This is a genomic window from Limnospira sp. PMC 1279.21 (assembly GCF_032349615.1).
Classification (GTDB): Bacteria; Cyanobacteriota; Cyanobacteriia; order Cyanobacteriales; family Microcoleaceae; genus Limnospira; species Limnospira fusiformis.
Genome location: NZ_JARPLU010000019.1, coordinates 1 through 45,805 on the forward strand (window position 1 = coordinate 1; position 45,805 = coordinate 45,805).

35 protein-coding genes and 1 pseudogene are annotated in these 45,805 nt (G+C 41.4%); 25 read left to right on the forward strand and 11 right to left on the reverse strand.

The genetic code is table 11. The annotated features are described in order from the left end of the window. Positions 1-185, forward strand: a pseudogene (locus P5683_RS04935) (hypothetical protein); the annotation flags it as partial. Between the two features lie 92 nt (positions 186-277). Then, on the forward strand, positions 278-1,249 hold the full coding sequence (gene sds / locus P5683_RS04940; protein WP_006625848.1) for a solanesyl diphosphate synthase: 972 nt from the start codon (positions 278-280) through the stop codon (positions 1,247-1,249). Between the two features lie 92 nt (positions 1,250-1,341). Here sds and P5683_RS04945 read toward each other — a convergent pair whose 3' ends face one another. Together P5683_RS04945 and P5683_RS04950 are read right to left on the reverse strand one after the other, a co-directional pair. Then, the gene (locus tag P5683_RS04945; protein WP_006625847.1) at positions 1,342-2,784 is read right to left on the reverse strand and encodes a CHASE3 domain-containing protein; all 1,443 of its coding nucleotides are present in this window, start codon (positions 2,782-2,784) and stop codon (positions 1,342-1,344) included. 263 nt (positions 2,785-3,047) lie between these two features. Next, positions 3,048-3,536 (reverse strand): hypothetical protein, encoded by a 489-nt coding sequence (locus P5683_RS04950; RefSeq protein ID WP_006625846.1) that lies wholly within the window; start codon positions 3,534-3,536, stop codon positions 3,048-3,050. Positions 3,537-3,728: 192 nt separating this feature from the next. Here P5683_RS04950 and hetZ point away from each other — a divergent pair, with 192 nt between their 5' ends. From hetZ to P5683_RS04965, 3 genes are all read left to right on the forward strand, one after another. Further along, a complete protein-coding gene (gene hetZ, locus P5683_RS04955; RefSeq protein WP_006625845.1) occupies positions 3,729-4,889 on the forward strand; it encodes a heterocyst differentiation protein HetZ in 1,161 nt (386 codons plus the stop codon). Continuing rightward, positions 4,882-5,901: a hypothetical protein gene (locus P5683_RS04960; RefSeq protein ID WP_006669685.1), complete on the forward strand. Its 1,020-nt coding sequence runs from the start codon at positions 4,882-4,884 to the stop codon at positions 5,899-5,901. Before hetZ ends, P5683_RS04960 begins: the two co-directional genes overlap by 8 nt. 75 nt (positions 5,902-5,976) lie before the next feature. After that, positions 5,977-8,316 (forward strand): DUF3488 and DUF4129 domain-containing transglutaminase family protein, encoded by a 2,340-nt coding sequence (locus P5683_RS04965; RefSeq protein ID WP_315644840.1) that lies wholly within the window; start codon positions 5,977-5,979, stop codon positions 8,314-8,316. Here P5683_RS04965 and P5683_RS04970 read toward each other — a convergent pair whose 3' ends face one another. From P5683_RS04970 to P5683_RS04980, 3 genes are all read right to left on the reverse strand, one after another. Further along, entirely contained in the window at positions 8,317-11,442 is a 3,126-nt protein-coding gene (locus P5683_RS04970; protein WP_315639372.1) for a diguanylate cyclase, read from the reverse strand. It lies immediately after the preceding gene. 96 nt (positions 11,443-11,538) lie between these two features. Further along, positions 11,539-12,321, reverse strand: a complete 783-nt coding sequence (locus P5683_RS04975; protein ID WP_006625841.1) for a PP2C family serine/threonine-protein phosphatase — start codon at positions 12,319-12,321, stop codon at positions 11,539-11,541. 31 nt (positions 12,322-12,352) lie between these two features. Then, a complete protein-coding gene (locus tag P5683_RS04980) occupies positions 12,353-13,015 on the reverse strand; it encodes a VWA domain-containing protein (protein ID WP_315644842.1) in 663 nt (220 codons plus the stop codon). 441 nt (positions 13,016-13,456) lie between these two features. On the opposite strand from P5683_RS04980, the gene rnc reads away from it, so the two are divergent. Next, the gene (rnc, locus tag P5683_RS04985) at positions 13,457-14,644 is read left to right on the forward strand and encodes a ribonuclease III (RefSeq protein WP_006669688.1); all 1,188 of its coding nucleotides are present in this window, start codon (positions 13,457-13,459) and stop codon (positions 14,642-14,644) included. Positions 14,645-14,703: 59 nt separating this feature from the next. Continuing rightward, positions 14,704-16,941 carry a tetratricopeptide repeat protein gene (locus P5683_RS04990; protein WP_315644839.1) on the forward strand — a complete coding sequence of 746 codons (2,238 nt, stop codon included), beginning with the start codon at positions 14,704-14,706 and terminating at the stop codon, positions 16,939-16,941. Between the two features lie 196 nt (positions 16,942-17,137). Here P5683_RS04990 and P5683_RS04995 read toward each other — a convergent pair whose 3' ends face one another. Further along, entirely contained in the window at positions 17,138-17,452 is a 315-nt protein-coding gene (locus P5683_RS04995) for a hypothetical protein (protein WP_046319806.1), read from the reverse strand. A gap of 361 nt (positions 17,453-17,813) precedes the next feature. On the opposite strand from P5683_RS04995, the gene P5683_RS05000 reads away from it, so the two are divergent. The 3 genes from P5683_RS05000 to P5683_RS05010 all read left to right on the forward strand — a co-directional run bounded on the left by P5683_RS05000 (position 17,814) and on the right by P5683_RS05010 (position 23,369). Next, positions 17,814-20,966 carry a PAS domain S-box protein gene (locus P5683_RS05000; protein ID WP_048895061.1) on the forward strand — a complete coding sequence of 1,051 codons (3,153 nt, stop codon included), beginning with the start codon at positions 17,814-17,816 and terminating at the stop codon, positions 20,964-20,966. 96 nt (positions 20,967-21,062) lie between these two features. Beyond that, positions 21,063-22,169, forward strand: coding sequence for an ATP-binding protein (locus P5683_RS05005; RefSeq protein WP_006625835.1), 1,107 nt, complete (start codon positions 21,063-21,065; stop codon positions 22,167-22,169). A gap of 90 nt (positions 22,170-22,259) precedes the next feature. Next, positions 22,260-23,369, forward strand: coding sequence for a hybrid sensor histidine kinase/response regulator (locus P5683_RS05010; protein WP_006625834.1), 1,110 nt, complete (start codon positions 22,260-22,262; stop codon positions 23,367-23,369). A gap of 99 nt (positions 23,370-23,468) precedes the next feature. Here the strand turns inward: P5683_RS05010 and groL are convergent, their stop codons facing one another. After that, complete coding sequence (gene groL, locus P5683_RS05015) at positions 23,469-25,145, reverse strand: chaperonin GroEL (protein WP_006625833.1); 1,677 nt, start codon at positions 25,143-25,145, stop codon at positions 23,469-23,471. A gap of 125 nt (positions 25,146-25,270) precedes the next feature. Next, entirely contained in the window at positions 25,271-26,038 is a 768-nt protein-coding gene (gene fabG, locus P5683_RS05020) for a 3-oxoacyl-[acyl-carrier-protein] reductase (protein WP_006669692.1), read from the reverse strand. Positions 26,039-26,140: 102 nt separating this feature from the next. On the opposite strand from fabG, the gene trxA reads away from it, so the two are divergent. The 15 genes from trxA (at position 26,141) to P5683_RS05095 (ending at position 42,639) form a co-directional block, all read left to right on the forward strand. Then, positions 26,141-26,467, forward strand: coding sequence for a thioredoxin (trxA, locus tag P5683_RS05025; protein ID WP_046319802.1), 327 nt, complete (start codon positions 26,141-26,143; stop codon positions 26,465-26,467). A gap of 120 nt (positions 26,468-26,587) precedes the next feature. Continuing rightward, positions 26,588-27,871, forward strand: a complete 1,284-nt coding sequence (locus tag P5683_RS05030; protein WP_315645825.1) for a glycosyltransferase — start codon at positions 26,588-26,590, stop codon at positions 27,869-27,871. A gap of 205 nt (positions 27,872-28,076) precedes the next feature. Next, complete coding sequence (locus P5683_RS05035; protein ID WP_006625828.1) at positions 28,077-29,252, forward strand: glycosyltransferase; 1,176 nt, start codon at positions 28,077-28,079, stop codon at positions 29,250-29,252. A 202-nt stretch (positions 29,253-29,454) separates the two neighbouring features. Beyond that, entirely contained in the window at positions 29,455-29,589 is a 135-nt protein-coding gene (locus P5683_RS05040; RefSeq protein WP_315669420.1) for a hypothetical protein, read from the forward strand. After that, on the forward strand, positions 29,562-30,569 hold the full coding sequence (locus P5683_RS05045) for a sulfotransferase (protein WP_228116535.1): 1,008 nt from the start codon (positions 29,562-29,564) through the stop codon (positions 30,567-30,569). The genes P5683_RS05040 and P5683_RS05045 overlap by 28 nt, the downstream gene beginning before the upstream one ends. Beyond that, positions 30,566-31,900 (forward strand): glycosyltransferase, encoded by a 1,335-nt coding sequence (locus P5683_RS05050; RefSeq protein ID WP_006625825.1) that lies wholly within the window; start codon positions 30,566-30,568, stop codon positions 31,898-31,900. The genes P5683_RS05045 and P5683_RS05050 overlap by 4 nt, the downstream gene beginning before the upstream one ends. Before the next feature lie 60 nt (positions 31,901-31,960). After that, positions 31,961-33,151: a glycosyltransferase family 4 protein gene (locus P5683_RS05055; RefSeq protein WP_006625824.1), complete on the forward strand. Its 1,191-nt coding sequence runs from the start codon at positions 31,961-31,963 to the stop codon at positions 33,149-33,151. Between the two features lie 22 nt (positions 33,152-33,173). Further along, the gene (locus tag P5683_RS05060) at positions 33,174-35,195 is read left to right on the forward strand and encodes an ABC transporter ATP-binding protein (protein WP_187757992.1); all 2,022 of its coding nucleotides are present in this window, start codon (positions 33,174-33,176) and stop codon (positions 35,193-35,195) included. A gap of 14 nt (positions 35,196-35,209) precedes the next feature. Then, positions 35,210-36,412, forward strand: a complete 1,203-nt coding sequence (locus P5683_RS05065) for a glycosyltransferase (RefSeq protein ID WP_006625822.1) — start codon at positions 35,210-35,212, stop codon at positions 36,410-36,412. Between the two features lie 17 nt (positions 36,413-36,429). Further along, positions 36,430-37,389: a glycosyltransferase family 10 domain-containing protein gene (locus P5683_RS05070; RefSeq protein WP_315639384.1), complete on the forward strand. Its 960-nt coding sequence runs from the start codon at positions 36,430-36,432 to the stop codon at positions 37,387-37,389. Positions 37,390-37,404: 15 nt separating this feature from the next. After that, positions 37,405-38,574, forward strand: a complete 1,170-nt coding sequence (locus P5683_RS05075) for an acyltransferase (RefSeq protein ID WP_046319794.1) — start codon at positions 37,405-37,407, stop codon at positions 38,572-38,574. A 32-nt stretch (positions 38,575-38,606) separates the two neighbouring features. Then, the gene (locus tag P5683_RS05080; protein ID WP_315639387.1) at positions 38,607-39,581 is read left to right on the forward strand and encodes an Npun_R2821/Npun_R2822 family protein; all 975 of its coding nucleotides are present in this window, start codon (positions 38,607-38,609) and stop codon (positions 39,579-39,581) included. A 14-nt stretch (positions 39,582-39,595) separates the two neighbouring features. Then, on the forward strand, positions 39,596-40,477 hold the full coding sequence (locus tag P5683_RS05085) for an Npun_R2821/Npun_R2822 family protein (protein ID WP_006625818.1): 882 nt from the start codon (positions 39,596-39,598) through the stop codon (positions 40,475-40,477). A 29-nt stretch (positions 40,478-40,506) separates the two neighbouring features. Next, positions 40,507-41,538: an Npun_R2821/Npun_R2822 family protein gene (locus tag P5683_RS05090; protein ID WP_006625817.1), complete on the forward strand. Its 1,032-nt coding sequence runs from the start codon at positions 40,507-40,509 to the stop codon at positions 41,536-41,538. A gap of 36 nt (positions 41,539-41,574) precedes the next feature. Continuing rightward, positions 41,575-42,639, forward strand: a complete 1,065-nt coding sequence (locus P5683_RS05095) for a polysaccharide pyruvyl transferase family protein (RefSeq protein ID WP_006625816.1) — start codon at positions 41,575-41,577, stop codon at positions 42,637-42,639. A 156-nt stretch (positions 42,640-42,795) separates the two neighbouring features. Here the strand turns inward: P5683_RS05095 and P5683_RS05100 are convergent, their stop codons facing one another. The 3 genes from P5683_RS05100 to P5683_RS05110 form a co-directional block, all read right to left on the reverse strand. Continuing rightward, complete coding sequence (locus tag P5683_RS05100; RefSeq protein ID WP_315639389.1) at positions 42,796-43,764, reverse strand: polysaccharide pyruvyl transferase family protein; 969 nt, start codon at positions 43,762-43,764, stop codon at positions 42,796-42,798. 37 nt (positions 43,765-43,801) lie between these two features. Next, a complete protein-coding gene (locus P5683_RS05105) occupies positions 43,802-44,620 on the reverse strand; it encodes a hypothetical protein (protein WP_006625814.1) in 819 nt (272 codons plus the stop codon). 61 nt (positions 44,621-44,681) lie between these two features. Next, positions 44,682-45,497, reverse strand: a complete 816-nt coding sequence (locus P5683_RS05110) for a sulfotransferase domain-containing protein (protein WP_187757994.1) — start codon at positions 45,495-45,497, stop codon at positions 44,682-44,684. Between the last annotated feature and the right edge of the window lie 308 nt (positions 45,498-45,805).

Here is a 45,805-nt window from a genome sequence, read left to right on the forward strand (position 1 = left end):
TGCATTCCCAGCTAGGTGGCTCAAAAGTGTTCCGATGTCCGGAGTGCGGGTTCACTCTACCCAGGGACTGGAACGGTGCTTTTGGAATCTTTCTAAAAGCTTTGCGGGATACCGCCTCTGTTACCTTAACGGGTAATAGTGCTATCGTCGCATTGTCAGGCAATAGCCGGATAAATGTCGCGTAAATGTATCAGTTTGGTGAGATGATAGCCTTAGCTTAAAATCGAACTATAATATGTAAAATTTTGTTAATCATCCAGCCTGAGTTGGCAAACCCATGACCTCTCGCACTCTTCTATTTTCGACCGTTGAAGCAGACCTAAAACTGCTAACCGATAACCTGAAACAACTGGTGGGCGCTCGTCACCCGATCCTGTATGCAGCAGCAGAGCATTTATTTAGCGTACAGGGAAAACGGGTGCGTCCGGCGATCGTGCTGCTAATATCTAGGGCAACCATGCCCGATCACGAAATCATACCTAAGCACCGCCGTCTGGCTGAAATCACAGAAATGATCCATACTGCTAGTTTGGTTCATGATGACGTGGTGGATGAATCAGAACTGCGGCGGGGTGTCCCGACAGTTCACAGTTTGTTTAATAACCGGGTGGCGGTTTTAGCCGGAGACTTCCTATTTGCCCAGTCCTCCTGGTATTTAGCCAACCTGGATAACTTAGAGGTAGTTAAACTTCTGTCACAGGTGATCATGGATCTGGCAGAGGGAGAAATTCAACAGGGACTAAATCGATTTGACACTAGCTTGTCCATTGAAGCCTATCTCGAAAAGAGTTACTACAAGACAGCATCTTTAATCGCCAATAGCTCTAAGGCGGCTGGTCTGTTAAGTGGAGTGTCAGCAGAACTAGCAGAAGATTTGTATAAATATGGTCGTAATATTGGCTTGGCGTTTCAAATTGTCGATGATATTTTAGACTTTACAGGTTCGACGGAATCTCTAGGTAAACCGGCTGCTTCGGATCTCAAAAGCGGAAACCTGACAGCCCCGACGCTGTTTGCTTTGGCAGAAAAGCCTTTTCTGGAAACTCTGATCGATCGCGAATTTGCTCAAGATGGGGACTTGGAACAGGCGATCGCCTTAATTCAAGAAAGTTCTGGGATTGAGAAATCCCGAGAACTCGCCATCCACCACGCCCAAGTCGCCGTAGAACATATCAAGCAGTTACCCCCTTCGGAGTCTCGTCAAGCTCTGGTGGAATTAGGGGACTATGTGGTGAGTAGAATATACTGATTTATTAGGTTCGGTGGGGGTGGCGACATCTCCCCCATCAGGGATTTGGTATCAATTTCCATGGTGAAAATTGCCAGTTGGGGAGACTTTGGTTATACCAAAACCCGGAGAGTATGGGCCGCCTGATTCAGGTTTTGAGTACCGACTTGGGTTTGTTGAATGCCACTAGCGGTTTCCACTGCTGCATGATTAATAGCATTGGTAGCTGTGACAATTTGCTGAATAGCGATCGCCTGTTGTTCAGAGATTTGAGCAATTTTTTGATTACTCGCGACCACATTTTTAATGCCATCAGCCACCTCTACAAATACATTAGCAGTATTTTCCGTCATTTTCATACCCACCTTAACGTTTTCTGTTCCCTTTTGTGCAGCTTCAATGGTAGATTTCAGGGAATTTTGAATCAGACCAACCAAATTATCAATCTCCCTAGCTGAGTTTCGGCTTTGGTCTGATAACTTACGAACCTCCAGCGCCACCAAACCAAATCCGCGACCGGCTTCTCCCGCACGCACAGCTTCAACAGAGGCATTCAGAGCCAATATATTTGTCTGATTAGCTAAACTAGATACCAAATTCGATATAGTGCTTATTTCCGCCGTATGCTGTCTCAAAACCTCAATTTGTTCTGAGATATTTTCGACATTATTAGTTAATTCAGCAATACTTGCCAAGTTTTGTTGGACTACTTGATTGCCATGTTCACTGATGTCTAAAACCTGTTGAGCCTTTCCTAAAGCGTGATCAGCATCCTCCGCTGATTGTTTAGCCCCTTCGCTAATTTGTTGAATAGCATTAGTAGTTTGATTAATGGAAACAGCTTGACTGCTGGCTAGTCTCTGCTGTTGTTCAGTAGCCACGGCAATTTCTGCTGAGGAGGTAGCCAGAACCTGTGTAACTTGTTGAATAGGATTCATAATCACACGAATCACAATAAAGCTAGTTATAGAGCCAATGGTGATTACCAGCAAAAAATTACCCCAATTAATGATTATTGCTAAATTTTCGAATACTTGATAACGCTCATTTCGGTCAATCAATAAATTTTGTTCCTCCTCAATCATCCTATTAATTTCACTGCGAATATTATCCATAAGTTGCTTACCAATTCCCGAATTAACCCAGGCTAAAAATTGTTCTGATTCTCCGGATCTAACTGAATTTATGGTTTGTTCAAGTAGCGCCAATTTTTGGTTAGTTAAGTTTTGAAGATTGGTTAATCTCTGGGTTTGTATGGAATTACCTTGCAGCAATTGAGATAAAGTGTCTAAATTACCCTCGATTTTTGTATTAGCTGAATAATAGGGTTCCAAAAAACCTTGGTCTTTGGTAATAATGAATCCCCTTTGAGAGCTTTCTGCATCGACCAAATTTTTGTAAATATCCTGCAAATTCAGCTTAACTTCGTAGGTATGAACTACCAACTTAAAGGATTGATCTAGAGTTCTTTGTTGCCACTCTTCCACTAAGGTACTGATGCCGACTAATAAAAAAATTGCACTAAATCCTAGATATATTACTTGATTAATTTTCATAATACAAAGCTGCCAGATTTTGGTGAGAAATAGTTGACCGTGTGAGCAGTTTTGATGAACGGAAATTGCTGCCTGACCCCACCCGAATCCTAGGTGGAAATAGCAGATGCAAGGGGCTGATTTAGGGAAAATTTTTGGGGGTTAATTAACAGTCACTATAATTATATAAAATACCTGTGATTTTGACAATTAAGAAACCATTAAGAAACGGAGTTTTGAGGGTCAAGGGAAGGAGAAAGTGGTACGGGGGTAAGGGGACTGATTTAAGCAATATCTGGAGGGATAGGGCGAGACTTAGAGCGACGCAGAGACTGATATTGTTGTAGGTAAACTTGGATAGTATCCTGTACATCTTGGCGTTTAACCTCAGTAGCAGCGTCAAGATGACCAGGCTGGTCAAAGAAAATAAAACTATCTAGTTGGGGGATAGCGATCGCCTGAAACAAAATGTGGGTAACGGGAACGGGGACAGCGACCACAGAAGTGGAAAGATCTATCCTAGAGTGAACGGAAGCATCATCTAAACTAGAAAAAGCATAAATAACTTGCTTTTGTAGATCGGGATTATCCACATTACCGAGAGTAGTTAATACCAAATTTTGGTCAAGACTGGTCAAAATAAAATACTGTAGGTGTGCTAATTGAGCGGCCAGTAATTTGAGACCGGGAGCGATCGCCTTAATAATGTCAGGAGTAGAACCATCCTGGGGGGCATTTTCAATCAAGGCTTGAATTTGTTGGTCGAAATCCATTGTTAAACTTGAGTAAGTGCTGATTTTCGCGCTACATGATAACCGAGAAAACCCCAATTGATCAGGTAGGCGACTAGAAAATTGCCGGTGTTGTGATCGTAACTAAACACAACCCGGTTGGGAAACCCTCCGGAAACTCAGAGGCTTTACTGGAAAGCATAGGTTAGGGTCATTGTTACTAAAATTATCATCATGGGGGAAATCTGCCAGAGCCATAAAATTTTTCAACGGTTGTCCGGTGAGCTAAAACAGGCCACCCAGGCATCTGAGCAGAACTGTCAGGATATCGCTTGGCGCTTAACAGAAGAAGCAATTCGGATCTGTACAGAAAGCCAGCGCATCCAAGCCTCGGGGGATGTGGAGACTTGGGCGATGACACTCGCACAGCATCGCTTACAACAATGTCTTCACTATTATAAACTCAGGTCAAAGCAGGCACCGTTGGAACTCCACAGCACTCTCAGTGCCATTATCTATCGATATATCACACCGCGCCAGGTTCAATCAAGTTATCACGCTAGATTGGAACTGATTAGGGACTTTTTACAGGGGTTTTATGTTGAATCACTAAATGCCTTCCGCAAGGAAAACCAAATTCCGGCCGATTATCGTCCCCAGACATTACTGGAACTAGCGGAATATCTAGCCTTTACGGAACGATATGGAAAACGGCGTATTCCTCTCGCCCGAGGTCGTAGTCAACAATTAATCATTCTACGATCGCAGACATTTTCTCAACAACAACCCAGAGAAGCGTTTGTGGATCTTGATCAAGCCGCAGAAGGTGGGATACAGGATTCTGATCAAACCTGGAACGACTCATCTGTACAAGAGGTGCGAGCCGCCATGGTGGCTGAGTCCAACGAACCAGAACTAGAATCCCTACGCCAAACGGTTGTGGAAGAGTTAATCGAATATCTTGAGGAACACAATCAAAAAGACTGTGCCGATTATTTCACCTTGCGAATGCAAGATTTGCCAACTCGAGAGATAGAGGCGATTTTGGGGCTAACCCCTCGCCAACGGGATTATCTTCAACAGCGATTTAAATATCATTTGTTGCGATTTGCTTTGAGTCATCGTTGGGAATTGGTGCATCAGTGGTTAGAAGCGGATTTAGATCGCAATTTGGGTTTACTCCCCCACCAGTGGGAGGATTTCCAGAGTCAACTTAGCCAAGATCAAAAGGATTTGCTAAGGTTAAAGCAAAAGGGGCTATCTGATCATGCGATCGCCGAAAATCTAGGTTGCAAGGCGACTCAAGTACAAAAGCGGTGGTTTAAAGTTTTGGAATTAGCCTGGGATCTTAGAAATCGTTCAGTGTCCGGAGCTAGTGCATCTACTGATGAATAACGAAATAAATCCAGATCGTCAACTCTCCGAGTGCCAGTTTTTCGAGGGGTCTGAATCACAACCCCTTGAGACTGCTTCCTCTGCTGCTGGTGAACCTGCTACCTCAGCAGATCAATTAGCAAATAGTTCTAGGGTCGAAGAACCAGGGTGGTCAGAAGCCGATCTACTGGACTATGAAGAGATTGACGTTTTCTACCCCAACGACGAACCAATTAAACTGGGAGAGATACCAACCGTGAAAGACAGATTTGAAAGCCTGTTAAAAAACAGGTTAAGAATTGAGATCCAAGAAAAACCACCGCTATTCCCTTGGGAAACTGAACTCGGCGCTGATGCTATTTACCCAGACGTGATTAGCGATCCGACTGTTCCCAATCCTTCTTGGTGGAATGCTCAAAGGGAAAACCTGAAATGGTCTACTTTTCTACCAGAAACGGTTTTTGCTGATCTTCTGACTCCGTGTCAGAAGGTTTTGCATTCAACCCTACAACAAGGCGCGAAACTGGTGGAAGCGGTGGAAAGTTTTTTCCCACAAGCCTCTGATTTGCTTAATGAATGGGCAGGTAGGCTGGTTTTAGGGGAAGTTCGCGATCCTGAATTGAACAAGCTACAACTCCCCCCCTATGAGACGGCTAATCAACAACAGCAAATGGTTTTGTTGCTACTGGCGGCGCGAGAAATCCTCGATACGCTGACGATAACTTGTTTTTTGAATAAGTCGGTAGGGCTTCAGGAGTGGCAAACTAGCTTAGGGCTGTTAACAGTACAAGCCCAATATCAGACCCGCGATTATGGCAATTGCTTAATGATTTTGGCTAAATTACCTGCCGGTGGATGTCTGCAATTGAAGGGAAATCATGGCGAAATCACGGCTAGACGCACCGAGGCTGGATATGTGACCATGGAGCTGGTAGATCCAGAGCCTAATCATATCTATCGACTCAATGTGTTGTTTTATGACTGCGAACAAAATCCCCTCTGTTTTGCCATTTACCCTCGGATGATGAGTTAAATTTTGATAGGTGAAGCTGATTTTCAGAAATATGGGTTACAGTAATCTGAGAGTGACTAGCAGATTTTCAAATCCATGACAGCCGATATCCCTATCTTCAGTCAATTGTGGCGACGGATCGAAGCAATACCTCAACCTGAGCCAGAGGACTCACTTCTGCTCCGCATTTTCGTGCAGTTATTGGTGGTTGTGGGCATTATTGCTACTGATGTGGCGATCGAGGAGCCACTAAATCTATGGGCGATCCCTGTCAGTTTGGTGGGGGCGACCTGGAGTTGGTTTCGTCGTCGTCATCGTAATGTGCCAATTAAATTTTGTATTGCTATTGGTATGTTGGTAGCAATGGCGGTTTTTTTCAGTCGTCTAGTGCTGGAGTTGATCGATACCAGGATTGTTTTGGCACAACTGTTAATTAATTTGCAGGTTCTCCATAGCTTTGATCTGCCACGACGCAAGGATCTGGGCTATTCAATGGTCATTGGCTTGATTTTAATGGGGGTGGCTGGTACTCTTAGCCAAACTTTGACTTTTGGGCCGGTGATTTTGGTGTTTTTGGCGCTCTCGTTGCCAACTTTAATCTTAGATTACCGTTCCCGGTTGGGATTGGAAAAGTTGAACCCCTCGGAGGCTAGTTCTCCTAAATTGAGGATTCCTTCTAACTTGAATTTCAAGTTTTTGGGGGTTAGCTTTCTGGCTATTGTGGCTTTGGGATTGGTGATTTTTGCCCTTCTCCCTCGGTTTCCTGGCTATCAACTGCGGAACTTTCCGATGAGTTCCCCTATTCAAATGCCACGAGGGGAATTTGATGGCAGACAAATTTTTAACCCTGGTTATACGGGGGATTCTGGAGATGGCACGGGGTCGGGAATTGGACAAAATCAGGAGTCGGGGGCGGGTGTTTTAGATGAGGTTCAATATTATGGTTTTAACACTCGGATTAATCAGAATCTTAGGGGAAATTTAAGGCCGCAGGTTGTGCTGAGGGTTCGATCGCAAGCACGGGGATTTTTTCGGGTGATCGGCTTTGATAAGTACACGGGTCAGGGGTGGGAAATTTCCCGCAATGACCAGGTAGAAACTGTCCGACGCTTATGGTGGTCCTATCAGTTTAATCTGTTTCCGCCACCGACACAGGCTAGAACTAGGGAGGTGATCCAAAGTTATACGGCGGTGATTCAATTACCTAATTTAATCCCGGCTTTAAAACAGGCTAAACAATTGTATTTCCCGACTGAGGAAATTGCGATCGACCGAGAGGGAACTTTGCGATCGCCTTTGATGTTGCGGGAGGGATTAACCTATACGGTGATTTCCAGAGTCCCCTATCGTAACCGCACCCAGTTGGGTCAAGCCTCCACTGACTACACACAAGCTATTCGTGATTACTATTTGCAGGTTCCTGATGAAATTCGGGACAGGGTGCGACAAAGAACCGAGGAGATTTTGGCGGCGCGGAATCAATCCAACCCTGAGCAACAAGCCTTAACATCTCCCTATGAAATAGCCCTTTATTTAGCTCAATACTTAAAACAAAGCCCCGTTTATAAACTACAAGAAGACCCGCCTTTTTTGAGACCTGATGAGGATTTGGTGGAGGCGTTTTTGTTTGGCTATAAAGATAGTCCAGAGGGAGAAATTATCAGAGGCGGTTATCCAGATCACTTTGCGACGGTGTTAACCATTATGTTGCGTTCTATTGGCATTCCGGCGCGACTAACGGCGGGTTTTGAACCGGGTGAGTTTAACCCATTTACGGGGTTATATGTGATTAAAAATACTGATGCTCATGCGATGACGGAGGTTTATTTTCCTGAATATGGTTGGTTTGCTTTTAATCCCATTCCGGGGATGGATTTAATCCCGCCTTCTATTGAGGAAAATCAGACTTTTAGTGCGCTGAGGGCTTTTTGGAATTGGGTGGCGGGATGGCTACCTTCTCCGGTAACAAATAGTTTACAGAGGATATTGGCGACTATTTTCGGGGCGTTGGATACGGTTGTCGGCTGGTTTATCGATCTGTTTACTAGGGGGTGGGTTGGCTTGTTTACGGCGACGATAACTTTATCTGGTGTCGGGTTCCTAAGTTGGTTGCTGTGGGATGGATGGAAAAATTGGCGCGAGAGGCGACGCTTGGCTAAATTACCCCCGGAAGAAAGACTATATCAAAAACTGTTGGCATTATTAGCCCAACGGGGTTATCCGAAACATCCCGCCCAAACTCCGGTGGAGTATGCAGAGGCGATCGCTAATCAATGTTCTGTTGATGAAGCTGAGGCGATATCAGAAGTTTGTCAAACTTATGTGCATTGGCGATATGGACGCAGAAACACTAATTTAACTCAACTGCAACAGTTAGTTAAAAACTTGGAAAAAGCCGGGATTAAGCGATTTCAGCAACGATACAGACGCAGATAGTTAGTGGCTATTGTGTTCTGGGTAATTCGCGATCACATATTGGTTTCTGCCATTGTTTTTGGCTTGGTAAAGGGCGCGATCGGCATCAAAAAGAAGTTGGGTTGGTGATTGTTTGTGGCTGGGAATTTTACTGGCAATTCCCATACTCACAGTCACCCGTTGGAAGTTAGCAGGAATTGCGCCCGGCTGCATATTTAACTTGAACACAGCTTCCTGTATTTGTTGGCTAATTTCTACACCACCTTCTATGGGTGTGTTGGGTAATAAAATCACAAATTCTTCGCCACCATAACGGGCGACTAAATCCCTCGGTCGTTTCAGAGCATTTTTGATGGCATTAGCTACCCTTTGCAGGCATTTATCCCCGGCAATGTGTCCATAAGTGTCATTATAACACTTAAAATAATCAATATCACACATGATTATTGATAGGGGTTGTTTTTCCCGTTGCAGTTGTAACCATTCCTGCTGTAAAATATGATCAAAATGGCGGCGGTTAGCGATTCCGGTCAGAGAATCGAGATTGTAGACTTTCTCGAGTTCCTCATGGGCTATCTGAAGCTGATGATATAGTTCGCCTTGTTGAATGGCGATCGCTAACTGTTCTGTTAGTTGTTTCAGCATATCGATTTCTGCGGGTTTATAGTTGTTATCTTCTGAGGAAAAATAAGCGATAAGTAGTCCCCAAAGTTGCTCGGCTTCTAACCAAATGGGGAAGATTAAATGAGTCGGTCCTTGAAATTTTTGCCACCTTTCCACAGAAGCATTAATTTTTCCGGTGCGACAAGATTGGGCAATTTCCAAAATTATTTGGTCAATTTTGATAGTCATGACCGGATCTATTGCACAAAAAAGTAGGTCAGAGTCCCTAGATAGTTCCCTAGAATGAGCGATGATTTCATAACTCCAATTTAACTGGAATTTGCAAACTAAAACTATGTCATTTCCCAGAAATTTGGAGACTTCGACAACGGTGGTATTAAGGATATCCTGAACATGGAGCGATCGCCTGATTCTATTGGTGACTTTTGATAAGATATCCTGTCTCTCAGATTGTTGTTGAATGGCAAGTTCTGCCTGTTTTAATGAGGTTAAATCTCGGACAGTGACAATCACTTCATTTACTGTGCCATCAGGTTGCAAAATCGGGGAATAGGTGGCTCCGATAAACCTGGGTTCTCCCGGAAAACTTAACCAGGCTTCATAGCGGACTATTTCTCCGGCTAGACATCTATCAAATAGAGGCTTAACTATTTCATTAAAAATCTGTTTACCTAATACATTTTCTATGATATTGCCAATAATAAAATCCTCGGATTTTCCGGTTAAATTGGCGTAGGTTTGATTAACAATTTGGTAAATATAATCCCGATTAATTAAGGCGATCGCTTCCGCAGTCGTGGCAACAATACCCTGGAAACGCCGCAGATTTTCTTCATATTTTTTGCGTGCAGTAATATCAAAAACAATGCCATGCCAAATATTACCTTCTGGGGTTGATTGGGGTTGAGCATTACATTCTACCCACTTCATTTTTCCCGAATTAGTAATAACCCGACCTTGCCAATACCAGGGTAAAAATTCCTGCAAAGATTGTTGCATTGATTCACGCAAAGACGGTAAATCATCTGGGTGGATTAAGTTAATCAGAGAATTGATGTCTGCCAGAATAGTATTAGCTTCTAATTCAAAGATATCAAAGCAGTGATGACTCACAAATTTAAAATCAGGCAGATTTTGGGAGTTGTTTGGACAGTAACTATAGACCATTCCCGGCATATTAGTTACCAATGCTTCAAACTTGGCTTGACTAAGTTTTAGGGAGGTTTCGGCTTGTTTACGGTCAGTTACATCTCTGGAAATACAAAGGATAGATGTAAGATTTTTGCCTTGGTTAATTTCTGGGACGATCGCCATTTCAAAATAGCGCCAACCATTAACTGTCTCAGCTTCAAATTCAATAATCTGTTTTTCACCAGTTGTTAATAACCGATTCGCCGCCGCCTCCCAATTCTCAGCCATGGCTGCCGAAAATGGCAAATCCCGGCAAGTTTTGCCAATCCAAGTCTGTAGAGGAATTTCGGTTAATTGGCTTAAAATGGGACTGACATAAATATGTTTAAAACTGGTATCAAAGCGTTGAATAATATCCGGGGAATTTTCGATGAGGGTTTGATATTGTCTTTGGGAGTCTAGGAGGATGGCTTCTATTTGCTGTCTGTGGATGATTTCATTTTGCAGTTGCTGGTTAATTTTTTGGGTTTTGCCAGCATAACGCCAAGCATATTGACCTAAATAGACGGTGAGTGCCATAGTCCCAACTATGATTAAACCTGCTGATAAAACCAGGGTAGGAAGGGGAGATTTTTCCTCTTCAATCCAAGCAGGTTGCGGAGAAATTTGGACTGTCCAATCGGCTCCATAGGCGCGGACAATTGAGGTTTTTTGAAAGGGAGATTCTGAGAAATCACCATTGCTATAAACTAAATCCCCACGGTCATATATTTGAATCGTATACAAGGGAGATATGGGCAAAATCCCATCAAAGAAAGATGTAAATTCAAAGACTCCCACAATAAACCCATCATGGCGCTCATTCACAAACAAAGGAATAATTACTAGAAATCCCTCGCCACCCTGAACTAATGAAATATGTTTACTCAGGATAATCTGATTGAGGTCTCTGGCTACTTGTAAACTAATTCGGCGACGGGGTTCTTGTGTCCAATCCATATCCTGGACTTGTTCGTTTCCCTCTAAAGGAACTATCCAACGGACGATAAAAGATGGATCTACCCAGAGTATGGCTTGATAGCCATGAGTATCATCTAAATAGTTGCTGACATCAGCTTCCCAAAATTCTCGGGAAGTGCCATTACTGAGTTCCCAACGCTTGGCGATACGATTTAGGGATACAATGTGGCTGGATAACTCTCGATTGAGGATAGACTGGATACTGTTGGCTTGTTGTTGCACCAGTTGTGCAAAATGCCGTTGCTCTCGGATGTAGAGTTTGTGCCAAATCAGCAGCACGGCGAGAGTGGCGATCGCACCAATGAATAAAGCTAACCAGCAGTATTTAAATCGCCTCTTAATGGACTGTAACCATCGATGTAAATGTGACAAGACCGCTGACCCCCATATAATAAGAGTCTATATTTGGTATATTATAGCCCTTGGGGTTCCCGTAGAGAGTTACGGCTGTACATATTGTAATGGCGTTTATTGGGATGATGTTGGCTTTTTGGCAGCTAAAATCAGGGTTAAATCATCATCGGTGCGCTGATTTACCCTAGGCGATCGCAAAAATGAAATTAACTGTTGTTCGGCTTCTGTGCGATCGCAGATAGTTTCCACAAATTGAAATAAAGGAGAAAAAAACGGAGCGTGCGGTTTTCCTTCAGGCATTTTTAATCCCAACATTTGTAAACCATCGGAAAATATAGCCAAATACTTAGGCATTCCAGACCATACCTGAATTTGAGCAGATTCTAACGCATTCGGGGAAACCAGAAAGGTGGTTTCGTTTAAATATTCTCCACTGGCGGGAATAGTTAAAGCCATCAAAGTTCCCTGTTGATCTTCAACTACCACCGCGCCATCACCTATCTGAACTACAGCAATGGTGGAAGCGGTAATCACCCCTAAAATTAATGTCGTTGCTAGTTCCCGCGCCAATATATCCCTGTGGTCGGCTTCGGCTTCGATCGCCTGTTTGGTTTGGCTAACAACAGCTAACAATTGACTGTTCCAGTCCACGGCGGCGGTGTCATCGACGGAGGATAGATACTCTTCGATTAATTGGGTGGCGGTTTTAACTGCTAGTTGGGCTCCCACATCAGCAAGGGAAGCTGAACCCGCACCATCGGCTACAGCGACAATAAATTGATGGGGGTCAATCTCCCGATAGATATGAGCATCTTGACAGGGAATGGCTTGCTTTTCGTGACTGGTTCCCGCCACGGAAGCTGAGATAATTTGCCAGTAGGCAGAATTTGGGTTCATGGTAAAAGTCTGCGATCGCATGAGTTTTTGGCTAGACAGTTCCCCATCCTGGCGGTGGTAGGGCTACCTGTTCGTCAACTTTGGAGTGAGAAACTGTTTGCATACTGGCGGATAGCCAAATGAACATTTCCCGAAAATCTAACCCTTTCAGTTTCAGGGGGGTTCGTTGAGCAATCTCTCCTAAGCGCTCCATATTCGCCCCTTCTACGCCTACCGCAAAGAATGCGACCTGTTTGTTGGCTTCCTCGTCTCGAATGCGTTTAATGGCCTGTTCTGTGATGCGATCGCTTTCTCCCTGGGGTTCGCCGTCGGTAATCATGAACACCCAAGGACGATAGTAGGTAATCCCATTATTGCGATACTCGGCTTTGCGACTGGCAATCATGTCTAAAGCCTCCCCTATGGCTGTTCCCATATAGGTTTGACCCTGGGCGTTTAACAGGGGGGGTTCAAAGCGATCGGCTGTGACAAAATCCTGGATGATTTTTACCTGGTTATCAAAGGTGATGATGGCGATCTCGACCCGTTTTTTCGCGAGTTCGTCTTTGATTAGGTTCTCCCTAAAAGTCATTAATCCTGCATTGAGACCATCTAGGGGTTCTCCCTGCATAGATGCTGATGTGTCTAGCAATAACACACAGGGACACCGGGGTTCCGGGTTTTCGGCAAATTCAACCGCTTCCTCAAGTCTCATATTTTGATTTTTGACTCTGACCATCCACATCACCTAGGATATCAGTCAATTATCAACAATTAAGAATCCACAAAGTGGCGTTTTTGTCAATAGGCATAAAAAAGGCGATCGCTTTTGGCCAGAAAACTCGTGCATCGCCAGTTTAATATTTTCGTGAGAAAATAATGTTAATCGCGATATAATCGGGGTTGTAGGCTCTATTTTTGCATAAGGACAGAGTAATCCCTTGGGTGAGATTTATTTGATGGTATCATAACCCCCAGAATCTCGTCAACTTTTTGCGAGCAATTTTCCATAAATCTGTAATAATTCTTAACAGTCTTTTGAAAATCCAATACCTTGGGGATTGTAGATTATCAGAAATTATGAATAGCCAGCTATATCAATAGTCTGTTTAGGAAGATTAGCTATAATAGTCGCTAATTAATTATTAGATAGCAAATGATGATTAGCAATAAAGAAAGAATTGGGGACGCTTTAGAGTTATTAGCTGAGGGCTTATATCCTCCGTTTAAACAGGAAATGACAAACAAATATTCAGACCAATGGCAGGAGGAAGCTCAAAAATATATCACCAAATACAAAAACATGAAAAAGCGAGAATTGGAGGAGAGGCTATCTCAAGATATCGGAGCATTACTGCAAGTTATATCGAATAAATGGGATAGTATTTTTAAAAACAATGAAAATGTGGATAATCAACATAGGGGGATAATATTTGAGTTAATTCAACTTAGGAATAACTGGGCTCATGGGAATGAATTTTCTCACCGATATACGGAACGTGCTATAGATAACATGGTGCTGCTGTTGACGGCTTTTCAGGCTGAAAACTCCATAATTAATCAATTAAAACAACATCAGGAGATTATGTTAAGTAAAATTATCGAAGACCAAAATATGGATCCTGACCGAGAAAAAAAACTGCGGCGAGAATTATCGAAATTGCTGAAAAAAATACCTTTTCAAAATGTGGATTTACTCAATCACGCCTTAACTCACAGTTCCTATCTATATGAACACCCGAAGGAAGTTAAGCGGGATAATGAATTGTTGGAGTTTTTGGGGGATTCGGTGTTAAATTTTATATCGGGGGAGTATCTTTATAATAAGTATAAAAGTGTCAGGAATGAAGGTGATTTAACTAAGTTGCGATCGGCTTTGGTGGAAAATAAGCAGTTGGCTAAGTTTGCGGAAAAATTAGCCCTACAACAATATATCAGATTAGGGAAAGGGGCGGCGCTAAATCCTTCCTTATTAAGCAATACGTTTGAGGCGATGATTGGGGCTTATTTTTTGGATTCTGGGATGAAGAAAGTACAGGAATTTCTACAACCTTTGTTCGATTCGGTGATAGCTGAAATTACTTCGCTTTCTCAAGGTAATTCGGGGAAAGTGGCGGCGGACTCGAAAAATAGATTACAGGAATGGGTGCAAAAAAATATAGGTCCAATTACACCAGAATATGAAACAATTAAGGAGGAAGGAGCCGACCACAAAAAACAGTTCACTGTCCAGGTTATGGTTCAGGGTAAGGTTTATGGAGAGGGTAAAGGTTCCAGTAAAAAAGAGGCTAGTAAAAAGGCGGCTGAAAAGGCTCTGGCTAAAATCCATAAACTGGGTTTATAATAGTGGTATTTGCACAGATGGACAAGGTTAAATTTTGATTAAATGGGAGTGACTGTAAAATGTCAAATTATGAAAATGTGCAACCGGAAGTTATCCGACTCAATGAAAAAGCGGTTTCCTATTTAAATGAAAGAAATTGGGGGGAGTCGATTAACTGTTGTGAACAAGCGTTAAAAATCGACCCTAATTTTGCGTTGTCTTATAAAACTTTGGGGACGATAAGACAGTTACAAGGGGATTTTCTGGCGGCGGAGTCTTGTTATCATAGTGCTTTGAAAATCGCGCCTAATTTTGCGGAAGTTTATGCTAATTTAGGAAGTCTTTACGCCCAAAATAAACGCTGGAATGAGGCGATAAATGCCTATGAAAAGGCTCTGGAAATTCGCCCTAATATGGCGGGGTTCTATCGTAATTTGGCTAAGGTGTTTACCCAATGTGGTCAGCCGGAAAAGGCTACAGAATATTGGTGTAAAGCTATTTTGTTAAGTGCTGACCCGGTGAGTTTTCAAGATTATCTGAATTTGGGGAATCAGTTACAACAGCAACAGCAATTAGAAAAGGCGATCGCTATTTATCAAAAAGCAATTGTCAATTATCCTAATCAATCGGATGTATTTTATCATCATTTAGGGGGAATTTTTAAACAACAGGAAAGGTGGGAAGAGGCGGTGAAATGCTATCAAAAGGCTATCGAAATTAACCCGAACCAGTTTTACTATTATTATGGACTAGCCCAAGTTTTGAAAACTCAGGAAAAATGGTCGGAATTAATTCCGGTCTGTGGTCAGGCGATCGCTTTAAAACCTGATGTAGATTGGCTGTATATGAGTTTAGGAGATAGCTTACTAGAAACGGGAGAAATTGAAGAAGCGATCGCTAATTATCGCCAAGCCATTACACTCAATCCTCAACTTTCTTGGTTACATCAAAAATTAGGTCACGCACTGAAATTAGCAGGTCATATTGATGAGGCGATCGCGGCTTATCAAAAAGCGATCGAACTGAAACCAGAGTTAATATGGCTTTATGAGATTCTCGCACAACTGTTAACCGAAAAGCAACGTTGGCAAGAATTACAAGACCTATGTATAGAGGGATTAAAACGGAAGCCAGACTTGCTCAAAGCCTATCATCATTTTGCCCAAATATTAGCCCATAGAGGTTTAATTGAGGATGCCAATAATGCCCTAAACTTCAAAAAATTATCATCAAAATTTATCCGAGAAATATTGCCTAATTTATCAGAAAAAACCACAACCAGCCCAACCCATCCTAGTGTTCAATATATCCTCATATACCCAGCTAAGACTATTGAGATTAAACCCGCTAATATTTTAATTACCAACCTTCCCGAAACATTTACAACCTGTCAGATATCAACCGGAGATTTCGGCGTGGCTATTGTCGAAAATGGGCGCGTGTGGGGAGATATGGCGACCAGTGCAGTTTTCACAGATGATGGCAAATTAGTCACTGATTTAGCTAGTGGTGGGGCGGAGTTTGTCGCCGTATCCGAACACCTACCGCCACCCCATGAAATTGATGGTGTGGTTGCCTTTTTATCCGTGCGTTTTGGGGCGGGATATTTTCACTGGATGTTAGATATTATCGCCCGTTTTCATTTATTAGAAGCTGCGGGAATTGACCTGAACTCAATTGATAAATTTGTGGTAAATGCTTGGGAGACACCTTACCAGAAACAGGCTTTAGAGACCCTCAAAATTCCACCCGAAAAAATCATCAGCAATAAAGATATCAATCATCTGAAAGCCGCGCAAATAATTATCCCAACTCCTAACCTTTCATCCCACCGAGGCTTACAAATTAGCCAGTGGAATTGTGATTTTCTCAAACACACTTTTTGTCCGAGTCTGGGGGATACTAAACAGCGAATTTATATAGATCGCACCTTAGCACAATCTCGCCAGGTCTTGAATAATTCCCAGGTGATAGAATGCCTAACACAGTTTAATATTAAACCAGTACAATTAGAATCAATGACTCTTGAACAACAAGCGGAACTTTTCGCTACTTCCGAAGTGATTATTAGTCCCCACGGTGCGGGACTAACTAATTTAGCTTTCTGTCAAACTGGTACTACAGTTATTGAAATCTTATCCCCAGATTATTGTCCGTCAATTTATCGATTATTGAGTGGTATTTGTGAACTGGAATATTATCCTATATTAGGAGATAATTTGCCGGAAAATGAACCGAAACTTATCGGCAAAAATATTAATATTGTCATCAATATCGACAGGCTTATGCAGACAATTCAAGCCGCTGGTTTAGCTTAATCTTAAAAATAGGGCGGCATATACAGCAACGGACATCCCGCCCATTTCACCAGTTACTCAATTGATAGCCTTTATATAATCCATATTTGAGGATTTCCAAGGGTTATACTTTGGTACTATACCCGCAGTAATAAATCTCCGGTTTATTGACTCCCCATGGATAGTTAAATTGTGGTTAAAAGATTACTGAGACTGGTTATTCCTGGGAACAGACATAATCAATCATATTAGATGTGGCGTGACTGTTTGGGGAATATACTTCATCGTAACCGCTGACATACCAGGTGCGTGAGTCACAGTAAGCTATTGCATAGATGGTTTCTTCACCAATGCTATAAATAAATCTCAGCCCTTCCCGGTTCCGTGAAATACTATCAGCATCTACATATACATCTTCCCCGGTGGCAGCCTCACCCATAAAAATCCAATTTTCCGCCCAAGCTGGGACAATTCCCCAAGAAAATGCGGTCACAGCTATACCTGCCATTAAAGACCAAGATTTGGTTTTCATGAAACCTATTGCTCAAGTTTGTTTGTAGTTTGAGCATAACTTAACTTTGCTAAAAAGTCTCTAGGAAAAATCAAGATTTACCAACAAATTAAGGGAGGCTCAAAATCTATCAAAATCAGAAAAATTGCTCATCCCCCTTCGATGAAAGGTTGTTGATTCTACTATCATAAATTTGATTAAGCTATCAATTATCCCAATGGTTAATTAATCATAAAAATCAGTCACAAGATACTCTATATAACTTAACTAACAGGTTCAACTGTTGATTGTCAATGGCTTTGACTTGATCGGAACCGCTGAAACTGTGATAAGTTGTTATGTTATTAATCCTAATATCTGATCAAGGAGAGTAGGGGAATCAATGTCTACACCCACGATTAACCCTTGGCTTATGTCCAGTCCAACTTTAAACGACATCATCCATAGAGACCCCCTAACGGTTGTTCCTAATACCTCCCTCATGGAGGTCATGGCTTTAATGAGTCAGGAGCCCTCAGACCAGTGGGGAACAGAAAACTTCCCCCCTAACAGTTGTGTACTGGTGGTGGAAGATGGGAAATTGGTGGGTATGTGGACGGAAAGGGACGTGGTGCAGCTAATTGGTGCGGGGGAAAATCCGGGGGACTTGGTTGTGTCTGAAGTGATGAGACAACCCCCTGTGGTCTGGCGAGAAGCAGATGAGCTGGACATTTATGCAATTATTCAAAAATTAAAAACCCATAAAATTCACTATATCCCAGTTCTAGATGAGAAAGATTATTTAACTGGAATAATTCCTGAGTATCGGGTGATAGAAAAACTTGTTGATTCCCATCCTAACCATGATATTCTCAGTAGAATTAGCCCCACTAAGCTGCAACAGCAACTGGCACAATTTAAGGCTAAATTACAAAATACCAATGCCCAACTACAGGGGGAAATCAGTCAACGGGGTATCATCCGCATGATTGAACAAAAATTGCGAACTGGTGAACCGAATCTTCTGACATTTTTTGATGCTTTGACTGATATTATCCTGATTATTAATACTCGCACCAATTCGATTCAGACTCCCCGCAAGTCCCGGCAAAATAATCATGAATACCTAGGTACAAAATACGAGGGTAATACATCTCCAATAATTAACCAAACTCGGCAGCTATTTTCTCCTGATTACCCGGACAATATTTTTAGAGAAAAAGTTAATCAATGTTTGCAAACGGGGAGAATTATAAATTTTGAATATCATCTGAATGTGGAAGGTGATTGCTTGTGGTTTTCGGCAAATATCTCCCCCATTTCCTCGGAATCTGTAGCTTGGGTTGCTCGTGATATTACTGAAAATAAGCGAGCTGAATCAGCTTTAAAAAGTCTGACGGCGGAATTGGAACAACGGGTACAAGAACGTACCCTTGAACTGCAAAAAACTAATCAAATGCTTACCAGGTACTTGGAGGAACAACAACAGTCAAAAAAAGAGTTATTAAAAGCTCATAATAAAATGCGATCGCACGTGGAAAATTCTCCTCTAGCTGTGATTGAATGGGACCCAGAATTTAAGGTACAATATTGGGGAAAGCAAGCGGAAAAAATCTTTGGGTGGAAGGCTGAAGAAATCATAGGTATTCATTGGGGAGAATGGCCAATTGTTTTTGAAGAAGACCTACAATTAGTAGAAACAGTTATCGGTGATTTACTCGGAGACAAAACCAATAAAAATATTTGTAAGAATCGTAACTATACCAAAGACGGGAGAGTAATCTACTGTGAATGGTATAACTTAGTATTACGGGATGAGTCCCATCAGGTTATATCGATTTTGTCATTAGTTCAAGATGTGACGGAACGGGAGTTATTAGAAATTGAACGTTGTCAGGTTGAGGAGGCTTTGCGGGAAAGTGAGGCTCGCTATGCGACTCTTACAGATATTTCTCCGGTGGGGATATTTCGGACTGATGCTGAAGGTAAATTTGTCTATATCAATGAGCGTGGATGTGATTTGGTTGGCTGTTCAGTCATGGAAATGTTTGGGCATGGTTGGACTAAAAGGCTTCATCCTGATGACCGAGAGCGGGTAATTAATGAATGGAATAAATGCGTTAATAATCATCAAATGTTTCAGTTAGAATATCGTTTTTGTCATGGTGAAGGCCAGGTGGTTTGGGTTTTTTCCCAAGCTGTTCCTGAGCTAAATGATGATGATGAAATAGTTGGTTTTGTGGGAACTCTCACTGATATTAGTGAACTAAAATCCGCTGAAAAATCTCTGCAAGAATTGAACCAAGACTTAGAAATGCTGGTGGAACAGCGAACATCTCAACTACAAGAAACTAACGAAAAGTTGCGAGTTGAAATTGCGGAGCGACAAAAAATTGAGGCGGAAATTGCGACTAAGGCTTATCAGCAGGCTATGGTAGCTGAAGTTGGACAAAAAGCTCTCTTGGGTATTGACTCGGAAATATTAATTCAGGATATTGTCGGGATGGTGGGTCGATGTTTACAGGTGGATTATTGTAAGTTATTAGAAATACGGGTGTCTGAACCCGATCGCCTGACGGTGGCGATCGCTAACCATCAACACACCCATAATCATCGCTTAAAAACTGACAAATATCACCAGGTTTACTCATTTATTTTACCTGAATCATCATCAACTACACCCTCTCCTAGCCACCACCTTAACCTAGGAATAGAACCGTCGTCAAATATTTATCAGTTTCCCCATATTAATGGGATCAGTATTCCCATTGAAAGCCAAAATTCCTATTATGGCATTTTGGGGGTTTATACGACCGAAACTAGAGAATTTGTGCAGGAGGATGTACACTTTCTGCAAAGTGTAGCTAATGTTTTAGCAACGGCGATCGAACGCCAACACGCTGAAGAACAATTAATGAACTCCCTTAAAGAAAAAGAAATTTTGCTGAAAGAAATTCACCACCGAGTGAAAAATAACTTGCTGGTAGTTTCCAATTTATTAGAGTTTCAATCGGATTACACGGACAACCCAGAAGTAATCAAACTTTTGTCAGATAGCCAACAACGCATTCAATCTATGGCTCTGATTCACGAAAAACTATATAAGTCAACAGGTCTGGATAGGATTAACTTTGGCGACTATCTCAATGATTTAGTTGAGCAACTATTTGACTCTTACGGGACAGAAGCTCACACAGTTGACTTAGAATTAGATATAGAATCCGTTGAACTTAACCTGGAAACAGCTAACCCTTGTAGTTTAATTGTCAATGAGCTGATATCTAATGCTTTTAAACACGCCTTTGTCGATGAACGTCCTGGTAAACTTGGGTTAGAACTTCATCAAGATGATCTTGGTATTATTACTTTGATTATCCGGGATAATGGGGTCGGTATTCCAGAAGGACTAGATATTCGCAATGTGGAATCCCTAGGAATGGAGTTGATCTGGACCCTGACTGAGCAGATAGAAGGAAACTTAGAACTATTGGACGTAACCGAGGGAACAGCATTTAAACTGATTTTCTCGGAATTGTCCTATAGACAAAGATATTGAAATTATTAAGTTGTTATATGAGAACATCAATAATGGTGATCAATTTTGTATAATTACGATAATTTTCAGCATACCAAACCAACTAGGTGCAATACCATGAACACTGTCCAAATTCTGATTGTCGAGGATGAGTTATTAATTGCTAAAGGATTGGCCAGAAAACTCAAGTCTTTGGGATATACTGTAGTGGGGATTGTTTCTTCGGGACTAGCGGCGATCGCCAAAGTGGCGGAAACTAACCCTGATTTAGTATTAATGGATATTGTTATTAAAGGGGATATGGATGGTATTGAAACCGCCGCTAAAATTCATGAACAATATGGAACTCCGGTAATTTACCTGACGGCTTATGCTGATGATAGTACCCTAGAAAGAGCTGAATCTACTGGGTCTTATGGTTATCTTTTAAAGCCTTTTAAGGAGCGAGAAGTTCATGCAGCTATTCGCATGGCATTAAAGAGATATGAGCAGGAAGTACAAGTCAAGGAATCTCTGAATTTATTTCAGGAGTTAGAAGCTGAAAAAACACGACTGTTATCCATAGCATCCCATGATTTAAAAAACCCTCTAACTTCTATTCAAATGTCTACGGATTTGTTAGCTAAATATGACTCGAAACTAGATGAGCAGAAAAAACTTAAACATTTTCAGCGAATCCAGTCATCAATTAATAGTATGAATCAATTACTAGAAGATGTCTTAACATTAAGTAAGTCTAGTTCGGGAAAATTGACTTTTGCTCCTAAGTTAGTTAATGTGGTCAAGTTGATCCAACTCTTAATAGACCAGTTAATGGTGCAAGTGAATGACCAACACAAACTCGAATTAAGAACCTCGGGAGATTTAGATGATCCGATCATGTTAGATGACAAATTGCTGGGTCATATTCTAGCTAATTTATTATCCAATGCTATCAAATATTCTCCCGATGGTGGGGTGATTAATTTTGATGTTATTCGCCAAGAAAATCAGATAATTTTTCGGATTAAGGATGCGGGTATAGGTTTACCACCAGAGTATAAACAAAAGCTATTTCAAGCCTTTGAACGTGGTTCTAATGTCGGAAACATCAAAGGTACAGGATTAGGATTATCTATTGTTAAGCAAGCTGTAGATTTGCATGGAGGAGAGATTACTGTTGACAGTGAATTAGGACAGGGAACCACATTTACAGTGATTTTGCCAATCACAGAGGTTTCCTAAATATCTAAATATGGCATAATTGAACCTATTAACTGATTTAACCGATCTAGGTATAGGTACAAAATTAGAATAAACGAAAGCAGAATTAATATGGCTAAAGTTTTAGTAATTGAGGATGAAGAGACAATTCGGGAGAATTTGGTAGAATTACTGGAGATAGAAGATTTTGATGTGATCTCGGCTGAGAATGGCAAGTTGGGTGTAGAACAGGCTCACAAACATTTACCGGATTTAATTCTCTGTGATGTGATGATGCCTGAGTTAGATGGTTATGGAGTATTAAAGGAGTTAAGATCCCATATGGAAACGGCGACAATTCCGTTTATATTTTTAACGGCTAAAGCCGATCGCGATGATTTACGGGAGGGGATGAATTTAGGAGCGGATGATTACCTAACTAAACCCTGTTCTATGGAAGAATTGTTAACAGCGATCGCCATCAGATTAGAAAAACAGTCTTTAATCAAACAGCAATCGGAAATACAGATCCGGGAATTACGGGAAAATATCACCCATTCCCTCCCTCATGAATTACGAACTCCCCTAAATGGCATCATCAGTAATACGGAGTTACTACTCTCAAATTTAGACTTATTTGAACCGGATGAAATCAAGGAAATTTTGCAAGATATTCGGATTTCCGGTCGCCGCCTCTATCGTTTAATCATCAATTTTTTGCTATATGCAGATTTAGAAATTATCGGTTTAAATGTAGAAAAAGTGCGATCGCTCCGATCCATTCAGGTCAAAGACAGCCAATCAGTTATTATCAAAGCCGCCACCCAACAAGCCCAAGAACACCAAAGGGAGACAGACCTAGAATTTGACCTAGAAAATGCCACGGTACAGATGGCAGCTAACCAGCTTGAAAAAGTGGTAGTAGAATTGATTGATAATGCCTGTAAATTTTCGGAACCCGGTACACCAATTCAGGTAATTAGTCAAGTAGGTGAGGAATTTTTATTACTAAAAATAAGCGATCGCGGTCGAGGGATGACCCCAGAACAAATCAGTAAAATTGGCGCTCACGTACAATTTGAGCGAAAACTGTACGAACAGCAAGGCTCAGGACTAGGACTAAGTATTATTAAATGTATTGTAGAACTGCATGGCGGCCAGTGGAGAATTGAAAGCGAATCTAACCAACAAACCACCATTTCCCTAAACTTACCCCTAGGCTTGGATGTACTCCCAGGCTGAAACCAAATAGTTGACAAGGAGGAGAGGGAGTCCTCCAATAGCCGCAAGACTCCCTATTCGATGAACTGAGGATATAGGTTATAGGTTGATGGGCAGGAATTACATCATTCCCATGCCACCCATGCCACCCATGCCACCCATACCACCCATACCACCCATACCACCCATGCCGTCCATATCTGGCATTGCTGGTTTAGGCTCAGGCTTCTCAACCACGAGAACCTCAGTGGTAATCACCATTCCCGCAATTGAGCCAGCATTTTGCAGGGAAGAGCGAACCACCTTGGCTGGGTCTAAAATTCCTGCCACAATCAAGTCTTCAAAGTTACCCGTTAAAGCATTGTAACCAATATTAGAGTCACTGTTACGGACTTGTTCAACAATTACAGAACCCTCAACCCCTGAATTATTAGCAATTTGACGCAGAGGTGCTTCCAAAGCTCGTGCCACAATTTTAGCTCCCAGCTTTTCCTCTTCTATGCTGAAAGTTGCAGCCAGTTGCTCTACCTTTTTGACCAAGTGAATTAAGGTTGTACCGCCACCGGGAACAATTCCCTCATCCACAGCAGCTTTAGTGGCATTCAGAGCATCTTCAATACGAAGTTTACGCGATTTCAGTTCAGTTTCCGTAGCCGCACCAACTTTAATGACTGCCACACCGCCAGCTAACTTAGCAATACGTTCTTGCAGTTTTTCCTGATCATATTCGGAATCAGTTTCTGCCAGTTGCTTACGCAATTGTTCGACCCGCTGTTGGATCTCACCTTGATGACCGGAACCAGAAACAATGGTGGTGGAGTCCTTGTTAATTGTGACTTTAGTGGCTGTTCCTAGCATCTCTACGGTGGCTGTTTCCAAGTTTAAGCCAATTTCTTCGGAAATCAACTGACCCCCGGTAAGAATGGCAATATCTTGGAGCATGGCTTTCCGACGTTCGCCGAAACCAGGGGCTTTAATAGCAGCTACATTCAACACACCCCGGGCTTTGTTGACAACTAAGGTGGCTAGGGCTTCCCCGTCGATGTCTTCGGCTATAATGAGCAGGGGTTGACCAGAACGGGCGACTTTTTCCAGGACGGAGACAATATCCTGAATGGCACTGATTTTTTTATCGGTAATCAGGACACGAGCATTGTCTAACTCTACTGTCATCCGTTCGCTATCGGTGATGAAGTAGGGGGAAATATAACCGCGATCGATTTGCATCCCTTCCACAACTTCTAATTCGGTGGTTAGGGACTTGGACTCCTCAACGGTGATTACTCCGTCTTTGGTCACTTTGTCCATGGCTAGGGCGATCATCTCTCCCACTTCCTTATCATTCCCGGCGGAAACTGTGGCTACCTGTTCGATCGCACTTCCTTCGACGGGTTTAGCTAAGGATTCAATTTCTTTGACCAGATACTGAACGGTTTTATCAATTCCCCGCCGCAAAGCCACGGGGTTCGCACCCGCCGCCACATTCTTCAAGCCTTCCTGTATCATGGCTTGAGCCAAAACTGCTGCTGTGGTAGTACCATCTCCAGCCACATCATTGGTTTTCGCTGCTACTTCTTGAATTAACCGCGCGCCTGTATTTTCTAGGGGATCTCCTAATTCGATCGCTTTGGCTACGGTAATTCCATCACTGACAATATCCGGTACGCCAAATTTTTTCTCTATCAGTACATTGCGACCTCTTGGACCGAGGGTAACACGAACTGCGTCTGCTAGGGCGTTGACTCCCCGCTCGATCGCTCGCCGTGATTCTTCGTCAAAGGCTACGATTTTCGCCATATTACACCTAATTTAGCTCTCCAAATAGTCAATTTAGCACTCATGGTGTACGAGTGCTAATTCGTGGAAACCGTACCAAATTGGGGTGGGGACAGTCCCAAGTTATTAGTCCTGTGGTTAGAGGTCTAAGCCATGACCATGCCACCATCAACATTGATAACCTGACCCGTGATATAGGCGGCGGCGGGGTCAGCAGCCAAAAATCTGACTAACCCGGCGACTTCTTTGGGTTCACCGTAACGACCTAGGGGAATAAATTTCAGGATCTCTTCGGTGTTTTTTAAGTCTTTGGTCATGTCTGTGGCTATAAAACCCGGGGCGACGGCATTAACTAACACTCCCCGAGTCGCAAATTCTTTGGCTAGGGTTTTGGTTAAACCTATGACTCCGGCTTTGGCGGCGCTGTAGTTGGCTTGACCGGGGTTCCCCATTTGACCCGCCACGGAAGCAATATTGATGATCCTACCCGATCGCGCTTTCAGCATGATTTTAGCTACCGCGCGACAGCATAGAAACACTCCGGTTAGGTTAAGGTTGATTACGGCTTCCCAGTCGGAGGGTTTCATCCTCAACAATAGGGTGTCGCGGGTGATACCAGCGTTGTTGACTAGGATATTGATGCCACCACACTGGTCTACAATATCTTTGATTAGCTGATCTACTTCCTCGGCTTGGGATACGTCCGCTTTCATGGCGCGCGCCTCTCCTCCGGCTTCGGTAATTTCCGCTACTACTTTCTCGGCGGCTGTGCTAGAACTGGCATAGTTGACAACTACTTTAGCCCCTTGTTGGGCCAGTTCTAATGCGATCGCTGAACCAATACCCCTAGATGCACCAGTTACTAAGGCCACCTGCTGTTTTAACTGCTGCATTGATTCTGGTAACATTTCCATCGGGATTTTTCCTTTCCAGTTAACTTCCAACTCAATTATGATAAGGGGAATGGGGTTTGAGGTACAGCGATATATAATGGGAAATTGAGCAATAGCTAATTCATGGGGATTATGGCAGTTAAAAAGCAGTTTCAGAATTTTCAGGAACTTCTTGAGAGTTCCGAAGTCCCTGTTTTGGTGGACTTTTACGCCACTTGGTGCGGTCCCTGTCAAATGATGGCTCCGATTTTGCAGGAAGTTAACCAAGAGATGAAAGAACAAATCCAAATCGTCAAAATTGACACCGATAAATATCCTAAAATTGCCTCGGATTATCAAATAGAAGCTCTCCCAACTTTGATATTTTTTAAAAATGGTCAACCGGTAGACCGTTTTGAAGGGGTTAAACGCGCACCAGAACTGATTAAATGGCTTTATGGGTTGCTGTAACCTACGGAGTGGCGATCGCTTGTGGGGGTGTTCCTTTTATAGGCGATCGACTATGAAACTTGAAATGCGTCAATAAATACCTTATGGTAATTAGGCTTATATTTGGTGTGGGAGTCCTGGATGTATCCCTTTTCTAGTTCCGGTTCCGGTTCCGGTTGTGGTGACATGAAGCCACACAATGGTAAAGTTGTCAATACTTGCACCCCAGAGATTTATGGTCTTTTACCTGTTCCCGAAGGTCCGTTAAGGATTTCTGGAGAAGTTCCACAACCAACGGATTTGGATCGTCCGTCAATTCTGCTGTCCGTAGCTATTCCCACTTTTCGGGAAAGCCAAAATATACCCATCTTGATTGATCGCCTCACCGGGTTATTAGATCAAGTCATTCCTAGACAGTATGAGTTGATTGTAATTGACGATGATAGCCCCGATCGCACTTGGGAAGTCGCCACCAACATAGCTACTTATTATCCCCAGTTGCGGGTTATGCGCCGCCGAGGAGAAAGGGGTCTATCAACCGCCGTAATTAGAGGCTGGCAGGTGGCGTTGGGTGAGATTTTAGCTGTCATTGATGCTGACCTACAACACCCCCTAGACACCATACTACAATTGTGGTCGCAAATCCAGTCTGGGGCTGATTTAGCTGTGGCTAGTCGTCATGTTTCTGGGGGTGGGGTCAGTGATTGGAGTTTGGCGCGACGGATTTTGTCTCGTGGCGCACAAATGCTGGGGTTGATGATTTTACCCGGGGTAGTGGGTCGGGTTTCTGATCCTATGAGTGGTTATTTTATGCTGCGGCGCGATACCCTGGCTAATATCGACCTCAACCCCGTGGGATACAAGATTTTGATTGAGGTATTGGGTCGGGGGAGAATTGCTAACATTCAGGAAGTCGGCTATGTGTTCCAAGAACGTCAGGAGGGGTATAGTAAAGTTACCAGTAGGCAGTATTTTGAGTATTTACAGCATTTGCTAAGATTGCGGATCGATAATTTGCCAGTGGGTCGGTTTGTCAGATTTGCAGTGGTCGGGTTTAGTGGCTTATTTGTCGATATGGCTATCTTTTATCTGTTATTAGATGGCTGGGGTTTACCCCTGACCCTAAGTGCAGTGCTATCGGCGGAAATGGCGATTATCAATAACTTTATCTGGAATGATCAATGGACTTTTCGGGATTTGTCTCGCCAACAGTCTGGCGGTCATCGAAAACTTAAAAGATTGTTAAAATTTAATCTGATTTGCCTGATGGGGTTAGGATTGAATGTAATCATACTCAACCTGTTGGTTTCGGTGTTGGGCTTAAATGCCTATATGGCTAAATTGGGTGCGATCGCGATCGTGACATTTTGGAATTTCTGGGTTAACCTCAAATTGAGTTGGCGAGTGACAGAGGTCAAACCATAAATTTGGCAATTCCAGCTCAAAGTCAAGCCTCATATTTATGGAAACAATCGATAAATTTGCATAGCCAAGATTTATGTTATTTAGATCCAGACCACCTGCTAACATGATTTGAAAAAATCCCCAGCAAAAATCATACCTAAATCCGTTAATTAATTAGTAAATTTTATCAAAGTCGCAAATGCTCTGAAGGAGGTAATTAATAAGAATGAAAGTTTCCATAATTGTTAGCGATTTATCCTCCCAAGGTGCAGGCCGGTGGGGTGGTGCTGTGCGACCATTTTTGTTGGCTAAAGCCCTCAAAAAAATAGGCTGTGAGGTGGAAATCGTTGGTTTCTCTCGCCGAGATAAAGAAGGGTTAAGCTCTAGTCCAGATGTGCCAATCATTGCCATCCCCACTCATCCGTCCTATCCCAGGTTTTTGGCTTCAGTACCCAAATTTTTTAGTCACATTACTGGAGATATTATTTATGTTTATAAGTCCAAACTACCTACATTAGGTATAGCTTTACTGCACAAAATCAAAAGTGGCTGTCCAGTAATTGTAGATATAGATGATTGGGAGTTAAGTTGGAGTGGTGGTGATGAGTATCAATATAAACCCTCTGTATTTCAATTATTAAAGGATATATTGGAACCCGGTGGAGCATTGCACAACACCGATCATTCAATATATCTAAGATGGGCAGAAAAGTTAGTGGCTAAGGCTGATGCTGTCACTATCCACACCCAGTTTCTACACGATCGCTTTGGTGGGATTTACCTACCTAATGGTAAAGATACCGCACTGTTTGACCCGTCTCTGTACAATCCAGAAAATAGTCGTGAGAAATATGGTCTCAGTAATTATCGCATCCTAATGTTTCCCGGCGCTCCCACCTATTCTAAAGGGGTACAAGATGTTTTAACAGCATTGGACATCTTAAATCAGTCAGATATCAGATTAGTAATTGTTGGTGGTAGTCCTTATGACGACTATGATCAGCAATTGACAGAAAAATGGGGGCGATGGATTATCAAACTTCCCAAGTCTCCACCTGCTGTTATGCCGGAAATTGTAGCTGCTGCCCATATTATTGTGGTTCCTCAAAGAGATACTCCCAGGTCTCGAGCTCAGTTTCCTTTAAAACTTACAGACGGAATGGCAATGGCTAAACCTGTGTTAGCTGCTCGTGTTGGCGATATTCCTGAAATTTTAGGGGATACAGGTTACTTAGTTGATCCTAGTTCACCTGAACAAATTGCGGATACGTTACAATTAATCTTTTCCGATTTAGAAGCAGCTAATAACAGAGCATTAAAAGCCAGGGAAAGATGTAAAGAGTTTTACAGCATTGAAGCTATGGCTAATGTTTTATCTGGTGTGATAGAAAAAGTCCTATAGATTGAGAGCGCATGATTCCGAGGAATGGTTCATATAATGTTAAGAATTACTTGGCGATGATTGAGGCAGCAATAATTTGCTCAGAAATGATCAATGGACTTTTCGGGATTGGTCTTGCCCACAGTCCGATCTTCGTCAAACAGTTAAAATATTATTAAAATTTGGTTAAATTGCTCTGGTTAAGTTAGCATGGAAGGTGATAATGTTCAACTGGTTAGTTTCTCTGTTGGGCTTAAATGCCTATAGGGGTAAATTGGGTGCGATCGCGATCGTGACATTTTGGAATTTCTGGGTTAACCTCAAATTGAGTTGGCGAGTTACAGAAGTGAAGATGTAAAAATTGAAGTGAGGATAACAGCAGCTCCAATGACAATGCCAAATTTTCTTATTATCGGTGCTGCGAAGTCAGGAACCAGTTCTTTAGAATATTATCTCAAGCAGCATCCACAGATTTACATGAGTTATGCTGAAGAAATGCACTTTTTTGCATTTGAGAACCAGAAATTGAACTTTCAAGGAATTGGCGACATTTCTTTGATGCGACGGGCTGTTACCAGCCTAGATGATTACCAAGCTCAATTTCAAGATGTTTCTGAGGAAATAGCAATTGGTGAAAAATCAGCTTGGTATCTTTACCATCCGAAAGTACCGGAAAGAATCAAGCATTACATTCCAAACGTTAAACTCATCACTGTACTTCGCAACCCAGTAGATAGGGCTTATTCGAGTTTTTTGCATCTCATTCGGGATTACAGTGAGCCGATTCATGATTTGGAAGTGGCTCTGGAAGCGGAACCACAGCGCATTGACAACAATTGGGAATATTTGTGGCATTATCAACAGGCTGGATTTGATTACCAGCAGCTTCAACGATATTTCGATATATTTGCTCCTGAACAAATTGGAATTTTTATTTATGAAGACTACCGGAAAAATCCAGAAAAGTTTCTTGTAACTATTTTTGATTTTTTGTGTGTAGACAAAACATTCAAGCCGGACTTGTCAAAGAAAATAAATGTGGGAAAACTAAAGGCAAAAGTTCCTAAAAACCAGACCTTCCATAATTTTGGGAGTGAACCCAATATCATTAAATCTATGGTTAAAAATTTTTTACCTATCAGCTTGAGGGAAAGGATTCGGGAGGGACTCAAACAGACAAATTTAGGTCAGCCTCCACTCCAGCCCCAAGTCAGAAAAAAAACTCTTAGATATCTATCGGTCAGATATTATGAATTTAGAAAGGTTGATTTCCAAAGACTTGTCTCGATGGTTAGAACCATAAATAGACCCATAAACTGTTTGATTGATTCAATATGAAAGTCATCCACAGTCTAAGTTGGTATTTTCCCCAGAGTTCCGGTGGTACAGAGGTCTATGTTGATGGTTTGGTGCAAGAGTTGCGATCCCTAGGAATAGAAAGTGTTGTTGGTGCTTCCCTAAATGGAACAAAGGAGCAGAGCTACCAACATAATAACATTTCCGTTTATCGTTATCCTTTATTTCCAAATCCGACTCAGGCACAACTTTACGAACTCGAACCTCCAACCGGTTTCAACTATTTTTCATCGTGGTTAGCCGACCATAAATCAGATATATACCACCAGCACTCTTGGCGATTCGGCTGTGGAGTACACCACCTTAATTGTGCTAAGGAAAACGGTTTAAAAACTTTAGTGACCATTCATATGCCAGAACCCTTATGTCTTAGGGGTACTATGATGCTACATGGCCAACATCCCTGTGATGGAAAAATTCAAGACGTGCGCTGTAGTCAATGCTTGGGATTGCCGGCAAAAGTGCCGAATTGGGCAATACAAGGATTAAGTCGAGTGCCCTCGTCTTTAGCCACGAATTTTCAAACTCAATTAAAAACTTCGAGTTCGGTTCGATTGCAGCAGTTAGGAAGGACAATAGGTACACCTCCAAAAGTTATAAATCATCAAAAAAAACTGCACAGAATGTTCGAGCTTTCAGACCTGGTTATTGCGCCTTGCCAGTGGATTTATGACGGCTTAATTGCGAACGGTTTTGCCAGAGAAAAAATTGTTTTGTGTCGCCAAGGAGTCTCGAATTTTAATAGAAATTTTGAAAAAAAGCAGAGCCAAGAAAAAAAATTAAAAATCGGCTTTTTAGGACGTTGGCAGGATACTAAAGGAGCGCAAATGTTGGCAGAAGCAGTACATCGCCTGCCACCAAATTGTCCGGTAGAACTGATTATTCATGGTATGGGTGGAAGTAAACAAGATCTGGCGAATCGAGAAAAAGTGATGGCTTTGGCATCTACCGACTCCCGAATTAAAATAGCCGATCAACTTGCGAGGGAAGACGTTCCAAAGGCTTTGGCACAATTGGATCTCTTGGCCGTACCTTCCCAGTGGTTGGAAACGGGGCCTCTTGTCGTTCTCGAAGCTTTGGCTGTGGGGACTCCAGTTATCGGTTCCAAACAAGGTGGAATTGCTGAATTAGTCCGTCACGGCATCGATGGTTGGCTGGTTCCCGTCACTGTAGAAGCTTGGCAAGAAGCCATTGCCTATCTCGCTGTGAGGCGAGATGTAGTCCACCAATTAAGTCAGTCTATAAAGCCAGTCCGGACGATGAAAGAAGTTAGTAAAGAAATGGTTGTACTTTATCAAAAAGTGTTGAATTAAAATTAGAGAACCCAATTGTATAATTGATTCACTCAAAATTCATGAAAGTCAAAAAAAAGTATGAAAGTCCAACCCCATGATTTCAAAAAATTGAAAATTTCGATCATCAGCCCAGAAATGTCGGGGGCTGGAGTGGTGAGGTCTTTTTTGCTCGCCCAAGCTTTAAAAATGCTAAATTATCAAGTAGAAATTCTGGGTTTTTTGGTAGAAGGTAAAAATATTTATGTGACTCCAGCTTTTGATGTTTCTATTTTCTCCGTAGCCGTAGATGATAATTATCAAAATTTCATATCCGCATCCCCAAAAATTCTTGAAAAAGTTGATGGAGATATCATTTATGCGGTTAAACCCAGAAGCAGCAGCTTCGGTATTTCTCTAATTAAAAAAGTCATGAGTCGTCGCCCCTTAGTGTTAGATATAGATGACTGGGAACTCAGTTGGCAGGGAGGGGATGACTGGAAGTATAGCCCAAATCCGAAGCAATTAGCCAAAGATATCTTGAAGAAAGATGGGGTTCTCAGGAATCCAGACTATCGTTTCTATTTAAAGTTGATGGAGAAATTAGTGTCCTATAGTGATGCCGTGACTGTCAATACTAAGTTTATTCAAAATCGCTTTGGTGGTGTATATTTGCCCAATGGCAAAGATACGACTTTATTCGATCCGAGCAAATATAATCCCGAGATGAGTAGAAGTCGTTATCACCTCAGCGAATATAAAATACTAATGTTTCCCGGCGCTCCCAGACCCTATAAAGGGGTAGAAGATGTATTGATGGCTCTCGATCTGATTGACCAGTCGGATTTCAAGTTGGTAATTGTTGGGGGTAGCCCCTATGATAATTATGATGATATACTCATGGAAACGTGGGGACGCTGGATTATCAAATTGCCAAACTTTCCAGCCGAAAAGATGCCGGAGATCGTTGCCGCCGCCCATGTTATTGTGGTTCCCCAGCGCGATCACCCGGCGACTAGGGCGCAGTTTCCCCTGAAGCTGACCGATGGAATGTCTATGGCTAAACCTGTCTTGGCGAGCCGAGTTGGTGACATTCCCGAAATTTTAGGAGATACTGGGTATTTGGTCGAACCGAACTCTCCTGAACAAATTGCTGACACACTCCAACTGATATTTCAAGATTTACACGTTGCTAATGATAGAGGATTACAGGCTAGAAAAAGATGTGTAGAATTGTACAGTATTGAGGCGATGGCAAATGTTCTGTCTAATGTGATTGATCAAGTCATGTAAATTTTAAAAAGGGGAATAATTTATGTCATCGGAAAAATTACTGTTAAATTTTGCTAGAAAATACCCGGTCAGAATTGTAGTTATCGTCATTCTGGGATTTTCAGGAGCCATATTTAATGGGGTCAGTACGACCTTGATTGTCCCGATTATTCTCAATATATTAGGGGTGCAAGCTAACCTAAAAGATGCCCCAGCATTGATTCAAAATATCATGTCTCCATTTGACTCAGTGCCAGAAATATACCGTCTACCCTTAATGACAGGAGCTATTTTACTAGCGATTATTTTAAAAAATTTAACTAACTATGTCAAAAGTTTGGCTTCCAGTGCGTTAACTCGTGCTTTAACCGCTGACATGAGAGAGTCAGGCTTACGGTTATTACTGAATGTAGATTTGGACTATTACTCTCAAATGAAGGTGGGGGATATCGTCAACAGATTAGGGGGTGAAATCAGTAGAGCATCAAGTACCATTAGCACATACATTGGGATGCTCATAACATCGATTACAATTTTAGTATTTGTGGCGATGCTGTTGGCAATTTCCTGGCAACTGACATTGGTAGCTACAGTTTTGCTTTTATTCGTTACAGCCATTAATCAGGTAATAGTTAATCGTTCTAAAAGATTTGGTAAAAAATTGTCAGAACTATCAAGAGGATATTCAATTAAACTATTAGAAATACTTAATGGTATTAGATTGGTAAAATCTACCGGTAATGAAGAACAGGAATATGAACAAGTTAGCCAGTTAATTCGCGATCGCGAAAAAGCGGATTTTGAGGAGCAGGTAAACTCAGCAGCTATTGGACCCATCAATGAAGTCGTTAATATTTTAGTGATTCTTTTGTTAGTGATGATCGGCAGGATATTTTTGCAAGAACAAGTATCATCATTGGCAACCGTTCTGCTCACCTATTTATTTGTACTATTTAGAACTCTTCCCCTAATTTCCGGGTTAAATAGCTCCCGAAGTCAAGCAGCCAATAAATCGGCATCCGTAGAAATTGTGCATGACTTTTTAAGACAGGATAACAAAAGTTTTATGAAGAATGGTGAGCAAGAATTTAAGCGTTTAGAGAAGGAAATTCATTTTAATCAAATCTCTTTTGCTTATCCAGGGCATAAAGATATGGTCTTAAAAAATATCGATTTGCACTTGCCACGGGGAACTACCTTGGCCTTGGTTGGGGGCTCTGGTTCAGGAAAATCAACCTTAGCATCCCTACTCCCTCGGTTTTATGATCCGAGTCAGGGTGCGGTGATGATAGATGGAAAAGATTTGCGCGATTTTGAGATAAAAAGCATCCGAAAGGCTATGGGAATTGTGAGCCAGGATACATTTTTATTTAATGCCTCAGTTCGCTACAATTTAGCTTATGCCAAGCCAGAGGCCACAGAAGAACAAATCATTGATGCAGCTAAACGAGCCAATGCTTATGAATTTATTGAAAATTTGCCCCAGGGCTGGGATACCCAGATTGGCGATCGCGGTGTGTTATTATCGGGAGGTCAAAGACAACGACTAGCCATTGCTAGAGCTTTGCTACAAAATCCCGATATACTTATCCTAGATGAAGCCACCAGTGCATTGGATACAGTCTCAGAAAGGCTGGTTCAAGAAGCGATTGAAGAACTCAGCAGAGAACGGACAACTTTAGTGATTGCTCACCGTCTTTCCACTATTCAAAAAGCTGATCAAATTGCCGTTTTAGATGAAGGAAAAGTAGCTGAAGTCGGCAGCCATGATGAACTACTAGCTCAAGGGGGAAAATATGCCCGCCTCTATACTTTGCAGTTTGCCGACGAAGCCGAACGCGATCGAGCAATTATCAAGAGTTCCTACGATGTTCGGACTCGTCTCAATCCCATGATTGGTTTTCTGCAATTACTGTCAGAGGATATGATCGATGAACCCGAAGAACGCGAAGAACTCTTAAATGAGTCTTATCATTCGGCTACCCACATTCTGGAAAGTTTAGAGTTTATCGAACAAAGTGTTAAACTTCGGCTAAGTAAAAGGCAAGAATCATCCTCAAATTAAGGAATAAATTTTCAATGGCTAAACATTACCTATTTTTTACTCAAAAGACTCTCCCTCAACCCAACGTAGCGAGTTTAGTTCAAGTGGTTCATTCTGCGAATGCCGCGGCAAATTTGGGCTACCAAACTGTTTTGGCTTATATGAGTCCCCAAAAGTCCACTTTTAACCCAATTGGGTTGATGCGACCCTTTAATCCCCAAAAGCCAGAGCCACAACTGATTGAACAATATAATATACAAGAATACCTCAAAGTCTCTCCCTTACCCATGCCGTGGCCTGTGAATGCCAAGTGGGGTGGTAAATGGACAAACTCTAGCACTGTTGTATCAAAATACTACTTGCCTGTTCATATCAAACCTGATACTAAAATTGTTCATACTCGAGATTGGAATTTCGCTAAAGCTGCTATTAAACATAGATTACCAGTCATCTACGAACAACACCATTATGATCAGAAAAAATTTCCGCCAGAAATTGTTAGATCTCCCTGGTTTCAAATAGCGGTTACAGTAGCAGATACTGTTAAAGATAATTTGATTGCTAACGGTATGCCTCCCGAAAAAACCATCAAACTTCATAACGGTTTTAATCACCTATTTATATGTAGACATGATCAAGAAGCCGAAGAATGGCGAAAAAAACTTATCCCAAATGAACGCAACCATCTAGTTGTTTACTCGGGGGGACTTTATCCTTTTAAAGGTGTGGATCTGCTAATTGATGTGGCTAAAAAATTACCCAAAATTCAATTCGCATTTGCTGGAGGTAATCAATCTCAGGTACTAGAGTACCAAACAAAAGCCAAAGATAATCAAGTTGATAATGCTGTATTTCTGGGTTTTCTCCCTCAAGATCAACTCGCCAGTTTACTGCAAGCAGCTGATGTTTTAGCTCACCCTCATCTCATGACTGAGGCAGCAACTTTTACATCTCCTTTAAAGTTTTTTGATTATCTAGCATCAGGAACCCCCATTGCCGCCAGCGAAATTCCCCCGTTAAGGGAATTTAAGTCATCAAATATTGCGGTGGGATGGTGTGAACCAGACCATCCCACCGTTTTCGCTGAGTGTATTGAAAAAGTTTTGTCAACCTATCCTAGAAAGACGGGAGGATATCCAGAAACTATTGAGTTTGCTACTCAGTTTTCTTGTGAAAATCGAATCACGAAAATTCTCAGTTATGTCGATGAATCAATGCGACCAGAGTTAGTTAATTAATCATAGGTAAAATCAAAATGGAACCCCAAATTGTTGGTATGATTACCAGTTACCCAAACGCCAATCAAACAGATTGGTTGTGGCAACAAACCCCTGATCATTTTGGCAGATGGGGAAATATCGCGATCCAGTCAACTCATCCACATCCTGATTTCTTACTCCTGTATCAATTGGATTTTCCTAAGCCTCGTCAAAAAACTTCCTGGCGCGATCGCCTGCAAGACTTGGTTAAACCACAGCAACCAGCACCCGATATCAGGGAAAAATTTAGGGGTGTTCCCAAAGAACGCATGATTTATCTGCTCCGAGAACCGCCTTTAAGTAAAGTCGTTGAAAGAACTCAATATAACTACCGGCAGGCTGAATTGTATTGTGATTATGTTTCTGGACCAGATAACTTTGCTCCAGTTCCTGATTATATGCCAGCCATTTGGTATCATCATAATTCCTTTCGAGAACTTAATGAAATGGAACCACCCACCAAAGAGCTTTTTTGTTCTTGGATTACTTCGGGAATTAATCGCAGTGAAAACCATCAGCAGAGGTTGAATTTTTTAGGACTAATGCAAGAAGTAAATGTGGAGTTTGATTTGTATGGCCGCCAGTTGCCTCCCGCCTCCAACTATCGAGGACAACTGAGTAATAAATGGCAGGGTATGGCACCTTACTACTATAATTTAGCGATTGAAAATTATGCTGACAATGATTTATATGTGAGTGAAAAGCTCTGGGATTCTTTGTTGGCTTGGTGTTTGCCAATTTATTATGGAGGACCGGCAGCCGATAAGTTATTACCACCTGGAAGTTTTCTGAGATTGCCAAGCCTGGATGAAAAAGGGTTAGAATACATTAAGGAGGTGACTGCTACTGCTGATGCTTGGTATGAAGCTAGAGAGGCGATCGCCGAAGCTAGACAAATTATTTTGCACAAGCTTAACTTACTCGCTTGGTTGGACAATTTTGCCAAAAATCATTAAGCATGGAGCAACTCAATGGCTAATAATTCTCAAGAGGGAAATACCAAAAATTCTCAAAGATTGTGGGAGTTGGATGTGCTGCGAGGAATCGCAGCATTAAGTGTGGTCTTATTTCATTACACCAGTCAGTATAGTACACTGTATGGGCATTCCGATCAAGTCTGGTTTTATTGGGGATTGGGACGACATGGAGTTGAGTTTTTCTTTATTGTCAGTGGTTTTGTGATTTTGATTACCCTGGAAAGAACGAAAAGCTGTTTAGACTTTATAATCAAGCGCTTTTCTCGACTGTATCCGGCTTACTGGGTGGGGATTATTTTGACATTTACAATTACAGCGATCGCTCAATTACCAGATCTACAAGTCAGCTTCTCAGACGCTTTATTAAATCTGACAATGTTTCAATGGTTATTTAATGTTCCCAATGTAGATAAGGTATATTGGACTCTCAGAATTGAAATTTGTTTTTATATAATGATGTTACTCATCTACAAACTGAGACTTTTAAAGCGCGTAGAAGTAGTCGTATCTGGATGGTTAGCATTAACTTTATTTTATTCGATTAAAACTTATATGGCAAGCCGAGGATTTGAATTTTCATATAGTGAAAATTACTTAGAAGCAAATAATTATTTTTTAATGGGTAGTTCAACTTTAAACAACCTTGATTATTTATCAATGGGAATAATTTCTAACTTAAAAAGTATAGTACGCGAACTAATTATCATTAAATATGCACATTTATTTATCGCAGGATTAATGATTTACAAGGTGAATAAGCAAGGATTTTCGATTCATAGATTCCTGATAATTATGATTTGTGTTTTGGCCCAAAGGTTTGCTTATCCCTGGGAAAATTCTTGGTCTACAACTATTATAGTAGCCAGTTTTATAGTGTTACTATATTTGGGAACTCAGGGTTCTTTGAAATGGCTCAGGTTGCAGCCGTTAATTTTTTTAGGCACTATTTCTTATAGCTTATACCTAATCCACCAAAATATCGGCTATGCCTTGATTAGACAACTTTACCAATATGGTTTTAATCCTAACCTAAGTATTATCCTAGCCATCATTTTGTCTATAGCTTTGGCATCTGCTATCACCTTTATGATAGAACTACCCGCCAATCAGTGGTTAAGGTTAAAATATCAAGAATATCAGAATAAGTTATTGTCATCAACTTGAACCCAACTCGCGATTTTAAGGAGGTCAGAATTATGCGTGGTATTTGCAGTCTAGGTAACGATGTTGTTTATGATCAGTTAGTAGGACTTCTCAACAGTATAGATGCAATTTTGGGTCCAGAAACCCCCGTTTGTATCTATCCATTTGATGATCGCATCGAAAAAATTGCCGCCGAAATTGCCAAGCGACCTAACGTCACCCTTTACGATGATAAGGAATCAATCCAGCGTTGGGATAGTTTTATGGCTGCGGCGGCTCCTGAAAGACTGAATAAAGAGAAATTTAGATTATATGGCGCTCATCGGCGGTTTTGTGCCTTCGATGGTCCTTTTGACCAATTCATTTATATGGATGCCGATACCCTGGTCATGAACTCTTTAGATCCCGTGTTCGACAAGTTACAAGAGTATGACTGGGTAGTGTATGATTTTCAGTTCACAGATCCGACTAAAATCTATAACTTACAGTCCCCCAAATTGCCAGAAGTTTTTGACAAACAGAGGATCGATTCAGAAATATTCTGTTCCGGTTTCTACGGTTCTAAGCGCGGGGTATTTGACGAAGCAACCAGAAACGATCTGTTATCGAAGTTAAAAGCGGGAGAGTATGAGATTCTCTATCCGGGGGCGGGGGAACAGCCCTTGCTAAATTATATGGTCATGGGTTCTGGAATTCCCAGCTACAATTTTGCCAAAGGTTTGCCAGACTCACAAAAGACCGGGTGCAGCGCCACTTCCAAACATTTTGAAGAACAAGACCACATCTTGTATGATAAAGGCAATCGACTCACTTACATCCATTATATCGGTGTTCAACCTGAGTTAATTTCTCGCGTTTGTGCGGGTGAAAATCTTGGTTTTCCATATCGGGATGTGTTTCTGCACTATCGCTATCTCCACGAACCGGAGCAGCGTCCAGTGTTTACCACACCCCCAAAAACTGAGAATTCAGAAACCCGGCAGAGTTTGATGAAACGAATTCTCAGAAAATTGAAATTAACTCGTTAAGAATAGGAGAATTTATGACCCGAGGAATTTATATTGTCGCCAACGATCGCGTCCAGGAAAATGCGATCGCCCTCCTGAATAGCATTCGTCGCCATAATCAGAGTGTTCCCGTGGTGATGATTCCCTTTAATGAGGAATATCATCAAGTTTTTAACACCTTAAATCGTCTCCATGATGTGCAGCTATTTCCTAACTTAGAATTCCTCGAAGAATTAACCCAAAAAGTGGGAGCAATTTTTGACAGAGATTTTCTCAAACTCCCCAATAAAATGCGAAAGCTGGCCGTCTGGTTTGGGCCGCTACAAGATTTCCTTTATATTGACACTGATATTATTGTTTTTGAAGACATTGCAGCTAACCTCGATTATTTATCCGAGGTCGATTTTTTCTGCTGTGACTATCATCACGCTGGCGAAAAATTGCGGAATATTTTTTCCCCCGTCGTTATCGAACAAAATATCTTCAGTGAAACCGATTTAGAAGATGTCTTTAACAGCGGTTTTTGGGCTTCTAAAAAGGGTGCAATTACCTTAGATAAACTATACCACACCTTGCAGGAATGCTCCCAACACCGGGAGTATTTTGACTTTACACAGGGTGTCACCGACCAGCCAATTTTTAACTATCTGGTACTCAAACATATTCCCAAACGTGGTAATTTGGTCAAGCGTCCCGGAGGAGATGTCGGGAGTTGGGCCGGTTCTAAACACTTTCAGGAGCGGAACCATATCCTGTATGATAAGGAGAAACCTTTAAAGTACCTTCACTGGGCAGGTACTCCCTTAAATCCTGGGCAAAACTATTGGGATATCTGGGAATATTATCGTTATCTCCATGAAGGAAAACCAGCATGGCAGAGGAAACTGAGCCGCTTATTTTCTTTTCTAAAACCCTAAAAAACTAGACCTAGACAAGGACTAAACCTATGACAGACGGTATCTATACTTTTGCCAATGATGTCGTTTACGACCAACTCGTTGCTTTACTGAATAGCATTGAAGTCAATGAAGGTCGAGAACTACCCGTATGTATTATTCCTTACAATAATCAGTTAGATAAAATTCGTGCGGAAGTGGCTAAACGTAACCATGTCACTTTGTTTGACAATCAAGAATCAATTGCTTTTTGGGAAGACTTTATGACTCAAGCCTGGAAAGCCAATCAAACCGCCCAAAAGGTTTGGAAAGAGCAGGGCAAACCTGAAGTTCGTCGGGTTAATTTTGTCAGAAAGTTATGCAGTTTTGATGGGCCTTTTGATAAATTCATTTATATGGATGCAGACACCCTATTAATGAACTCAGTTGATCCAATTTATCAGAAACTCAATGATTATGATTGGGTGGTCAATGATTTTCAATATAAATCGGAGATGCACTATATTTATAATCCCGAAAAAATCGAGATTTTGGACAAAGTTATCGGCTTAGAAAAAGCCAAATCTCAGATTTTTTGTGCGGGATGGTTTGCTTCAAAAAAAGGAGTTTTTAACCCCGCAAAAATAGCCGAGTTACTTAATTACTTGAAATCCGGTGATGCCGAAGTTTTGTCGTTACGAGGCTCGGATCAACCCCTTTATAATTACATGGTTTCTCGGAGTGGTATTTCTTTCTACAATTTTGCCTACCATAATTTAGAACAAGCCACCGGAAGCCACTGGTCTTCTACTTTTGATGTCGTGGATAACGTGCTTTATGATAAAGGTCAGAAAATTACTTACATTCATTTTATGAGCATATCTGCTGGTAAGTTTACTCAGCTTTGCGGTGGTGAGGATGTCAAAATTCCTTATCAGGATGTGTTTTTGCATTATCGATATTTGAAATCACCGTCAGACCGTCCTCAGTTGAAGCCACCGAGTTGGTTGGTTCAGGTACAGAGGAACCTTAAGAATGCGATCGCTAAAATAAGCGATCGCGTCATCTCAAAAATCCGTAAAATTAAACGGGGTTTATCATAATTTGGTCCCCAGTCGGCATCAAAATTAAGGTTTCCCATGCAAAACCAAGAACAGAAGCCAATGAACATCCTGCTAATCGGATATTACGGACAAAGAAATATCGGCGATGATTTGTTTGTCAAACAGCTAACCAATTATTTTTCCTGCCAATCTAACGTCGGCAAAGTTTTCGTTTTATGCAAGGAAGATTATTACCCCAAAATTAGCGAAAAAGTTATTTATTTTTCCGAATCAAACTTGCCCAAATTAAAGAAGCTGGGATTGATTTTACGCAGTGATTATATCTTTTGGGGAGGGGGTACATTAAATATTGGAAGTAGCCCCCCTAAAAATTTATTGAGGCTGAAAACCTTATCCAAATTAATGGGCAAAGGCTTTGGTTTTTTGGGAGTGGGTTTGGAAGGGAGTAATTCCGAAAGCTACCAGTTATTTGACAAGTGCTATTTGCTCTACCTGAGAGATAAGTATTCTTATGAACTGGCTTTAAATAATTTTAAGAATACACAATTTATTTGTTTGGGAGGAGATTTGGCTTTTTTAGAACTCACTTTTTACGAACCATTTATCGCGACAAAAAATAGGTCTGAATTCAAAAATATATCATTTTCTGGTAAATATTGGTGGGGAGAAGGAAGAGGGGAGTTTTATGCCAAACAGTTGATTCCAGTTATTGAAAAATATAACTCAGTTATTCATTTACTTCCCAGTCATGTGGGAGACGAAACAAATGACAATCGGTTTCATGAATTTTTGAGGAAGTATCTGCCAGAGAAAAATTGCCAATTACATTCATGGCAAGAACCGCAAGAATTTATCAAAATTTTAAGTGAAATGGACTTTCACCTCGGAAACCGACTGCACTCCATTATCATTGCTGATATTTTAGGAGTTCCCAATATAGGTATCCAAAAATCTGGCTCTAAAATTGACAACTATCTTCAGAAAACTGGGGTATTACCACAGGAAAGAAGGGTCGATGTCCTGGGAGAGATTGGACTAGACCGGATGGAGAAAATTTTCAACCAATATCAGCGTCCAGACGCATTTATTAAAAATGAGTCTGAACAAGTCAAAAAATGTTTGGAAATCATTGGGCAGTAAAAACTAATTATCAATGCAATTGCCTCTGAAACTTTGGTTCATTCATCCATGCATTCTAAGTTAAATCGGATATATTTTCAATATTTCTCTAGCAGCATTTTCGACATCTGAGGCATCTTGAACAAATTTACAAAAGGGAATTTCGTGAGTCCAAGTTTAATAAAATGATTGATTTTTATAGTAAGAATTGGCTAAAAAAACGTGGGGAATTTCTAATAAAATGCCAAGTATATGACCGTGGAGACGGTTGGTAATTACTAAACCGTGAGGTTTAAACTGATAAACTCCATCATGCATAAATTTCCAGGAGTTCAAGTGCCAAGATGGGTTATCCATTTGCTGAAATTTGACAACGTAGGGATGGAATAACTTCCACTGTTGCCGAGAAAACCATTCCTTTAATCTACCTTGTTGAATGAGAGTGGTTAAGCCTTTCAACGATAAAGCACTGGGAGTACCTTGATACTCGTAGGATGCCCAATCCTGTGTCACCACATTCGGCAAATTCAGGGTTTTTGGCGCTGAGTCTTTGTTTAACTCTTTCCCAGTTCGACAATGGTACAGGATAGAATTAGAACGATGATTTTTGTTTGGTAAACCTGGCATATTAACCAGTTGAAAAGCCATATCGGGAGCTAAGAAAACTCGACAGCTATGGAAATATTCAAGAGCGATATTGTAACTGTAATTTTCTCGCGCAAATATGGTTAGATTGGGGTGGGAGTTAAATATATTAGCGACCTTATTTAAACGTTCCTGCTCCGTAAAATAAATGCTTTGGGGTAGGATAATTATTGGGCGATCGCCATACTCCGAAATAATCTCTTCATAAAAATTTATATGTTTATAAATATCGTTTAAATTCCCTCCACCCGTAAAGATTAGAGGAGATTGTTTGTCGAGCTTTGGCTCAATCTGACCTTTTGATAAATTCTGAACTGCGACATGGTTGATGGTACAGCCAACCACGTCAGTTAGATACAAAATTGCTCCTAGCCAAATTAAATGGTCTCCTATATTGCCATAATTGGGGTAGTTAAGCAATGCACATTTTTCAAAACTTCCTACGTTTCCTAAAGCCTGATGCAGCTCTTCCTTAATAATTTCTGGTTGGGAAATATCCATTTATTTTTCCTTATTAGTAAAGACAAGTTGGCAGATTCTAACCATAATAAAATTCCCAATCTTTCAAGGCTTTAATGCGAGCCAAGTTTAACCTTGAGTGGTACTTCAGTTTAAATTTAAGTTCGTCTCCCATGGTTTTAAGTTGAGAATTAGGCAGTTTTTCCGTTGGGTCTTTAGAAGCATCCAGGTGTCTCCTCACTTTAATTAAATCTTGAAAACCGTGGGTATTAACAGTCCATCCCACCTTAGCAGCCGCTAAACCGATCGCATTTCCATCTCCTCGATGAATTTGTCTCAATTCCAAATATCTGCCAATTCTACCCCACTGTTTAATAAACTCTTTTTCTCTGCCTTCATCCCTCGCCACAATATACAGAGCTTCTTGAATCCAAAAGGTATTCTCTAAGGAAATCCCTAGTTTGGAGGCTATTTTGTGAAAAGCTTCTCGTTCTTTCGGTATTTTTTCTCCCAGATATTTCTCTTTCGCATCAAGATGGCCGATAATATTTTGGAATTTACCTTGGCCAGATGTGATTCCAGGCTGCCAATCTATTTCCGGCACTTCTTCAATAATTGTTGTATCGGCATCAATATGAATAGCAACCCGAAATAATGACAAAGCCTTTTCAATTACGAAACGGCGATCGTGGAAACAGTAGAGGACACCCTGAGACTGATGAGGAAACGCTAAAATATTGTTTTGATCCCTTAAATCTTCCGGTAAGTCTGTATAAACGACTAATGAAGTTCCTGGAGAATACTGTTGGATATCCTGAGCCAGTTGTTTCACTAACCGTCGGTACTTTTCACCCAGAGCCAAGGTACAAAAACAAAAATCTTTATCACGGTTAATCATGATTTGTCCCTACTATGGCTATATATCCCATCTTACTATAGATTAGAGTTGAAGGTAGTTATCATTTGTGTTGTTTTGTAAAGTAATTATAACCATAATTGGGGTCTAACTCCTGAGCAAGTTTTTTCTCGATAAAATCGATGTCCTCTAGTGAGATCTTATCTTGATACCCTCCGACCTTTGCTTCTCTGACTTTTAAGGATTCTTGATCGATATTGGGATGGGTTTCGTTTGGCAACTTTCTCTGAGTTTCTTTCTCTCTCATTTGCTCAAATGATGCCCGTTTGACTGCTTCTTGAATCAAGCTGTCACTAACTTGTAAACCCAAGAATTTCATGACTTTTGTCAACTCTCTCTGAGTTTCTTGACGGATATCCTCATATCGTAATAGCAAAAATGATTTAGGTAGATCATGATATCCCTTCCAGGCATTACATAAAGCGATGAAGTCGTCCAGATAATACCCTTCGCGAATGAATTCAGATAAACTCTTCTGAATCCATTTAGGACTTTTATCTCTCTTGGTTTTCAGAAAATAGTTAGATATCACAGCATCTCTGGGATCTCGAACTAATAAAATTATGTTCTTGTCTCGGTAATCCTCTGGATGATTATTAAATCGCTCGTGGACTGCTTTTACATAAGGAATTTTAGGACTTAATTCGGCAAAATAGGAAATATTTTCAGGGTCTATATTATTCAAGCCTGATAACGATTGGAAGACATTTCCAATCATTACCCGCAGCCAAGTTCTACCACTATTCGGCTGTGATATTATTAAGTATTTAGCGGCATCACGCTCTCTGTCTTCCTGGCTTTTATGGGGGTCAATAATGGCTTGAATTCGCTTTTTGAGAGCCAGAATTTTGGTTTTCATGATATTTAGTAAACCTTGCTAATTTCACTACAACCCGACCCGACCAGATGATTTATCAAACATCATATTGATGTGTTTAGATACACTGAAATCGGAAAAAACATGGCCATAGCCGGAAGTTTATGAGTATGGCACAATCTGAAAAATCAGACGTGGAGGCATCTTTCGATCGCACCATAACAGGAAAGTATAAACAGCACAATTGACACCTACAAATCGCCTTGGGAAAACCAGGATATACAGGCGATTCACTTCACGTAAAACTCCTGGGAGGGTTGGAAGCTCCGTGATTTATCACGGAGAGGAAA

Coding starts and splice junctions, on each gene's coding strand:
- sds (WP_006625848.1), top strand. CDS start 278: ATGACCTCTCGCACTCTTCTATTTTCGACCGTTGAAGCAGACCTAAAA.
- P5683_RS04945 (WP_006625847.1), bottom strand. CDS start 2,784: ATGAAAATTAATCAAGTAATATATCTAGGATTTAGTGCAATTTTTTTA.
- P5683_RS04950 (WP_006625846.1), bottom strand. CDS start 3,536: ATGGATTTCGACCAACAAATTCAAGCCTTGATTGAAAATGCCCCCCAG.
- hetZ (WP_006625845.1), top strand. CDS start 3,729: ATGGGGGAAATCTGCCAGAGCCATAAAATTTTTCAACGGTTGTCCGGT.
- P5683_RS04960 (WP_006669685.1), top strand. CDS start 4,882: ATGAATAACGAAATAAATCCAGATCGTCAACTCTCCGAGTGCCAGTTT.
- P5683_RS04965 (WP_315644840.1), top strand. CDS start 5,977: ATGACAGCCGATATCCCTATCTTCAGTCAATTGTGGCGACGGATCGAA.
- P5683_RS04975 (WP_006625841.1), bottom strand. CDS start 12,321: ATGAACCCAAATTCTGCCTACTGGCAAATTATCTCAGCTTCCGTGGCG.
- P5683_RS04980 (WP_315644842.1), bottom strand. CDS start 13,015: ATGAGACTTGAGGAAGCGGTTGAATTTGCCGAAAACCCGGAACCCCGG.
- rnc (WP_006669688.1), top strand. CDS start 13,457: ATGATGATTAGCAATAAAGAAAGAATTGGGGACGCTTTAGAGTTATTA.
- P5683_RS04990 (WP_315644839.1), top strand. CDS start 14,704: ATGTCAAATTATGAAAATGTGCAACCGGAAGTTATCCGACTCAATGAA.
- P5683_RS04995 (WP_046319806.1), bottom strand. CDS start 17,452: ATGAAAACCAAATCTTGGTCTTTAATGGCAGGTATAGCTGTGACCGCA.
- P5683_RS05000 (WP_048895061.1), top strand. CDS start 17,814: ATGTCTACACCCACGATTAACCCTTGGCTTATGTCCAGTCCAACTTTA.
- P5683_RS05005 (WP_006625835.1), top strand. CDS start 21,063: ATGAACACTGTCCAAATTCTGATTGTCGAGGATGAGTTATTAATTGCT.
- P5683_RS05010 (WP_006625834.1), top strand. CDS start 22,260: ATGGCTAAAGTTTTAGTAATTGAGGATGAAGAGACAATTCGGGAGAAT.
- groL (WP_006625833.1), bottom strand. CDS start 25,145: ATGGCGAAAATCGTAGCCTTTGACGAAGAATCACGGCGAGCGATCGAG.
- fabG (WP_006669692.1), bottom strand. CDS start 26,038: ATGGAAATGTTACCAGAATCAATGCAGCAGTTAAAACAGCAGGTGGCC.
- trxA (WP_046319802.1), top strand. CDS start 26,141: ATGGGGATTATGGCAGTTAAAAAGCAGTTTCAGAATTTTCAGGAACTT.
- P5683_RS05030 (WP_315645825.1), top strand. CDS start 26,588: ATGTATCCCTTTTCTAGTTCCGGTTCCGGTTCCGGTTGTGGTGACATG.
- P5683_RS05035 (WP_006625828.1), top strand. CDS start 28,077: ATGAAAGTTTCCATAATTGTTAGCGATTTATCCTCCCAAGGTGCAGGC.
- P5683_RS05040 (WP_315669420.1), top strand. CDS start 29,455: ATGTTCAACTGGTTAGTTTCTCTGTTGGGCTTAAATGCCTATAGGGGT.
- P5683_RS05050 (WP_006625825.1), top strand. CDS start 30,566: ATGAAAGTCATCCACAGTCTAAGTTGGTATTTTCCCCAGAGTTCCGGT.
- P5683_RS05055 (WP_006625824.1), top strand. CDS start 31,961: ATGAAAGTCCAACCCCATGATTTCAAAAAATTGAAAATTTCGATCATC.
- P5683_RS05060 (WP_187757992.1), top strand. CDS start 33,174: ATGTCATCGGAAAAATTACTGTTAAATTTTGCTAGAAAATACCCGGTC.
- P5683_RS05065 (WP_006625822.1), top strand. CDS start 35,210: ATGGCTAAACATTACCTATTTTTTACTCAAAAGACTCTCCCTCAACCC.
- P5683_RS05070 (WP_315639384.1), top strand. CDS start 36,430: ATGGAACCCCAAATTGTTGGTATGATTACCAGTTACCCAAACGCCAAT.
- P5683_RS05075 (WP_046319794.1), top strand. CDS start 37,405: ATGGCTAATAATTCTCAAGAGGGAAATACCAAAAATTCTCAAAGATTG.
- P5683_RS05080 (WP_315639387.1), top strand. CDS start 38,607: ATGCGTGGTATTTGCAGTCTAGGTAACGATGTTGTTTATGATCAGTTA.
- P5683_RS05085 (WP_006625818.1), top strand. CDS start 39,596: ATGACCCGAGGAATTTATATTGTCGCCAACGATCGCGTCCAGGAAAAT.
- P5683_RS05090 (WP_006625817.1), top strand. CDS start 40,507: ATGACAGACGGTATCTATACTTTTGCCAATGATGTCGTTTACGACCAA.
- P5683_RS05095 (WP_006625816.1), top strand. CDS start 41,575: ATGCAAAACCAAGAACAGAAGCCAATGAACATCCTGCTAATCGGATAT.
- P5683_RS05100 (WP_315639389.1), bottom strand. CDS start 43,764: ATGGATATTTCCCAACCAGAAATTATTAAGGAAGAGCTGCATCAGGCT.
- P5683_RS05105 (WP_006625814.1), bottom strand. CDS start 44,620: ATGATTAACCGTGATAAAGATTTTTGTTTTTGTACCTTGGCTCTGGGT.
- P5683_RS05110 (WP_187757994.1), bottom strand. CDS start 45,497: ATGAAAACCAAAATTCTGGCTCTCAAAAAGCGAATTCAAGCCATTATT.